We start from the raw sequence: 57203 nt of genomic DNA on the forward strand, positions 1-57203 counted from the left end.
ATTTCGTCCCGAGGTGAGCCGCCCATTCTAGCGTTTTTTTCGTTTCCGTCAACACCCTCAGCAATCTTTTTTTCGAGGTCGTTGGCGGAGCGAAAATTCCCGCATCGGTCCGTCGTGACGACGTTGGGCGACTGCGGGGGGCGAATAATACGAGATGTGAAGAGAATCACAACCCCTTTTTTTAACTAATTTCGAAACCGCAGTCAGATCAGCCGGATACGTGCGAAGTTTCGTTTTCCCACCTGGAGGACACCCTCGAAACCGGCCTCGAAAACGCGCTGAGCGTCTTCGACGATCTCGCCATCGATGCGCACGGCACGCTCCTTGAGCTTCCGGTTCGCCTCGGAATTGCTCGTCGTGATGCCGGCGGCGGTCAGAAGCGCGGGCAAACGAATGCCTTCGGCCGTCACGGAAACGTCCGTCAACGGAAGCAACGACGTATCGCCCTCACCTCTCACCACGGCGTGCCAGCCGGCAATCGCCAGCTCCGCGGCGGCGGCATCGTGGAAGCGCGTGGCCAGTTCGCGCGCCAGGCGCAGCTTCGCATCGCGGGGATTCAGCGCGCCGGAGGCGATATCCGCCTTCATACGCTCCAGCTCCTCCAGCGAGACCTCGAAGCTCAGCAGTTCGAACCAGCGCCACATCAGTTCGTCGCCGATCTTCATCGTCTTGGTGACGATATCGATGGCCGGCTCGCTGATACCTATGTAGTTACCCAGGGACTTGGACATCTTGTTGACGCCGTCCAGCCCCTCGAGCAAGGGCATGGTCAGCACGATCTGTGGCTTCTGACCGTGGTGCTCCTGCAGGGCGCGCCCCATCAGCAGGTTGAACTTCTGGTCCGTGCCGCCGAGCTCGACGTCGCACTCCAGCGCGACGGAGTCATACCCTTGTACCAACGGATAGAGGAATTCGTGAATGGCGATCGGCTGCTGCCCGGCATAGCGCTTCGCGAAGTCGTCGCGCTCCAGCATCCGGGCCACGGTGTGTTGCGCGGCAAGGCGAATCATGTCGGCGGCGCCCATCTTGCCGAACCATTCGGAATTGAACCGCAGCTCGGTACGGTCGCGATCGAGCACCTTATAGACCTGCTCCGCATACGTTTCCGCATTCGCGAGCACGTCTTCGCGGGTGAGCGGCTTGCGCGTCACGTTCTTACCGGTGGGATCGCCGATCATGCCGGTGAAGTCGCCGATCAGGAAGATGACCTGATGGCCCAGATCCTGGAACTGACGCATCTTGTTGAGCAAGACCGTATGACCGAGGTGCAGGTCGGGTGCCGTCGGGTCGAAGCCCGCCTTGATGCGCAGAGGCCTGCCCAGCTTGAGTCTCGCCTCGAGATCTTCACGCTTGATGATCTCGTCCGCGCCACGCGCGATGACCGACAGGGCCTGTTCCAGCTCGTTCATGCCTTCCTCATATATATATGTACCGAACGCGCTACGACGGACGTGACGGGCGCGTGGAGGTTAATTGTGCGTTAACCCAATGAATCGTTGCAAAGCCTTGATGTGAAAGGCGTTGACGCGCTTTACACAAGGCCGCTATGGTACGCGACAACTCGGGGCAAGCGGGATTCTTCAAGCGATGGGTGATGTCAATCGGGTAGCGCACAGCGCACGTCGGCTAGCCATGCGTCGCAAGGCTCAGCGGCGGCACTCCCACTTCTACGACCGCTGCGCGCATTGGTCCTTCAGTCGTACCTCCGGTGCCGAGCCGCCCATCCGCTGGAATCGCGAACGCTGGATCCTCGCGGGTACCGCCTTCCTCATCGTCGTGCTTTCCGCCCTCGTGATTCCCGCGTGGGCCGGCGCCATGAAGAAGCCGGACATCATCCCGCTTGTACATGCCGTCGTTCCGCTCACGCTGCCGAAGCTCGATCCCGAAGCCGCCAAGCCCCTGGTCGCCGTCGAAGACTGGCAGACCGTACAGGTGCAGCCCGGTCAGACGCTTTCGGACATTTTCCAGGGTCAGGGCCTCACGCTTACCGATCTGCAGCACGTCATCGACGGCGCGGGCGGCACGAAGGCCTTCCACCAGATCAAGCCGGGGCAGGAATTCCAGTTCCTGCTTGGCGAAAACAAAACGTTGCAAGGTGTGCGCTTCGACCAGGACGAAGCCAGCATCGCCACGCTTCGCCTCGATGGCGCAAAGCCGGAATTGACGACGCAGTCGCGCGATGTACAGCGTCGCGAACATATCGCGCACGGCACCATCGACAGCTCGCTGTTCGGCGCGGCATCGAAGGCCGGCATGAGCAACGCGATGGTCCTGAAGCTCGCCGAAGTATTCAAGTTCGACATCGACTTCGTGCAGGACCTCCGCGTCGGCGATAACTTCACCGTGATTTACGACGACATCTATCGCGACGGCGCCTATGCCCGCGAAGGCGACATCGTCGCCGCCGAATTCGTCAACCAGGGCAAGCGCTACACGGCCTATCGCTTCAAGAACAGCGACGGCAAGTACAGCTACTTCAGCGAGGAAGGGCGTCCGCTTACGGGCTCCTTCCTGCGTATTCCGGTCGACTTCACGCGCATCTCGTCGCAGTTCAGCGCCGGCCGCATGCACCCGATCCTCGGCAAGATGCGCGCACACAAGGGCGTCGACTACGCGGCCCCCACCGGCACGCCCATCCACGCGGCAGGCGATGGCGTCATCAAATTCCGTGGCTGGATGAACGGCTACGGCAACTTCGTCGTCATTCAACATAACGCCACGATCAGCACCGCCTACGGCCACATGTCGCGCTTCGCGAATCTGCGCGTCGGCCAGCGGGTCACCCAGGGCAGCACGATCGGCTTCGTGGGCATGACCGGCCTGGCTACCGGCCCGCATCTGCACTACGAATTCCGCGTCAACAATACGCAGCGCGACCCGCAGACCGTGACCCTGCCGAAGCCCGAGCCCCTGCCCGCGGCACAGCTGGCGAAGTTCAAGAGCGAAGCGGTCAAGCCCCAGCTGGCCCGCCTGAATCAGGTGGACAGCAGCGTCAAGCTGGCCCGCGCCCAGTCCGATACCCGTAGCGACGACTGATCCGCCATGGCGGACAACAGTGAGCTTTATCTGGGCCTGATCTCCGGCACCAGCGCAGACGGCATAGACGCCGCGCTGGTGCGCTTCGAGGACGAACAGCCGTCCCTCGTCGCCGGACTGACCCATCCGTGGCCCGACGATCTGCGTGCGCGCATCCTCGCGATCGCGCAGGACGAGCAACGACTGGATCTGGATACGTACGGCCGGCTCGACGTCGCCATAGGGCGCCTGTTCGCGGAAGCCGCCCTGGCGGTGCTGGCCCAGGCCGGCGTCGCCGCATCGAACGTGCGCGCCCTGGGCTCGCACGGACAGACGATCAGGCACCGCCCCGCTGGCGAACACCCCTTTACCCTGCAGATCGGCGACGCTTCCGTCATCGCCGAAAGCACGCGCATCGAAACCGTGGCCGACTTCCGCCGTGCGGACATCGCCGCGGGCGGCCAGGGTGCACCTCTTGTGCCCGCGTTCCACGCCCACGTCCTCGCACCGACGGCGGAGCCACGCGTTGTCCTGAATCTCGGTGGCATCGCGAACGTCAGCATCCTCGGTGTCGACGGATCGGTCACGGGATTCGACACCGGGCCGGCCAACGGATTGATGGATGCGTGGTGTCAGCGCCAGCTTGGCGAGCCTTACGACCGCGACGGCCACTTTGCTGCATCGGGCAGGGTCGATGAACGGCTATTGGCAGCCTTGCTCGCCGATGCCTACTTCGCCCTTCCTCCGCCCAAGAGCACCGGCCGGGAGCACTTTCATCTCGTATGGCTCGATGGTCACCGCGAACTGAGCGGTCTGGCCCCGGCCGACGTGCAGGCTACCCTGCTGGCCCTGAGCGCGATCACGGTGGCTCACGATATCGCGCGCTATGGCCACGGCGCGCGACAGGTCGTCGCGTGCGGCGGCGGCGTACATAACGCCGCGCTGATGGAAGCGATCAGGAGTCGACTTGGACCGGTGGAATTGCAGCGAAGCTCCGCTTATGGGATCGATCCCGATTTCATGGAAGCCATGGCGTTCGCGTGGCTTGCCCGGCAGAGAATACTGGGCAGACCGGGCAATTTACCGGCCGTCACAGGCGCGAGCGGACACCGTGTACTGGGAGCCGTTTACCTGGCTCCCACGGCCTAAATCGATTCGCCCGCTTCGGAGTAGTTTTTTGCCGCGGCGGCAAGCGCGGATGGCGACGCCTGCGACAGGGCGTTCAACGCCTCCTGAAAGGCCGCCTGCTCCTGCGCGTCGTAAGCCCCCGTCAGATGCGCGATATCGCCCGGCTCCAGCAGCAATTCGCTGAACACGTCGCCCGCCCCCATGCCCAGGCCGTAACGCAAGGCATGCAGGATCACTTCATTGATCGACCAGCGGCGCTCGCGCGCGAGCGTCTTGATGCGCTCCGCCATCGCTTCGTCGATATGTCTGACAACAATATCCGGCACGTGCGTCTCCTCCTGTATCGCGCATGCCCCCTGTGCGGCCGATTCTTGCACAGAATCGGCGATGTGGTCTCCCCGGCCGGTCGCTATAGACCGAACGTCAGCGAGGGGCCGCGATCGTAGGAATTCGCCGCCACAACAGGGCAAGAACGATCAGGGTCGGCACGATGGAAACCGTGCTGATGAGGAACAGCGTCGTGTAACCGGAATCCCGCACCAGGAAACCGGACATGCCGCCGATCACCTTGCCCGGCAGGTTCGCCAGCGAACTGAGCAACGCGTACTGCGTGGCCGTAAAGCTGCGGTTGACCAGCGAGGACATGAAGGCAACAAGCACGGGCCCCGCGAATCCCTGTGCGAAATTGTCGCCCGACAGCGTCAGGACGAAGCTCCAGGTTTCGCCCGGGTGGTTCGCCATCACGATATAGAGCAGGTTCGACACCGCCACACCGACGCCAGCCACGGCCAGGAGGCGGCGAAGCTCGAACCGGGTAACCGCCCAGCCGCCCGCCAGCGCACCGGCAATGCCCACGACCACGCCGTATACCTTGGAAACTTCGGCGATCTGCGTCTTGGTGAATCCCGTATCCAGATAGAAGGGATACGCCATCACGCCCAGCATCTGATCCGGCAGGCGGAACAGCCCGACGAAAGCAATCAGGCCAAACGCCAGCCCCAGTCCGTATCGCGAGAAAAAGTCACGGAAGGGCCCGATAAATCCTTCCTGCACCGCAACGGCCAGCGACACGCGCTCGCGGACACGATGCTCGGGTTCGCGAACGACCAGCACGCTGACGATCGGGATAATCAGCAGCAGGCAGATGGCCACGTACGCCTTCTGCCAGCCAACCGCGTCCGCGATGATGAGAATGCCCGCGCCGCTGGCGATAAGGCCGAAGCGGTAACCCAGCGTGTAGGTCGCCGCCAGCGCGCCCTGCGCCTCGGGCGGTGCAATCTCGACGCGGTAGGCGTCCACCACGATATCGATGGTGGCGCCCGCGAATGCCGCGATCAGCGTCACGCCGACAAAGCGCGCCAGGGAAGCATCCGGCGGCATCATGGCCATGCCCAACAAACCGACAGTCAGCAACAGCAACGCGAACATAAGCCATCCGCGCCGCTGTCCCAGCCGGCAGAAGAGCGGCAGCCGGAAGCGGTCCACCAGCGGCGCCCACACGAACTTGAAGTTGTAACTGAAGGTTACGTAGCTGGCGAGGCCGATGGCACCGTAATCGATGCCCGATTCCTTCAACCATGCCGAAAGCGTGTTCCCCACCAGAAGGAACGGCAGACCGGATGCCAGTCCGAAGAACAGCATCGTGATGGCGCCCGGCTGTGCGAAAGCCTGAAGAACGCCACGAAACCCCTTGTAGCGGGGTGCCGGAGAGGTTGCCGTCACTCGGCGTAGTCCACGATGAACGGTGCGTGGTCGGAGAAGCGCTCGTCGCGATAGACGGAACACGCACGCAGACGGTCGCGCAGCGAGGGCGTCGCAATCTGGTAATCGATGCGCCAACCCACGTTATTCGCGCGTGCCTGGCCACGGTTCGACCACCATGTGTATTCCACGGCGTCCGGTTTGAGGGCGCGGAACGTATCCACCCAACCGATTTCCTTGAACAGCAGGTCGAGCCATGCCCGCTCTTCCGGCAGGCAGCCGGAGTTCTTCTGGTTCGACGTCCAGTTCTTGATGTCGTTCTTGGTATGGACGATGTTCCAGTCGCCGCACAGCACATAGTCGCGGCCGCTGGCGGCCCACTCGCGCAGGATCGGCGTCAGCCATTCCATGATGCGGAACTTGTACTGCTGGCGTTCGTCGCCGGACGAACCCGACGGGATATAAAACGACACGACGCTCAGGTTGCCGTAGCGCGCTTCGATGTAGCGGCCTTCGCAGTCGAAGTCCTCGCGCCCCAGCGACGTGCGCACTTCGTCCGGTTCGCGCTTCGAATAAATCGCCACGCCGCTGTAGCCCTTCTTGCTGCGGGCGTCGTGATAGAAGCAATGATGTCCGTCCGGTCGGAACATCGGATCGACCAGTTGGGCTTCCTGCGCCTTGGTCTCCTGCAGGCACACCACGTCGGCGTCCTGCGAACGCAGCCATTCGAAAACGCCCTTGGTCGCGGCGGAGCGTATGCCGTTGGCATTCAGGGAAATGATGCGCATGGTGCCTTCGGGGGTCGATGGACGGATCGGCGCATCATACCAAGGCACGTGGACGACCCGATGTCCGGCCATTACGATGCTGCCATGCCGATTCCCCTACGCATCGTTCCTGCCATTGGCAGTTACCGGGATGCCGCCCTGCGCCTCTGTGTCCATAGCGAACAGCGCGCATTCGTGAGCGCCATGCCCGACACGTTCGCGGACATCGATGTATGCCCCGGAAGCGAGGCCCTGGCCATCCTGGAGGGCGACACGGTCGTCGGCTTCGTCCGGATCGAACGCAATGTGTCCGTCGTCACCGGCCGTCCCGCACCCGGGTCGCTGGGCCTGCGCAGTTTCCTGATCGACGCGACGCAGCAGGGACGAGGTCTGGGCGCGGGCGCGCTCGAGGCAATTCGCCAGGATCTGTCGCGGCGATATCCCGACCGGGACCGTATCGTCCTCACCGTCAACCTCAGGAACGCCTCCGCCGTGCGCCTGTACGGCCGCGCGGGCTACGTCGACGACGGGCAGCTGTACCATGGCGGCGATGCCGGCCCCCAGCACGTGCTGTGGCGCCCACTGATTTCCGATACTTCCAAAGAGCCCTGACCGTGCACGATTACCAGCGCGAATTCATCGAACTCACCCTCGCCCGCGACGTACTGCGATTCGGCGAGTTCACCCTGAAATCCGGCCGTACCAGCCCGTACTTCTTCAACATGGGACGTATCGATTCCGGCGGCGCCCTCGCCCGCCTGGGACGCTCGTACGCCGCCGCCATCGAACGGTCCGGCCTCGGCTTCGACATGCTGCTCGGCCCGGCCTACAAGGGCATCGCGCTTGCCGCCGCCACCGGAATCGCGCTTGCGGACCACCACGGCCGCGACGTGCCGTGGGCCTATAACCGCAAGGAAGCCAAGGATCACGGCGAAGGCGGAAACCTCGTCGGCGCCCCGCTCAAGGGGCGCGTGCTGATAGTCGACGATGTCATGACCGCCGGCACCGCCGTACGCGAATCGCTCGACCTCATCCGCGCCAGCGGTGCCGAGCCGGCAGGCGTTCTCATCGCGCTGGACCGGCAGGAGCGCGGCAAGGGCGATCGGTCGGCAGCGCAGGAAGTCACGGCCGAGTTCGGTATACCCGTCATCGCTATCGCCACCCTTGCCGATGTCCTCGCCTTCGCGGGCGAGCGTCCCGATCTGGCAACCGAGCACGGGCGACTGGTGGCCTATCGCGACCAGTACGGCGTCGACGCTTAAGCTCGTCGCCACGCCGAAACGGCAACTGCGTCACGTCAACGTATCAGCGGCCGCGCCTGCGGCCTCATGATGGATATACTCCGGCGCAGGAGGGGACACCATGCGAATTTTGCTTTACGTCGTCGTTTGCGCCGGTCTGTATGCGGGCATCGCTACCGCCGCGCAGGACAACGCCAATGCGTTCCGCTACAAGTGGCGCGACAGTCAGGGACACATCTATTTCAGCGACAGCCTGAGCTCGGAAGCCATCCAGAATGGCTACGACGTGGTCAACAGCCAGGGCGTCGTCGTGAAGCACATCGATCGTGCCCTGACGCCGGACGAGCGCATTGCCGCGCGCAAAGTCGCCGATCAGCGTGCCGCCGACGAGCTCGCCGCGCAGAACCGTCAGCGCGAAGACATGCAGATGCTCAACGCCTATCCCGACGAAGCGTCGTTCACGTCCGCGAAGACGGCTGAGGTCGAAACATTCGAGCAGGCGGCCAGGACCACGCGCCTGAATCTGCAAAGTCAGGAAAAGACGCTGGCCGAGCTGCTGTCGCGCGGCGCGGATCTGGAACGGGCGAAGCAGCCGCTGCCGCCCTATCTGAGCGATCGCATCACCGAACAGCGCAACACCGTCGCCACACTCCGGACCACGCTCCAGCGCCAGCAGCAAGCCAAAGATGCGGCGCGGACGAAAGCCGACGCCCAGCTGCAGCACTATCGCGAACTGCGCGCAGCCCAGAAACCCGGCGGCTGATCAGACTGCCGCCTCGCCCGAATCGCCCGGGTCAGAACGGCAGCGTCAGCGACGGGTCCATCGCGTGGATCTGCTGGCGGAAGACTTCCTTGATCCGCTCCAGCGCCTTGCCGTTGTCGGCCTCGAAGCGCAGAACCAACGCTGGCGTGGTGTTGGACGCGCGCACCAGTCCCCAGCCATCGCTCCAGTCGGCCCGGATGCCGTCGATCGTCGTCAGGCGTGCGTCGCCGAAGCTGGCCTTGGCGCGAAGGTCCTCGACAAAACGATGGCTTACACCTTCGGCCATCGCCACCTTCAGTTCCGGTGTGGACAGGCTCTGCGGCAACGTCTCGAAAATCTCGTCGGACGTCCCACCCGCATCGACATCGCGACCCACGATCTCCAGCAAACGCGCCGCCGCGTAGATGCCGTCGTCGAATCCATACCAGCGGTTATTGTCGGCGAAGAAGAAGTGCCCACTCATCTCGCCCGCGAGAGCCGCGCCGGTTTCCCGCATTTTCGCCTTTATCAGCGAATGGCCCGTGCGCCACATCAACGGCACGCCAGCAGAGTCCTGCACCAGCTTGCGCAGGTGACCCGTGCTCTTCACGTCGTAAATAATCGTGGCGCCCGGATTACGCGACAGAACATCCTGCGCGAACAGCATCAACAGACGATCCGCGTAGACAATCTCGCCGCTGCGCGTGACCACGCCCAGCCGGTCGCCGTCGCCATCGAACGCCACGCCGATATCCGCGCCGGTCTTTTGCACCGACACGATCAGGTCCTGAAGGTTGTGCGGGTCCGACGGGTCGGGATGATGGTTCGGGAACGTACCGTCCACGTCGCAGTACAAGGGGATGACTTCGCAGCCGATGGCCTCGAGCACGCGCGGAGCGACGTCGCCGGCAACGCCGTTGCCACAGTCGACCACCACTTTCAGCCGGCCCTCGGCCGACACGTCCGACGCGATGCGCTCGACGTAATCGCCCACGATGTCCTGCGTGCGCAGGCCGCCGCCGCCCGAATTATCCAGGCGCTTCTCGTCGATGCGCTTGTAGATATCCTGAATCGCCCCTTCGGAAAGGGTCTGGCCGCCGACGACAATCTTGAAGCCGTTGTAATCGGGCGGATTGTGGCTACCGGTCACTACGACACCGCAGCCTGTGTTGAACTTGAACGTCGCGAAATAAACCAGCGGCGTCGGCACCGCACCCAGGTCGATGACATCGACGCCCGCAGCGCGAAGTCCTTCGGACAGTGCGCCAGCCAACTCCGGGCCGGATAGCCGGCCATCGCGGCCGATGACGATTTCGGACAGCCCCTGCTCACGCATCAGGCTACCCACCGCCTGTCCGATCAGACGGGCGACGCCTGCGTTGAGGTTCGTCCCGACGATGCCTCGTATGTCGTAGGCGCGGAAAATCGATGGATCGACGGTCACCGTCTCGGGCTCGCGAGCCTTCGGCGACTCCAGAACGCGCACGGGCGTTGCCAGCCGGGGCGGTTCACGCACGACATCCGCCACCAGCATGTCTTCGGGCTCGGCCACGACGACCTGCCGGGGACGCGATCGCATCCAGAGCAGCGCGATACCGCCAGCCAGTCCGGCGAGTGCAAGCACCAGCGTCAGCGGCCACGAATGCGGCAGCACGATAAAAGCTTTAGGCAACGCGGCATAGATATAGAGCGCGCTACCCGGAATGCGCTGCCCCTGGTCCTCGAGGGTCGGCGACGTGCTGCCCTTTGTCAGCAACTGGAGGTTCGAACCGCCCTCGCCCTGACGAAGCTCGATGCGACCCGATGCGGGCTGGATGCTTTCGAAACGCGTATGCACCGAATCGAACGGGTACTGCAGCCATACGTAGGCGCGAACTGCGCCTGGACCGCCGATGGGCTCGACGACACTCAACTCGCGTTCGGTGCCGACAAGGAACGACTGGACCGGCGACTGTTCGTCCGAACCCAGTGCCGCCATCAACTGTGCCGCCTTGGCATAACCGAACTCGCGGTAATTCGCGCGCACGACTTCATCGAGGCCGCCGCTATAAACCTCGATCTCCTTCGAATCGGGCAGCAACTGCTTCAGGCGTTGGGCGGCCGCACCGTGGTCGTCGATGATGCTGGCCAGCACGGGATCGGCTGCCGCCTTGGCAACCTGGGCGTGCCGGGCCGCGATGACTTCGCCGATATCGTGAACGGCCTGCCGCTGTGCCGAGCGCACGCGTTCCGCCGCATCCGCCTCATCGGCGATCAGCCATGTCTGCCAAACACAGAAGAGTCCGCCCGCGATCAGCAGCGTCGCCCCCACGAGTGGGAGCAAACCTGCGACGTCGATACGAATCCCCTTGCCCGCGCCTCCTGCCTTCCCCGCCATACCCGTGTTTCTCCGTTGGAGACGTCAGCCCACCCCTGTAGAACCGAAGCCACCCTCACCGCGGTGCGACGGCGCAAACCCCTCGACCACGCGCAGACGCGCCCGGCCGACCGGCACCAGCAATAATTGCGCGATCCGGTCACCCGGCGCGATGGTGTAGTCCGCGTTTCCGCGATTCCAACACGAAATCATCAGCGGGCCCTGATAGTCGGCGTCGATAACGCCCACCAGATTGCCCATGACCAACCCATGCTTATGCCCCAGCCCCGACCGCGGCACGATCAGCGCGCACCATGCCGGGTCGCCGATATGAATGGCAATACCGCTCGGCACCAGGGAGCTTTCGCCCGGCTTGATGGTAAGGGGCTGTTCCAACGCAGCGCGCAGGTCCATGCCCGCGCTTCCGTCCGTGGCCGGCTCGGGCAGGGGAATGGTGTCGCCGAGGCGGGGGTCCAGAATTTTCAGTTCGATGTCGATCAAGAGGGCTTACGTCCGTTTGGTGCGATAGCGATCGGCGATGTGCGCGACGAGTTGCCGCGCCAGCTCCGTCTTCGGCATGTTGGGCAGAACCGCGTCGCCGTCGGCCCAGTAAATATGCAGCGCGTTCTCCGCTACCTCGAAACCGCGGCCGGCGCTGACGTCGTTGGCGGCGATCATGTCCAGGCCCTTCCGGCGAAGCTTGTCTTTCGCGTAATCGGCGATCGACTGCGTTTCGGCCGCGAAGCCCACAAGAAAGGGATGCGACGGAAGCACCGCGAGCGCGCCGATGATGTCGGGGTTCTCGGTGAGTTCGAGATGCAGCGGCTGGCCGTCGTGCTTCTTCAGCTTGTCGCTGGCGGGAGCTTCCGGGCGATAGTCGCCCACGGCCGCGGCACCCACATAGATATCGGTGGTCGCCGCGTTCGCCAGCACGGCCTCGTGCATCTCGCGCGCGCTGCGCACGTCGATACGACGGACACCCACCGGCGTGGGAAGACTCACGGGTCCGGCGACCAGCGTCACGTCGGCCCCGGCCTCGTGCGCGGCGGCCGCTACAGCGAATCCCATGCGCCCGGAACTGCGGTTCCCGATAAAGCGCACGGGATCGATGTCTTCGTAAGTCGGGCCCGCGCTGACCAGCACCCGGCGCCCGGCAAGCAGCCGGTCGCCGAACGATGCCACCAGGGCGTCGCGCAATTCGTGGGGTTCGAGCAGACGACCCGAACCAATATCGCCACACGCCTGGTCGCCATCGGCTGGCCCAAGGATGGTGACGCCGCGCTGACGCAGCGTGGCGACGTTGGCCTGCACAGCGGCATGTGCCCACATCTGCTGGTTCATCGCCGGGGCGACGAACACGGGCGCCGCCGTGGCCAGGGCCACCGTCGTCAGGAGATCGTTCGCGAAACCGTGCGCGAGGCGCGCGATCGTGTCGGCGCTGGCAGGCGCGACGATGAACCGTTCGGCCCAGCGCGCCAGCTCGATATGCCCCATCGCGGCTTCGCCCGCCTCGTCCCACAGGCTGACGCGTACCGGCTGACCCGAAAGGGCCTGCATCGTGGTGGGCGTTATGAAGTGGGTCGCGCCCTCGGTCATCACGACGCGCACTTCGACATCGAGGTCGCGCAGCCGGCGAACGAGTTCGCAGATCTTGTAGGCGGCGATGCCTCCGGTCATCCCAACCAGGATGCGACGTTTGGCAAGATTCATGGCAATCTGTCGGCGCTTTCGGAACGGGTAGCTAGCTTAACGGATTTCGCCGGGGTCTCTTCCTGCATCGGCCCACCACGCCCACGGGCGCGGCCCACACGTCGGCCTGGGCGCGACTCATAGCTCCCGTCGGTCCAACGCCGGATCATGGCGAGATGAGCATCCAGCAATGGCCAGAAGGCGAACGACCCAGGGAGCGCCTGCTTTCGCAGGGCGCGGCACATCTCACCGATGCGGAGCTGATCGCCGTGCTGCTGGGGAACGGAACGGTGGGACAGGACGCGGTCGGGCTGGCACGGTCCCTGTTGAGCAAGGCCGGCGGCGTGTCGCGACTGCTCGCCGATCCCCAGAACGTGCCTCGCGTCGTCGGCGTGGGCCCCGCCAAACGCGCACGCCTGATCGCCACGCTGGAACTGGCGCGCCGCGCGCTGGCCGAGCGGCTGCTGGACCTGCCCGCCCTCGCCAATCCACGCGAAAGCGCCGCCTATCTCAGCGCCCGGCTGCGGCACCTTCCTTATGAAGTGTTCGTTTGCCTGTTCCTGGACAACCGGAACCGGGTGCTTGCCTGCGACGAACTGTTTCGCGGAACCGTCGACGGAGCCAGCGTTTACCCGCGCGAGGTCGTACGTGCCTGCCTGAAGCACAACGCCAGCGCTGTGATCTTTGCCCATAACCACCCGTCGGGCGTGGCCGAGCCGAGCGAGGCCGATCGGGATATCACGGAGGTGCTGGGCCAGGCGCTGGCACTGATCGACGTCCGCGTCCTCGACCATCTGATCGTCGGTGAAGGGGAGCCGGTGTCGATGGCGTTGCGCGGACTGCTTTAGCGCCGCCCCAAAGAAAAACGGCGCGGTTGCCGCACCGCGCCGTTGTGGGTCATCTTCCGAGGGAGGGGCTGTCGATGACCCGTGTGCCCGTCGGCCGGGGAGACACCGGAGCACGTGGAGAAGTATCGGCGAGGGCGATGACAGCGAAATGACGACCAGGCGTCGTTTCGACGATTCGTCGGAAAACCAGGGTGGCGGCGGCTAGCGGGAAGTCATCCCGCGGCACCCTGCCGTTTTTGCGCCATTCGACTTATGCACAAACACGAATTTTCTCACTTGGCGGTCACAGCTGTTGTCCACACAGAGGTCAACGCCGTAACTTGCTGATTTAAATCACTTCACCATGTGACGGTACCGAGTCTTTACGGTAAGGCGCCCGGGAGGCAAACGCCGGACGCATATTGCCCACAGAGTTATCCACAGGCTGCGTGGATAAAAGTACCGCCTCCGCTCCCGTCCTTTCGTACCAGCGCCCCCCGCCTACTCTGCTAGGATTGCCGGTTCCATATTCGCTTCGCCCCTCCCGTGAAAGAAGAGCTTCAACATCTCGTACTGCAGGCCATCGACGCCCTGCGGCAGAACGGCACATTGCCGTCCGATTTCGTCGCCCCGTCCTTCGTGATCGAGCGGACACGTAGCCGCGAGCATGGCGATTTCGCCACGAATGCCGCGATGCTGATGTCCAAGGCCGCCAGCCGTAAGCCCCGCGAACTGGCCGAGGCGCTGGTCGCCGCGCTACCCGGAAGCGCCACGGTGGCGCGGGTGGATATCGCCGGCCCCGGCTTCATCAACTTCTTTCTGGCGCCTGCCGCCTATCACGCGGAAATTGTCCGTGTGCTGGCCGAGGGCGACGCCTATGGCCGTAGCCGCTCCGGCGCCGGTCGCAAAGCGGGCGTGGAATTCGTTTCCGCCAACCCGACCGGCCCGCTGCATGTGGGCCACGGCCGCGCAGCCGCGATCGGCGACTGCCTGGCGCGTTTGCTCGATGCCGCCGGCTGGGACGTCGCGCGCGAGTTCTATTACAACGACGCCGGCGTACAGATCGCCAACCTGGCCACGTCGACCCAGGCCCGCGCCCAGGGCGTAACACCGGCCGACACCAACTGGCCGGAACTGGGCTATCGCGGCGACTACATCGCCGACGTGGCACGCGCATTCCTGGATCGCGACTCCGTCGAAGCCGATGGCGAGACCGTCACGGCCAATGGCGACGCGAACGACCTGGACAGCATCCGCCGCTTCGCCGTCGCCTACCTGCGTCGCGAGCAGGATCTGGACCTCAAGGCCTTCGGCGTCGGCTTCGATACCTACTTCCTGGAATCGTCGCTCTATAGCGACGGCAAGGTCGAGGAGACGGTGCGCGAGCTCGTCGCCCACGGCCATACCTATGAGGAAGGCGGCGCGCTGTGGCTGCGTTCCACCGATTTCGGTGACGACAAGGACCGCGTCATGCGCAAGTCCGACGGCACCTATACCTACTTCCTGCCGGACGTGGCCTACCATCTGTCCAAGTGGCAGCGCGGCTACGAACGGGCGATTACCGAGCTGGGATCGGATCACCACGGCTCGCTCGCCCGCGTGAAAGCCGGCCTGCAGGCGCTGGACGCCGGCATTCCCAAGGGCTGGCCCGAATACGTCCTGCACCAGATGGTGACCGTGATGCGCGGCGGCGAAGAGGTGAAAATCTCCAAGCGCGCCGGCTCCTACGTCACGCTGCGCGACCTGATCGACGAAGTCGGCCGCGATGCAACCCGCTACTTCCTGATCGCCCGCAAGGCCGATTCGCAGCTGGTCTTCGACATCGACCTCGCGCGTTCGCAGAGCAACGACAACCCGGTCTACTACATCCAGTACGCCCACGCCCGCGCCTGCCGCGTGTTCCGCGAACTGGCCGATCGCGGCCTGTCGTTCGACCGCGCGAACGGCCTGGCCCATCTGGACCGGCTCGATACCGAGCACGAACAGGCGCTGATGGTCGAACTCTCGCGTTACCCCGAAATGGTCGAGTCGGCCGCGGCCACGCTTGAACCCCATCTGATCGCCCAGTACCTGCGTGACCTCGCCGGCGCGCTGCACAGCTATTATCACGAGCACAAGTGGATCGTGGATGACGCGAATCTGCGCGACGCCCGCCTTGCCCAGGTGGTCGCGACGCAGCAGGTATTGAGGAATGGTCTGGATCTGCTGGGCATTTCCGCCCCGGAGAGCATGTAATGGCACCACGTAAGAAGGCCAAGGGTCGTCAGGCCGTCCGTAACGATTCCAAAGGTATGCCCGGCTGGAGCTGGGCGCTGATCGGCATTCTCGCCGGCGCCCTGCTGATGGCATTCGCCATGCGCGGCACCTGGATGCCGATGATGCGCAAACAAGACGGCCCCGAACCCAACCCGCAGGCCACCGCGCAGAAGGGCAGCGAACCGGGCGTCGTCGATCAGGCCGAACCGGACAAGCCCAAGAAGCCGTCCTACGACTTCTATTCGGTACTGTCCGAGAAGGAAGTACGCATCCCCGACGCCGAAATTCGCGCGCAAGCCAGCGCCGAAGCGCAGCAGCGCCAGCAGGCCGCCGCCCAGCAACAGGCAGCGCAGCAGGCAGCCGCCGCGCAACAGCAGCAACAGAAAGCCGCGCAAGCCAACCTGCCGCAGGCACCGACCCAGACCGTCACGGCGACACCGGCAACACCGACGGCGCCAGCGCAGGCCAGCCCGGGCAGCAGCGGCTACCTGCTTCAGGTCGGCGCATTCCCCAGCGCGGGCGACGCCGAGGCACTCAAGGCCAAGCTCGCACTGCAAGGCTTCGTCGCCAACGTCCAGTCGGTCAAAGTCGGCACACAGACCTACAACCGCGTCCGCCTCGGCCCATTCAAATCCGCGACGGAACTGGAAAGCACGAAGCAGCGCCTGCAAGCCGTTGGCATCAGCGCCATCGCGCTAAAAGAAGGCAGCTAAGCAAGCCACCCGCTGACGGACGGCGGCGCAACACCGCCGTCCGCGCCGTCGCTCCACCCCGCTCCATTCGCTACACTTGCGACCCGCATGCGGGCCTATAGCTCAATGGTTAGAGCAGAGGACTCATAATCCTTTGGTTCCAGGTTCGAGTCCTGGTGGGCCCACCATATTGCAATCCGTCGCCTTCCTGATTGGTAGCCATCCGCCTCAACAAGCTTCGCGTGAACGCCAAGCACCACGCGTTTCAGCCTCAATCGAGAGACGTAATGGAAGCAATGGATGCTGCGCTTGAGGCTTTCAACGGCATCGCTTCAATCCTTCTGCACTGCAATTTTGCAAGGGTTTCGGCGATGGACTTGATCGATGAGGGAGCCGAAAAGTCTCATCTGACCATGGCTATCCAGGCGCACGAGTCCAAGAACTCATTTGGGGTCGCGAGCAACGTGAGGATGGCGATTTACGAGATGATCGAATCTAAATTTGACGTTTCGTCATTCGCGCAAACAAATCAAACGTTGCTGCCTTCGTAGAGTGCGATGCTCCAGTTTTCACGCGTGACCCACAATTCATAAACCAGTACGTGCCGAAGCCTACAGATTATATCCAGCTTGACCGTGCTCCGATCGAGCAGACGCTTCTCAAAGCGGGTATCGATACGACCGCATTCTGGAATCTGACGCGACTAACTCCAAATACATGGCAGGATGTGAACGGAGGTTGGCACCATCATTGGGATTTAGATCTTCTATCTGCTGCAGCGAGCGCCGAACACTCGCAGTATATTCTCGACACTGGCGTCGACATCGTGGTTGCCCTTCATGCTCAGCGAAGGAAAGAACGCCAATGGCAATCCCACACTGCGCAGATCTCGGTTGCCCCAGGTGTCGTCACGCTCTACAGGCGCGCGTCTATGACCGAGGCGCTGGGCGTCATACTTCCCGGCGTTCATACGCTAAATGTGTTTGGATTCACGAACGGGTTTGATGGTCCCTACTGGCACGTTTGGTACTTCGTAAATGAGGCCTACGTCGTGGGATACATCCGACAAGGAGACGCTGATCCGAACCATCCATTTGATCCAAAGCCATTGCCGCTGGTTTGATCGAACCCGGACTATAGGTGTTGCATCAACGTGTCAGGATGACGTTGTTCGACTCAATTCGCCGAGGGCCCAATGCGTTCAACCATCACCACCGCAACACCCACGTCCGATATCAGGACGTCATCGACCGGTCGGTGGCGAGCAAGCCCCGGAGGACCGAATGGCTTAGTTGCTAAAAGAGGCGGTGAGTGCGCTCATGGGCACCAATGCCACCATCTGGGCCGAGGCTATCGAAGGAAGTTATCCACAGTGATGACCGTCATCTGTCGGCATCTCTTATGGGACTCGGCAAGTAATCGTCCGGCTTGAAGGGTCTTCGCATTCGCTGGGTCGCGAAATCGACAAACGCGCGAAGCTTCGGCAGTGACTGACTTCGACTCGGGTAGTAAAGGGAAAGACCGGGAACCTCTTCACAATACGGTTCGAGCACGATCTGCAGATCACCACGTTCAAGATGCGACATCACGAGCGAGTGTGGCAATTGGAAGAGCCCAACACCTCTCAGCGCTGAGCGAACGCAGCTCTCGATATCGTTAATCACAAGAGGACCCGCTACGCCCACCGTGATGCGCTTACCATCGACGACAAATTGCCAGTGATCGAGAGCTCGCACGGATTGACGAAGCAGGATGCAACGAAAGTTCTGCAGATCGTACGGAGACGCCGGCCGGCCATGCTCCCTGAACAACGTCGGGGCACCGACGACAACGAAGCGCTCCGGTGGCGTTAACCACATCGCGACCATGTCGATCTGGACGAAGTTTCCCAGTCGTATTCCCGCGTCGAATCCTTCTTCGACGATGTCAATGGGATGGTCGTCGCCCACCAGTTCGAGTTCAATATTTGGGTGAGCGTCGAGAAAGTCCGGAAGCAAGCGATTCACCAACAGCGGCAAGATGGGCCTGGGCATATTGATGCGCAGTCGGCCGGTGATCTCGCCACCCAAGCCGCTCGCGGCGTCCAATCCTGCGGTGAGCATGTCGACCGCCGGGCGTGCGTGAGCAAGCAGGCGTTCGCCTGCTTCGGTCAGCCTGACGCTCCGTGTTGTACGGGAGAAGAGCGGCGCGCCAATCCGTTCCTCCAGACTGCGTATGGCTTGGCTGACCGCAGACGGCGTGATGCCGAGATGCCGGGCCGCAGCGCGAAAGCCTCGGTATTCCGCCACGGTCAAAAACATGACCAGCCCATCCAGATGGGTTCGAGCGATTGTTAAGTTCATCTACACGGCCCGTTCCGAATATGCCTCATATTCGAATAATAACGCACGGGGTACCGTGAGCCATCAAACCAATGAAGGCGAACGCACATGTTTTTGGTCATGGGAATTACCGGGAAAGTAGGCGGCGCAACGGCCACGCATTTGCTGACGCAAGGCAGGAAGGTGCGCGCGCTGGTTCGCGACCCTGCGAAGGCGGCAAGCTGGGCCGACCAAGGCGTCGAACTGGTTGAAGGCGACTGGAACGATGCGGCCTCCGTCGAGCGGGCACTCAGGGCCGTCGACGGCGCGTTTGTCATGTTGCCTCCCATCTGGGCCCCCTCGCCGGATTTCAGGGAAGCCAAGGGCGTCATCGCGAACTATGTCGAGGCGCTCACCCACGTGCCGGTGCCCAGGGTAGTCGCGCTTTCGTCGATGGGCGCGAACAGAACCAGTGGAATGGGGCTGATCACGGCGCTGTCGCTTCTGGAGCAGGCCTTCCGCGACCTGACCATGCCGATTGCCTATGCGCGAGCCGGCGCATTCTTTGAAAACTATCTTTACGGCTTGCACGTCGCCCAGGGCGGCACGTTGCCCGTCTTCAACGACCCGACACATCGGAAATCGACCATGGTTGCGACCAACGACGTCGGCGCCGAGATCGCATCGCTTCTGAGCGGGCCGGCGTGGTTGGGGCATCGGATCATCGAACTCGGCTCAATGCTGAGCGCAGATGAAGTGGCGGCGCAACTAAGCGAAGTGATGAAGCGCGACGTTAAGGCCATTGCCGTCCCGCGGGCCGATTGGCCACATACATTCGAGCAGTTCGGCATTCCGAAGGGCAAGTCCGCACCGGCTGAAACCATGTACGAGGCCGTCAACGCCGGAGGGATGGACCTCGGGGTCGTGGGTACGGAGCACGTACCGTCGGCGACGCCCGCTCGCGATGTCTTTGCAGCGGCTCAAAGGGCCACCGCAGCCTAGGTCTGCCCTCCGCCAACGATGCGACGTTCGAAATCTACTCCGAAAGTCGCATCCCACCGGCGACAAACTCATCGTCTGAGGTTGGACCCATGGCTAAAGTCTCGTGGCGCCAAGTTTTACCCTTCGTGCTTGCCGCATTTTTCGTCGTCGGTTCACTGGGCAACATCATCGCTCCGAGATCGATCTACGAGGAATACCTGGATTGGGGATATCCCCCCTGGTTCCATTTTTTCACCGGAACGATGGAACTCACCGCTGCCATTCTGCTTTTCCGGACACCGAGCCGCCTGTCAGGTGCGGTGCTCGGCTGCACCGTGATGTTCGCCGCACTCGCGACCGTCATCATTCACGGCGAATACGCGCACGCCGTGCTGCCGCTCGTCGCGGCGACGTTGTCACTCGTCGTCGCCTGGATAAGTTGGCCCAAGCGAACAGCATTACCAGCCAGTGATCCGCATAGGTAGCGGCCGGGCATACAGGCGTTAGTCCTGTAAGACATCGCTTAGCAACACCGTTGATCCACTTCGGATCATTTCGGAAGAGCGACTGAGGGTCGCAAATACAGTAACTCAATGTCTCGCTGGGCGAGAGGAAGATCGCATGTCAACGGTATCCAAATATGCAAGTGCGTTGTTTCTTGCTCCCATCATAGGGCTCTCCCACCCCGTGATCGCATTCGAATCAAGCCATATCCCGATGACGCCGGCGCGTTGGCAAGTGAACGGGGAGGTGTCGTTTCAGCACGATCGGTCCAAGCAGGATGTGCTCTTCGTCAATAAGGGTTATGCGGAGCTGAAGAACACTAACTTCAGCAATGGAACCATTGAATTCGACACAAAATTTGTCGGGGAGCGAATTACGGGAATCACTTTCCGTCAGCATGACGATGAAGCAGACGCATTGTACTTTCGACCCAGCGCGGACTGTGCTGTCTCAGACGAGTGCATCCAGTACATGCCCACCGCGCATCACGTGTTCGAATGGGACTTGTATGGGAAGGATCAAACGCACGCTCCCATTAACCTGCAGGGTTGGAACCACATCAAGCTGGTGCTATCCGGCGCACGCATGAATGTTTTCATCAACGGTGCGCGCGCGCCAACGATGACAATCGGAACATTGGTTGGCGGATTCCCCGACGGCTCGATCAGACTGCACGGACCTGCCTCGTATGCACACTTGAGCATCGCGCCAAATATCGTTGACGGCTTGCCTGCCGTGGCGTCGACCGACCCCGCGGAGGTTGATCTTCGATATGTTCGCCATTGGCTTGCGTCGAAGCCCTTCGTCATGCCCAGTCGAATGGATGCCACGCTTCAGGAAAACACCGGCATCGATCCGGTTTATTCGTCGATGCCACAAGCGACGGCATTGTGGAAGCCGATTGCGCCCGACCCGGGTGGCCTGATCAATCTCACCCGATGGTATGGCGACGCGCAGACCGGGCCGGGCATCACCGGCATTTGGTTGAAAACCACAATCGACGCTGATTATGACCAAATCAAGCATGTGGATATCGGGTGGACCCGAGAGGTCTGGCTCTTCGTGAACGGTAAGCTCGCGTTCCAAAGCAAGAATCTGTACGGCATCAAGGGCGCAAGCAAAGAGCCGGGCGGCCGCTTGTCTCTAACCAACGGATCGTTCGACCTCCCGCTGAAGAAAGGCGCCAATCAAGTCGTCGTGGCTATCGACGACAACTTCGCCGGCGGACAGCAGCATTGGGGATGGGGCCTGGAGATGCGTTTGGCAAATACCGATGGTATTCGTCCGGCGGCCGGCGCCGCCGCGGCAGTCCCCTGACCAGCGAGAGCATGCATGAATCTCTTGAAGACAACGATAGCGCTGGTGGCGTCGCTCGTCGCGGCTGGGCTCATCTGATGACGAGCTGCCCGTTGGTTGTCCTGCCGCCACCCGCGGGAGCTTGCCGCTCTACATGTGGCTTGCGGTTGAGAGCGGCAGGCCCACCGCCGGGCAGCTCCGTCCTGCCATTGGTCGCTTAGGTCTTTGGCGGCGCTCGCCCGGCGTGCGCTGAAGTAGTCTTGCCCCAAACTGCGGCTGTCACTATTTGCGTCTAGAATCGACGCATATGTTGTCCGCGCAAGCCCAATTCGGACTCGTTATGCCCGGTTAGCAGAGACAGCGTATGGGCCGGTGGCTAGATGAGCGGTTCGACGTACTTTCCTTGGTGAGGATTGATTGACGCGGCGCCATGTCCGCTTCCGACCCGAAGCGGACATCGTCGGCATTACGACGGTTGGGATCTCGCTGTCATACCGGTGGTAGCGGCGGAAGAATGACTTCAACCCGGTCACGCTTCGTGACAAGGGTCCAAATTTCCCCTGCAATGTCGTCGGGGTCGATACTGGGAAATCGCGGGTCCAGCTCTATGCCGTTGGCGGTCATGGCACGGAGACCTGCGGAGCGATCGATGGCAGCGCCAATGTTCACTGTGCCGGCGTAGACCCCCTTGGGCATGGCTTCGGCATTAAGTGTAAAGGCGTAGTTGCGGGCCGCAGCCATCAGAGGGGCCACACCACTCAAGCCGTCACCCCGTGGCAAATCAGAACTTCGTCTTTAAGGACACGAATATGAAGTCGATCCTCGTAATAATAGTGACCGGCATTTTCACGTTTGCTGGCATGGCGCGTGGGTCTGCAGCACCTGCGGAGGATGTGACCATGGATGAGCCCGCCTGGCATATGGAGCCTGCGGCCAAAGTGCCCGGTGCTAGTGGCGTGGCCGCGCGCCTGAAGGATCGAATCATTGTCTGGGACAATCCCGGCGGCACCACCCCCAGGGCGGCTACCGAGGTACACCTGCTGATCGATGCCCCTTTCGCCGAGGTCCAGCCAGCAGTGAAGAAAGCACTGGCTGGTCTTGGCCAGTTCGACTCGAGTACCGAAAACAGTCTGCTGGCTTACCAGATCGATGGCTGGGGCGAAGTGCTGCTGTCCCGCCGGCCAGACTTGCGCAATGCATTGGCAAAACATTTCGTCCAGCCACGCCTGGAGCTTGCCCTCAAAGAAGGGTTGCTGACCGCTGCTGAGGTCGACCAGCGCATGGCTCTGGCACGTGCCGACGTAACTTCAGCGCCACAGGCCGGTTATGCCCTTGATGCGTTTCAGGCGACCTATCCCAACTATTACGCCAATCAGAATCGTAGCTATGGCGTACTGGAAAAAAGCCGTAGCAAGCTGAGCATCTATGTATTCGATGTGTCGGCCGCCTTCGGGCATCCGGCGACTGCGGTGCGGATATCCCGCGAAGATACATATCCGAATCCCGATTACAGCACTCTGAGAGAGATTCGCGAATCCAGCCGCCGCAGCATACTTAGTTCAGGGACGCCATCGATACTCACGGGTAGCGTCGTGCCTGCGTCAGCTTTTGACCCGGTGCGGACCGCACTTGCATCTATAGGCGCGGGCCATAGCGTCCGCATTGCCCCCACGCCGAGGACGTGGCTGGCCACCGTGGAGCCCGTGAGGACAGTACCTACGATCATACTGACACCACCGCAGACCGATCGTCCGCCCATAGAAGCCGAGACTGTGCCTTGGGCTCGCATCGCGGGGGCGCAGGCGGATGCGATTACTTATCCACACGATCTGCTGACCTTGCCCGGGGGCGATCTGCTACTCAGTGCTAGTCGTATTGACACTGCACGGGTATGGCGATTGCAGCTGGAAGGTAACCAATGGAAGGCAACCACGCTCTGGCAGGGTGACGAAGGTGGTGGGCGGCAACTGGCGCTCAGCGCGGATGGACGCACCGCATGGTTTTCAGGCGCCTCCAATGCCAAGGAGGCAGCGCTTTTTTCCATCAATCTGGAAACAGATCGAGTAACTGCCTATGCGGTGAACCTGCCTGCCGATGTCAGCAAATCACGCTGGGAATTGATGGGAGACCAACTCCCGGCTTACTTCAACCACTCCTACTCTTATGAAAATAAGGATGGCAATTCGCAGCGCCGGGAATGGGTCGAAGTGCTTCAGGCTGCCGCTAAGCCGCCGGCTGATGGTGGTGCCTGGTCGTTCCAGTCCACGCTCAAATCGGCTCGCCAGTCCATGATGAGCGCGCAGATCAGTCCGGTACGCTGGCGCGGCCAAAAGTCCGTATGGCTCGAGGATCAACCCGGCGTTTCCGTACTCGATGCCGCCAGCGGACGCGTGCTTCGCGCGTTCGCTCTGCCTCAGCGTTTTGGCACTCCGAATAGCACTGATGCTACCGGCCAGGCGCAGTGGGTACCCCGGTCCCTGGGCTCACCCGAAGCTAACTGGATCGCCACAGGCTTTATCTTGATGCTGAAAGATGACGGCAGCCTGCCACCAAAGCTCGATGCCAATCCTGATCGCCACAATCGCTTTGACGGCGATCGTTTTGTCGGCATGCACGTCGTCGATCTAGATGATGGTCATGTACGCCTTTCTGCACTGCTAGGTCGATCCGACTCGCTGGCGGCCGCCGCACGGTCGGCCAACGGACGATGGCTTGCACTAGGCTCCAACAGTGTCCGCCCGGGAGGTTCTAAAGGTCCGAAGGTCGCGCTTTGGGATGTCACCAAGGGTCAAGCCTCCGTGCAGCTATTGGCCCCTCGGAACCGTGACCCAGACCTTCACGCGCTGGCCTTCTCATGGAGTGGATCCGACCTGTGGGCATTTTGTGATGGTGGTCTTTTACATTGGCACCTGCCCGATGCATTCAAGGACGCAGCGAGCCATGGAAGCTTCCCAGACCAATCACATAACTAGGTATTGGCCCGTAAACTCTTTTCACCTACGAAAGCTCGGCAACCTTAGGCTTAAGCCATGTGTCTGCATCCGTTTTCGACCCAGAACGGACGGGACGTTCGACTTACGGACTAAGGGAGGGTTGCCGAAATACGTATAGAAAAGGACGCATCAATAGCTGTTCGCTCTATATGTCCGCTTCGGGTCGGAAGCGGACGTTGCTTTGAAAGCGCGCAGCTCAAGACCTCCCTAGTCCGGCAGGCTAACTACCGGCTTGAAGCCGCCAAAGATCATGCGCTTGCCATCGAAAGGACAGTCACCGGCGGCTTCCATGCGCGGGTCTTGCATGAATTTCGCCATGCCGGCATCGCGAGTGGCCTTGTCGGGCCATTCCACCCAGGAGAACACCACGGATTCATCCTGCGTCGCCTGCACGGCGCGGCGGAAATCGGTGAGCTTGCCGTCGGGCACGTCGTCGCCCCAGCACTCCACCACCCGGGTGGCGCCGAACTCCAGGAAAATGGCGTCGAAGGTACGGGCGTGCACGATGAACTGTTCGCGGTTGGCGTTGGGTACGGCGATCACGAAACCATCGATGTAGGACATGATTGTCTCCTTGGCGTGAAGGATGGCCGGTATGGTCACTTTCATGTATGCGACGAATGAGCGCCTGCGGGATCGACACGGCGCCTCTCTGGAGAAGCCGCCCGCTACGGGTCGGAGGCAGACCTTTTCACAATATAACTGGCCCTACTGCAGGCCAGATCAGCAGTCGGCCGCCCCAGCCGGCCCAAAAGACAAGCACCTCAAATGTCCGGCTCGCCGCCAAAAACGGACGTTTGCAGGCCCCAGGCCAAGGCCGATGTATGCACGCAACCTCTTCTTACGATGGTCACGCCTGCCCGAAAATGGGAAAATTGGTAGTTAATGGCCGCTCTCGCAGCGCCAACTCCCCTCAAGAGACACCGTGAAGACACCCCAAGGCCTACAGGCGCTGATCGATGATGGCGTCATTGACGAAGTACTGCGACCACTCAAGAGCGGCAAGGAAGCGGCGGTATACGTTGTCCGTAGCGGCGACGAAATACGGTGCGCAAAGGTTTACAAGGACATGGCACAGCGCAGCTTCCAGCAACGCGTGCAGTATCAGGAAGGTCGCAAGGTACGAGGCAGTCGCGAGGCGCGTGCGATCGGCAAGGCTAGTAAGTACGGGCGCAAACAGCAGGAAGTAGCCTGGAAGAACACCGAGGTCGATGCGCTCTACCAGTTGCGCGTCGCTGGCATGCGCGTGCCTGAGCCGTATGGCTATTTCCACGGTGTACTAGTGATGGAGCTGGTCACCGATGCCGAAGGCCTCTCTGCACCACGCCTGGGTGAGATTGAACTCAGTGCGGAAAAGGCGAGTGAATACCATCGTGTGCTGGTGCGACAGGTGGTGCTGATGCTGTGCTGCGGGCTGATTCATGGCGATCTGTCCGCGTACAACGTGCTGGTCGGTCCGGACGGTCCGGTGGTGATCGACTTCCCACAAGTCGTCAGTGCCGCGGGCAACAATGCGGCGCGCACGATGCTGCTGCGTGACGTCAACAACCTCACGGCACATCTTGGACGCTGGGCACCCGAGCTGCTGGAGACGTGGTACGGCGAGGAGATGTGGGCGTTGTTCCAGGCCGGCGAGCTGCGACCCGATACGGAACTGACCGGCGAGTTCGAGCCCGACGAAACCGAGGTCGATCTCGACAGCATCCGTCAGTCCATCAACGATGCACGTGAAGAAGCGCTAATCCGACAGCAGGGCCGCGAAGCGGCGGCGGAAGAATAGAACCTGATAGTTGAAGTACCACCAGGCAAATACCTGCTGCGCATGCCATTATTTGCCCATGCATGGCGTACCCCACCTTTTTGATCACCCCGCGGATACCGCCGAATTCCGCCGCCCTGCGCACCGCCCGGGGGTTGAGCTATATCGCGCGCACATTGTGCGCCACGCTTTCGAGCCGCACGTACATGACGGCTTTGGCCTGGGCGCCATCGAATCCGGCGTGGAGCGTTTCCGCTACCGCGGTGCGGACCATCTGGCGCCGCCCGATTCGCTAGTACTGATGAATCCGGATGAGGTGCACACCGGTCGCGCCGAAACGGAGGGTGGCTGGCGCTACCGCATGGTTTATATCCAGCAGGCCGCGGTAGACGAGATCACCGGCGAGCCCGGCTGGTGGTTTGGCGACGCCGTACAGGCAGACGCAGTGGGCGCGCGGCTGATTACCGCGTTGCTCAATGCGCTGTGGCAGGCGCGCGAGCCGCTTGCCTTTGACAGCTTGCTGCTGCAGCTACTTAGCGAGTTCCGCCGTCATGCCCGTGTATCTCGCACGGCACGAGCTGAGGCACCATCGCGTTTTGCATTAGTGATCGACTATCTCCATGCGCACCTGGCCGAGCGTGTCACGCTGGATGATCTTGCCAAGGTGGCGGGACTCAGTCCCTTCCATTTCTTGCGCCAATTCCGGGCGCGCCATGACGCCACGCCACAACAGATGTTGATGGCTTTCCGCCTCTCCGCCGCCAAGCGCTTGCTCGCCGCCGGCGAAGCACCGGCCCAGGTTGCCGCGGCCACCGGGCTGGCCGACCAGGCTCATCTGACCCGCGCCTTTGCGTGCCGCTACGGAGTTACACCTGCGCGTTACCAGCGCAGGCTGCAGCGGTAGCAATCTGGTACAAGACCGTCCGATCGTGTAGCCCGATGCTGCACGCATGTGGACAGGAACGCTCTACGCACTCTGCGCCGGCCTGATGTGGGGCCTGGTTTTCGTCGGCCCGATGCTGGTGCCCGACTATCCGGCCGCACTGCAGTCGGTCGGCCGCTATCTCGCTTTTGGCTTGATTGCGCTGCCGCTCGCCTGGCTGGATCGCCATGCGCTGCGCCAGCTCAGCCGCGCCGACTGGACGGAAGCACTGAAGCTCACGGCCGTCGGCAACTTGCTTTATTACGTGTGTCTGGCCAGCGCGATACAGCACGCAGGCGCGCCGCTATCGACCATGATCATTGGCACTTTGCCGGTAGTCATCGCGATTGCCGCCAACTTGCGTAACGCCCGTCGCGATGGCCACCTGCCCTGGGCACGACTCGCACCGGCGCTGCTGCTGATCGCCGCCGGCATTACTTGTGTGAATCAGTCCGAGCTGGCCGCATTGCGCACCCAGACGCACGCGGATTTAGCACGGTACGGTATGGGCGCTTTGCTCGCCTTCGCTTCGGTGGTGTGCTGGACCTGGTATCCGCTGCGCAACGCCGACTGGCTGCGCCACCATCCCGGCCGCAGCCCGCGTACATGGGCAACCGCGCAGGGAGTCGCCACTTTGCCGCTGGCGCTGGGTGGTTACGTACTGGTGTGGCTGTACTTGCACGCTACCGGTAACGAGTTCCCCATGCCGTTTGGCCCGCGTCCCATGGCCTTTATTGCATTGATGGCGGCGCTTGGCTTGTTCGCTTCCTGGCTGGGCACCACATGCTGGAACGAAGCCAGCCAGCGTCTGCCTACAGCTATCGCGGGCCAGTTAATCGTGTTCGAAACATTGGCAGCGTTGAGCTATGCCTTTGCATTGCGCGGGAAGTTTCCGAATACGCAAACCATGCTCGGGGTGGCGCTGTTGGTAGCAGGCGTGATCTGGGCTGCGCGGGTGAAGCCCGTGTCGCTGGAGTGTTTGGAAGCGGAGCGGTTGTGATAAATCATATTGCCCCTCTTTGCGCAGCCGTTAGGCGAAGCGATAGCCCGGAGACGAGCGATAACATCGATGCAAGCATTTAATGTCCGCCCACCCAAAGCTGCAGACCGCCGGCCAGTTGCCCATTCCCAGCATCGAAGCTGACCACCATCACAAGTGGAACTGACCAGCATCGTCGACTAGCCGACCTCGGCCAGGAACGGACATTCAACGCCTGAGACAATGGGCTTACGGTTCGCACGTCATCTTGGATGGATAAGGCTCCTTGGTACGCGGATTAGGCGAAACGTGCCACTGAATTTTCCCGCGAAACTGGTGAAGTAATTCCTCCAACGCCCATACCTGCACCGGAGCCACTTGACCATAATCTGAAACGCACCACGAGCCACTGGCTGACTCGACCCGAATGATCGCGGAATAGTCGTCCGTCCATTGCCCGGCATATTGCTGCTTCTTTGCAGCCTGCATCGCGCCCTGAACAAGCTGAGTTGCTCTTGCAAAAAGCTCGGGCGAAATTTCCGCCTCGTAGTACTTGATCTGATTGTCCCCAATGTCATTTGTGATCAATGATGCCCGCCCTTCCCTGCGAAGCGTCATGACGTAGATGGGACAGTTACCGAAACACACTGTGCGCTCGAGGGACACTGCCTCTAATGGGAACAGCGCGGCATCCTTGGTATTCGCATTGGGAGGGCCTAATCGGAGGTCACCGGCTTCAATGTGATCTTGAAGATTCATTACTGATTTCGGCGGTGCAGGTTCTGACGGCGGTGCAGGATTTGACTCACGGTGGTACATCAATATCGATATCCACAGAGCAAGGCCTGCAACACCCCCCACTGCAGCCGATAAACCACAAACATTCCACCAGGAAAGTCGTCTGAGCATAGAGGCGTAGTGATACGTATGAGTGTGCCTGACAGGCTAACAGGCTGACGGACGGACTGGGATCGTGTCATGCGTCCGGTGCAAACCTCGACTGGGACCGCCCCACATCAAGCCCCATCGTGCCGTCGTCCATCAACGCTGCGCCCACGGAAGAGGGCGATATGATTTATCACTTGCCGATAACTCATACCGCCCCCTTTGCGCTGGTTCCTTGCTCGCACCGGAGGATTGCACCACCCTACGCACGGTTTCCAGGGTAGTGTTCGGCCGCCCCGGTATGGTCTGGAATTCGACGTGGGGAGCGATGGACGATGAGATGGATGGCGATAGCTCTGGGGTTGGGCTTGATTGCATGCACCGGTGGTGCCAGAGCAACGACCTTTAGCGCGGGGGAGCTTCTCTTCGGTCAGCCCAACTGGGATTACTCGCCCAGCGCCATGGTCGACCTCGATGGCAAGGAAAAGGTCTGGTGGTGTGGCGAGAACGCTGGCGTCGATACCGTGAAGTATCGGGAGCGAACGCCTGGCGGTGCATGGAGCGAACCCCTGATCGTGTTGCGATCCAATCGCTCCACGCCAGGGGCTACGCCTCTGGCGTGGGAGGGAGATTTCACCTGTGATCCCACGGTGGTGCGAGGGAGCTGGCAGGTGAACGGCACGGCCTATGGCTATGCGATGTATTACACGACAGATACGCCAGGAGTGTCCGGCAACAACAGCGTGGGCGTCGCATTTTCCACCGATGGCTTGCATTGGAACAAATGGCCCGACCGGGTCATCCATGATGGCGATCCGGGTGCTTATGGCACGGGACAGTCCGTAGCCTGGAGTGCCGATGCGGGTTCGACCGTACGAACCGTCTACAGCTATATCGATGCCACCGGAGTTCCCGTGTACTTTTACCGGGAAGCAGCGGACGGCATCCATTTCGGCCAACGTCGCGCCTTAAGCACTGCCGGACTGATGCTGAATGGGGTGGCGGGACTCTCACATGCCAATCCCGCCATCGCGTTCGCGCCGCGCGTGGAGAATGGCCACTATTTCTATTATCTGGCGAACGTGTGCGAAACCTATCCGGACAGTCCCTACGGCCCGAACTTTCCCGAGTGGGGAACGGCCAGGGGCATTTGCCTTTATCGTGCGGAAGGCGACGACATCTTCACCGGCACGTGGACTCGCGTACTCGATAGCGCGCACATCAAGCCCGTGGAGGTCGAGCCGGGCTTTCGTACGGATATCTATGGATACCTCAGCGAGTCGAAAGTGACTGTGTACTTCGGCTGTAGCGGAAGCGGCGATCCATATACCTGGGAAATCTGCTGGGCAGAAGGATCGCCCCCTTGATCCTCGCGTTCCTGTACTGGCACTCGATCTGATCGGGGCGGTCAGCGACGGTCAAGGCAATAAAAAAACGCCCGCTTGCGGGCGTTTTTATTGACGACTGCTTTTACAGGCTAATCCCCAAAATTCAACGTTCAACTTCAGCACCTCGCCATCAACGCCCGGCCGCACGTGGCGCAGTTGACCCCCGCACTACCAGATCAGCCGACAGCACCCGCTTGCGCGGCGGCACCGCTGGATCGTTGAGCAGTTCAATCATCATGGTCATCGCTTCCCGCCCCAGTGCATTCTTTGGCTGGGCGATGGTGGTCAATGGCGGCGAGGTGTAGCGCGCGAAGCGGATGTCGTCGAAGCCGACCACGGAGACGTCCTCTGGTACGCGCAGGCCGTGCGAGATCAATGCGCGCATCGCGCCGATCGCCATTTCGTCGTTGGAACAGAACACCGCGCTGAACGATTGCCCCTGCGCCAGAAACAGCTCGATGGCGCGTTCTCCCGCTTCGATCGAAAAGTCACCGATGGCGGTCAGCGTGGGGTTGGCGGAAATCTTCGCCCGTTGCAGGGCGAGACGGTAGCCCTGTTCGCGGTCCACGCATATCGGGCTCGACGATGGACCGGCGATGAAGGCGATATCGCGGTGTCCCAGCGTAACGAGATAGTCGACCGCGAAACCCGCCGCAGCGACGTTGTCGATATAGACACTGGAAATCTTGCTGTCCTTGACGTACTCGCAAGCATTGACCACGGGCAGACGGCCATCGATGGGAATCGCCGGGACACGATGGGACATGGTGATGATGCCGTCGGCCTGGCGTGCCGCGACCATGTCGGCATAAGCCTGCTCGCGTACCAGGCTGCTTTGCGTCTCGCCCAGCAGCACCGAATAGCCATTCTCGTGGGCGACCTGCTCGATACCGCGGATCACCTCCGAAAAAAACGGATTGGTGATGTCGGGGAGCAAGGCGACGATCAGTCGCGTACGCGCCGTACGCAGATTGCGCGCGAGTGCATTGGGCGTATAGCCCAGACGCTTGACCACCTCATGGATGCGCTGGCGCGTCGCTTCGCTGACAAGCTCGGGCCGCTGCAAGGCGCGTGACACAGTTGCCACCGAAACCTTGGCGATGGCGGCAATTTCCTTGACTGTCCGGACACGCGCAGGCTGCGGCGCAGCATTCGTACGCTCGCCCTTGGCGCCCTGCCGCTTACGCTTGGATCCATCCGCACTCACGAGTTTTAGTCCCTTTATCGTCGCTGTGGCGTGGACGATACCAGTTGGCAGCGCCCGAGAACGAAATGTCCAAAGCGGTCGATCCGACCGATATTTGTGCAATGCAATGTAATGGATTACATGAAATCGTTGCATCGGCATTTGCACATCTGTTACATACATTGCCACATTTAAAGCGCTCTGCGACAAGACGCCTGGCGTACTGAACAAAACGCCACACAAGTGAAACGACCAAAGCCAGTGTTTATGCGGATGTAATCGAATACATTTTCACGGCAGCGGCACATCGGAGGGGAAATGGCAGGCCAGTCCATATCGACCAGCGCCAGGGCGGTAACCTGATGAAGAAGCTCGGCATGGGGCTCGTCGGCCCCGGCTTCATCGCTGCGCATCACCTCGATGCCGTGCGTCGTCTGGGCAACGTCGAGATCGTCGGCATCGCTGGCTCCAGCCTCGAATCCGCAAAAAAACGGGCGCGCGAACTGAACGCCGGACGCGCCTACGCAAGTTACCCGGAACTGCTGGCCGACCCCGCCGTGCAGGTGGTTCACAACACCACGCCCAACCACTTGCACAGAGAGGTCTCATTGGCGGCGCTGCGTGCCGGCAAGCATGTGATCTCCGACAAGCCGCTCGCCAGCAACACGCAGGAAGCACGTGAACTGTACGAAGCCGCGCGCGAAGCCCATGTCGCGCACGTCGTCACCTTCAACTATCGCGGCTACCCGCTCGTCCAGCAGGCGCGCGCGATGATCGCAAAGGGCAAGGTCGGCCCGGCGGTGTTCGTCCATGGTTGTTATTTGCAGGATTGGCTAACCGACGAGCGCGCTTATTCGTGGCGTCTGGATCCCAAGCTGGGCGGCGCCAGTTCCGCGCTCGGCGACATCGGCTCGCACTGGTGCGACCTGGCCGAACACGTGACCGGCGCGCGCATTACTGCCGTACTGGCCGATCTGCACACGGCCGTGCCGGTCCGCGAGGTGCCGGCGGCTTCGCCGAAGGCTTTCGCCGGCGCGGCCAAGTCGACACCTCGGCGCAAGATCAAGATCACCAGTGAAGATCTGGCCAGCGTGCTGCTGCGTTTCGACAATGGTGCGCGCGGCTGCGTCACCGTCGGTCAGGTGCTTCCCGGTCACAAGAACGACCTACGCCTGGAAGTAAGCGGGCGACTGGCCTCGCTGGCGTGGCGGCAGGAGCAGCCCAACGAACTCTGGATCGGCCACCACGCGCAGGCAAATACGCTGCTGACGCGAGACCCCGCGCTGCTCGATCCCGCCGCGCGCGGCTACGCGCATCTGCCCGCGGGTCACCCGGAAGCCTGGGCGGACGCGTTCCGCAACCTGATGGCCGATGCCTATGCGTGGATTCGACGCGGCGGCACACCCGAAACGAAGCCTGCCGCGCTACCTACTTTCGCCGACGGCTACCGCAACAGCCTGCTGGTCGACGCGATGCTCAAGAGCCATGCCGCGGGTGGCGTATGGCAGCACGTCGAAGACCCTCTCGGACCACAACGCACAAAGGGGAAACGGGAATGAAATGGCGCCTTAGGTTGATGATGCTGTTTGAGTTCGCGATCTGGGGCGCGTGGTACGTCACGGTCGGCACCTGGCTGGGCCAGACGTTGCATTTCAGTGGCAAGGAAATCGGCGCCATCGCGGGCACCACGGCCATCGGTGCGATGATCTCGCCGTTGTTCGTCGGACTGCTTGCCGACCGCCTGTTCGATACGCGCCGTGTGCTCGTCATATTGCACGTCATCGGCGCCGTCCTCCTGGTGCTCACCGCGCAACAAACTTCGTTCGGGGCGATATACGCCTCCCTGTTGGCCTACAGCCTCTGCTACATGCCGACGCTGGCGCTGACCACCTCGCTCGCCATGCGGCATATCGACGATCCGCAGGAGGAGTTCGGTGCGGTCCGCGTGTTCGGCACCATCGGCTGGATCGTAGTGGGCCTGATCGTCGGCGCCTGGGGCGTGGAAGCCACCGCGTCGCCCTTGCACCTGGCCGCTGGACTTTCGCTCGCGATGGCGGGCTATTGCTTCACCCTGCCCCCGACGCCGCCGCTCGCTCGCGAGCAGCGCTTCAAGATGCGTACGGTGCTTCCGCTTGAATCCCTGCATCTGCTGCGCAACCGCTCGATGGCGGTGTTTGCCCTCGCCTCGTTCCTGATCTGCATTCCGCTGCAGTTCTATTACGCATTCACCAACCTGTTCCTCAACGAGATCGGCGTGGTCAACGCCGCCGGCAAGATGACCGGCGGGCAGATGTCGGAAATTCTCTGCATGCTGCTCATCCCGTGGTTCTTCCGGCGCCTGGGGGTGAAGTACATGCTCGCCGTCGGCATGCTGGCCTGGGTGTTGCGCTATGCCTTGTTTGCCTTCGGCGGCACGGGCGAGCTGATGTGGATGCTCTGGCTCGGCATCATCCTGCACGGCATCTGCTTCGACTTCTTCTTTGTCGTCGGCCAGATCTATATCGATCGCGAGGCACCGACCGCCCTGCGCGCGGCAACGCAGGGGCTGATCACCTTCCTGACCTACGGCCTCGGCATGTTCGTCGGCTCGTGGCTGTCCGGGGTGGCGGTCGACACTTATGTGAAGACCAACGCCCAGGGCGCCACGACGCACGACTGGTACGCGATCTGGATGATCGCCGGTGGCTGCGCGGCCGTCGTGCTTGTCTTGTTCGTGCTGCTGTTCAAGGACCGCAAGGCGACGGCAGACAACCCTGTCACCAACGCCACCTGATTCGACTCCACCATCCCACCTGGCTCCCCGGAAGAACCGTTCATGATGACTCGCAGGCAGTTTCTGACTCGTTCCGCGCTTTGTGGCACGGCGGCGTGGCTCACCCTTGGTGCGCCCGGAAAAATCCTTGCCGCCGCCGCGCAGGGCAAGTCGCTCGGCATCCAGCTCTACATGGTGCTGAAGGCTTACCAGGACGACCCCATCGGCACGCTCAAAACGCTCAAGACGATCGGCTACGTAGACATCGAAGCCATCGTCACCAGCACGGCCAAGACCCTTCGCGATCAGTTGAACGACGCAGGCTTGCGTTGTCCAAGCCTGCACTTCGACAGCCTCGGCTTCGAGCCCGGTATCGAAGCCGCACACGTGCTTGGCGCGCGGTACATCGTCAGCAGCATGCTGCCGTCCATCATGCAGAAGGAGCAGGCCGCGAAGGGAAAGAGCGCACCGGAACCGACCTACTCGCTCGACGAAGCCAAGCGCACCGCGGAGTACGCCAATCGCATCGGCGAAAAGGCCAGGCAGGCGGGGCTGCAGTACGCCTACCACAACCACCATCTCGAATTTACCGACGTGGGTGGTGGGCAGACGTTCTACGACGTGCTGCTCAAGGAAACCGACCACAAGCTCGTCCAGTTCGAGCTCGACTGTGGCTGGGTCCACGCGGGCGGCAAGAACCCTGCGGATTACTTCAAGGCAAATCCCGGCCGCATCCCATTGATGCATGCCAAGGATTTCCTGCCCGGCGCCGGCGGCAAGAACTACCCGGGCGCGGAACTCGGCCGTGGCACGCTCGACTACAAGCCGATCATGGTGGCGGCGGACGCCTCCGGACTGAAGCATTGCTTCGTCGAGCAGGAAGGCCCCTTCGACCGCATGAGCCAGCTCGACGCCGCGCGCATCGACTACGACTACCTTCGCCCGCTGCGCTGAACCGCGCAATTCCCCATCGATCGAAACCTTGTCTCAAGGCAAACGCATGGAAAAGAACACATTCGACGCCATCGTCGTCGGCACCGGTGTCAGTGGCGGCTGGGCCGCCAAGGAACTGACCGAGAAGGGGCTCAAGACCCTGGTGCTCGACCGTGGCCCTATGGTCAAGCATGGCGATTACCCGACCGCCATGAAAGCACCGTGGGAACTTCCGTTCGCCGACGAACCAACTCAGGAAGACATCGCGCGTCATCCGAAACATACGCGTCCGTCGTTCTACGGCATTACGCAGTCCACCAAGCACTGGTTCGTCGACGACATCGACAACCCGTATGAAGAGACCAAGCCATTCGACTGGTTCCGCGGCTACCACGTCGGCGGACGCTCGCTGATGTGGGGACGGCAAAGCTATCGCTTCAGCCCCATGGACTTCGAGGCGAACGGCAAGGAAGGCGTGGGCGTGGATTGGCCCATCCGCTATAACGACATCGCTCCCTGGTACGACTATGTCGAGCATTTCATCGGCGTCAGCGGGTCGACCGAACATCTGGCGCAATTGCCGGATAGCCAGTTCCTGAAGCCGATGGAGCTCAATTGCGTCGAAAAGGATTTCCAGGGCAAGTTGGGTGACAAATTCAACCGCAAGCTCATCATCGGCCGCACCGCCAACCTCTCCGAGCCGCTCAAGCACGACAAGAGCCCGCAGCGTTCGCAGTGCCAGTATCGCAACCTGTGCATGCGTGGCTGTCCTTTCGGCGCCTACTTCAGCAGTAACTCATCGACCCTTCCCGCCGCCGAGAAGACCGGCAATATGACCATGGTCACCAACGCCATCGTCTACGAGGTGATCTATGACGACGCCAAGGGCAAGGCGACCGGTGTGCGAGTACTGGATGCGGAGACCGGCCATCAGACGGAATACTTCGCGCGCGTGATCTTCCTCAACGCGTCCACCTTCGGCACCACGCACATCCTGTTGAACTCCGTCTCCAGCCGCTTCCCCAACGGCTTTGGCAACGACAGCGGCGAAGTGGGCCACAACATCATGGACCACATTTTTGGCAACGGCGCGCGAGCGCTTGTCGACGGCCATGAAGACCGCTACTACTCCGGGCGCCGGCCCAACGGCTTCTATATTCCACGCTACCGCAATATCGGCACGGACAAACGCAACTATCTGCGCGGCTTCGGCTATCAGGGCGGCGCGAGCCGCAGCGACTGGACGCGGCTCGTCAACGCGCCGGTGTTGGGCGACGAGCTCAAGCAGGCCGCGGAGAAACCCGGCCCCTGGTGGGTGTCGATGATGGGCTTCGGCGAAATGCTGCCCAATCACCAGAACATGGTGACCCTTGACCGCAACCATAAGGACAAGTACGGCTTGCCCGTGCTCAACTTCGATGCCGCGCACAGGGAGAACGAGATCCTGATGACTAAGGAGATCGTCGACGATGCGATGGAAATGATGACCGCCGCAGGCTATCGCAACGTGAGCTCCTTCTCGATGCAGGCCAACGTCGGCGCTGGCATCCATGAAATGGGTACCGCGCGCATGGGCCGCGACCCGAAGACGTCGGTACTCAACGAGTGGAACCAGATGCATGCATGCAAGAACGTCTTCATTACCGACGGCTCGGCCATGACCTCGTCCGCCTGCCAGAACCCGTCCCTGACTTACATGGCGCTGACCGCACGCGCGGCCAGTCATGCCGTGGAAGAACTCAAGCGCGGCAACATCTGAGGATATCGCCATGAACCGTCGTGAATGGTTGAAATGCATGTCCGCGCTTGCCGTCGGCGCGGTCGCCGCACCGTCGCTGCTGGCCGTCTTCGAGGCTCATGCCGCTTCGCAAAAACCGGATGCGGCGCCCCGGTTCTTCAACCCCGCGCAAAGCAGCCTGATCGCCGCGGTGATCGACATCGTGATCCCGCGTACCGATACGCCGGGAGCACTCGACGCGGGCGTGCCTGCCTTTATCGACCAGATGTTCAAGGACGTCTATACCAAGGCCGATCAACAGCGATACCTCACCGCGCTGGCCGCGTTCGACCAGGCCGGTGGCAAACCCTTCCTCCAGCTCGACGAGGCCCAACGCAAGAAGCTGGTGACGAAACTACACAGCGAGGCGATAGCCACATCGCGACATGCCACGATGCCACCCGCGGCCGACTTCGTGCTGATGACCAAGAAGTTGACCATGCTGGGCTTCTTCATGTCCCAGCCCGGCTGCACGGAAGTGCTCCAGTACGTCGCCGTTCCAGGTGGTTTCAAGGCCGACATACCGCTTTCTCAGGCGGGCAATGGCAAGGCCTGGGCCGTGGAAACGGAATTGAAGATCTGACCCATGAAACGAATGCCGAGAGAATACGCATGAAAACCCTCAAGGGGCCAGGCATCTTTCTTGCCCAGTACGCGGGAGATGTGGCGCCATTCAACACGCTCCCCGATATCGCCCGGTGGGCGGCGTCGCTCGGCTTTGTCGGCGTGCAGATTCCCACCAACGATCGTCGCTTGTTCGATCTGGAACTGGCGGCGGCAAGCAAGGGTTATTGCGACGACATCGCAGGTACGCTGGCCGAACACGGGCTGGCGGTAACCGAGCTGTCTACGCATCTGCAAGGGCAACTGGTGGCCTCGCACCCCGCGTACGACCGCTTGTTCGATGGTTTCGCGCCCGCCGCACAGCGTGACAACACGCAGCAACGCCAAGCCTGGGCGGTGCAACAACTCAAGCTTGCGGCGACAGCGAGCAAGCATTTCGGCCTGACTGCACACGCAACTTTCTCCGGCGCACTGGCATGGCATCTGTTCTACCCGTGGCCGCAACGCCCCGCCGGGCTGATCGAGGAAGCCTTCGCGGAACTCGGGAAACGTTGGCGGCCCATCCTCGATGCTTTCGACGACGCCGGCGTCGATGTCTGTTATGAACTTCACCCCGGCGAGGATCTGCACGACGGCGCTACCTTCGAGCGCTTTCTCGAGGCGGTAGGGCACCATCCGCGCGCCAACATCCTCTACGACCCCAGCCACATGATCCTGCAGCAGATGGACTATCTGCAGTTCATCGACATCTATCACGAGCGGATCCGTGCGTTCCATGTGAAGGATGCCGAGTTCCGTCCCAATGGACGCGCGGGCGTCTATGGCGGCTACCAGAACTGGATCGATCGCCCCGGACGTTTCCGCTCGCTGGGCGACGGGCAGATCGATTTCGGCGCGATCTTCAGCAAGCTCGCGCAGTACGACTATCCAGGCTGGGCCGTGCTCGAATGGGAGTGCTGCATCAAGGATGCCCAGCAAGGCGCGAAGGAAGGCGCGGTCTTTATCCGCGACCACATCATCAAGGTCACCGAGCGCGCGTTCGACGATTTCGCCGCGACCGGCAGCGACCGCGCATTCAATCGCGACATCCTGGGACTCGAATAACCATGACCACGTCTCCCGGCATCAGCCGCCGGACCGCACTCGGTCGCCTCGCTGCCGCCGCGGCCGCCTTCGGCACGATGCCGTTGCTTGCCTCCGCCGGTACTGGCCCCGGCAAGGCCGCTCCTGAGAAGGCATCTCCTGGACGTCTCAAGCAGTCGCTGAGCCGCTGGACCTCCAAGGCGCCGCTCCCCGAACTGTGCAAGCGCCTTAAGACCATCGGCTTCGCCGGCGTTGATCTGCTGTATGCGGACGAATGGGCGGTGGTGACCGACAGCGGCCTGGCCGTATCGATGGGTTATCCCTCCCGGCGGGATAACTTCATCGCGATGGGCTTCAATGACCCGGCCAATCACGCCACCCTGCTGAAGGAGCTGGAAGCGACCATCCCACTCGCCAAGCGCGCCGGCGTGACCCATCTGATCACCATGTTCGGCAATCGCACGACGGGCATCGACGAGCGCCAGGCCATCGACAACTGCGTCGCGGGCCTTTCCAGGATCGCGCCCTACGCAGCCGAGAACGGCATCACCGTGTGCGTGGAGCTGCTGAACAGCAAGGTCGACCACCACGGCTATCAGGGCGACAGCACCGCGTTCGGTGTCGCGGTGATGAAGGGTATCAACTCGCCCAACGTCAAGCTGCTCTACGACATCTATCACATGCAGATCATGGAGGGCGACGTGATCCGCACCATCCGCGACAACATCCAGTGGATCGGGCATTTCCACACCGGCGGTGTACCTGGTCGCCATGACATCGACGGCACCCAGGAGCTCAACTATCGCGCTATCGCGAAGGCGATCGCGGATCTGAACTTCCAGGGTTTCATCGCGCACGAATTCATGCCGTCGCGATCCGACCCATTCGACTCGTTTGCCGAGGCACTCAGGATATGCACGGTATGAACTTTCATCGAGGGATGCCTTTGAAACGGCGAAGCGCGATTGTCCTTGCCCTTTTCGTTCTCGCAGCCACCGGACAATCGTCCGCATGGGCACAGACCGATCCCAAGGCGACCGAACAGTGGGAGCCGGTGCCCAGGATCGTAGCGCCGGGCAGTCGGGAAAGTACGCCGCCATCCGACGCCGTCGTGCTGTTCGATGGCCGCGATCTCGCTCAATGGGAATCGTCCAAGGACCATTCTCCGGCGCGCTGGAAAGTGCATGACGGTGTGGTGACGGTCGACAAGGCCGCGGGCAACATCCAGACCAGACAGCGATTCAGGAACTACCAGCTGCATCTGGAGTGGCAGGTACCCAAGGACATCACTGGCGAAGGCCAGGCCCGCGGCAACAGCGGTGTGTTCCTCGCCTCGACCGGGCCGGCCGACGAGGGCTACGAAATCCAGATCCTGGATTCGTGGAAGAACAAAACCTATGTCAACGGACAGGCGGCCAGCGTCTATAAACAGACACCTCCTCTGGTCAATGCCATACGCCCCCCGGGAGATTGGCAAACCTATGACGTCATCTGGACGGCGCCGGTGTTTGCCGCCGACGGCATACTGAAGTCACCGGCCTATGTGACGCTGTTCCATAACGGCGTGCTGGTGCAGAACCACACCCAGCTTGCCGGCGAGACCACCTACATCGGCAAGCCAAAATACGCGCCGTACGCCGAAGCGTCGATCAAGCTCCAGGCGCACGGCGATCCCTCGCAGCCCATCAGCTTTCGCAATATCTGGGTGAGGCCGCTGGATTGAACGACCCTTAGGGAGAAAGCGGACGGGCGCAGTTAAATCCAAGCTCAACATAACCACCTCCGTCCCATTTATCGTTACTTGATCGGCTTGCCATCGATAAAGTCGCGCACGGCGGTAATGGTCGTATCCGTTGCCTCTTCCATCAGCCAGTGGCCCGCGCGTGGAACAACAAGCTCCGTGACGTGATCCGCGGCGTTCCTCATCACTATCGCCTCATTCGCACCAAATGACTTTTCACCCCCGATGGCGAGCACGGGCATAGTAAGTTTGGTTGCCATTGAGGCCTTGTTGTCTTCCGCGTCTTGTCGAATGGAGCGGAACTGGGCGAACGCGGAATGCATGGCACCCGGCCTGGCATAGAGTTCGGCGTAATGGCGGCGCGAGGCTTCGTCGAACCGGGTGGGATCACCCGCGAATTCGTTCCAGAACCGGTCGAGATAGATGCGCTCGCGGCCCGCGACAAGACGCTCCATGTCCGGCCCACCAAAGTCGAAGTGCCACAGTGCGGGCAGACGCACGATCTGATCCCACGGCGGAATGCCGGGGACAGGTGCGTCCATCACGATCAGGCGGTCGGTCTTGGTGGGGTACCGTGCGGCGTAGGCATAAGCCACCATCGTGCCTATGTCATGACCCACGACGACAGCGTGATCGATGCCAAGCTTGCTCAGGACGGCACGTATGTCTCCCGCCTGGGTTTTCTTGTCGTAACCGCTCTCCGGATGCGACGAGAGTCCCATGCCACGCAGATCGGGTACGACGACGGTGTGGTCTCGCACCAGGTTGGCGGCGAGTGGCTCCCACATATCCCCAGTGTCGCCGAAGCCGTGCAACAGCACGACGGCGGGACCATGGCCACCGACGCGAACATGGATTGTCGCGCCGTCCGTCTGAATTTCTTGAGTTCGGAATGATGCCGGGAAAGGTTGAACGTCCGCCATGGCAGGCAGGCTGAGTGTCATGAGCAAGACAATGCCGCACAGGATACGAATCATGAGATTGATTCCCTCGTAAAGACGAAGTGGCCAAACCGCCTCGCCAAGCGGGATAGATGACTGGAAAACGGGTTAGCTGCGCGTGATTGAGGTGAAGCCATTGACGAAGGATGCCGCTCTGTCCCCTTTATCCTTTCTATATTCGAACGCCAACCGCCCCACCAACGTCGTTAACCGCCGGGTTCGCGGCCATGGCCAGAAGCCGCACACGGAACCATGCACCACCGCCATCCGCCTCGACGAGGTCGATCCGGCCGCCATGCAAAGCGACGATCTCCTGCACCAGATGCAGTCCCAGCCCAGCGCCCGTGCTGCTTGGGCGCAGTCGATAGAACGGCTCGAAGATACGCTGCCGCTCGTCTGCGGGAATGCCCGGCCCCTGGTCGCTGACGCCGAACGTGCCGTCCGGGCGAACATCGACCGTGATCAGGCCGCGACCGCCGCCATGCGCAATGGCATTCTGGATCAGGTTGGTCAACACGCGCGCAAGCGACAGGGGGTCTCCCATCACCATAACTGGCGTCTCGGGCGCATCCAGCGCCAGCTCGTAGCCGGCCCCTATCGCCAGGGGGGCGACGTCCGCCGTGACTTCACTCAATAAAGACACCAGGTCGAGCGGCTCGAACTTGCTCTCATGTTTGCCCAGGCGCTGGAGGTCAAGAAGCTGCTCGGCCAGATTAGACAGACGCGCAACGTCTATGAGGAGACGATTGCGCATGGCGCCAGCCTCGAGTGTTTCGATCCGCGCCTCGATAATCGCAATGGGCGCACGCAGCTCGTGGGCGGCGCCAGCCAGAAAACGATCGCGGGTGTTATAGCCTTCGTTGAGGCGCTCGAGTGCGGCGTTGAACGCTTGCACCAGCGGCTGCAACTCGCGCGGCACGGTGTGATCGGCAAGACGCGCGCCCCGTTCGTCGATGTCGATTGCCTGGGCCTGCTCAGCCACCTCGGCTACACCGCGCATGGAACGACGAATCAGCCACGGCACCACGATCAGCGTCAGCAACGCCAGCGGCAATGATATGCGCCAGCCGAAGTAGGCCAGGATCAGGGCGAATATGATGCCCACATTCGCCGTGGGTACCCCGCCACAGATGACATAGATGCGCCCCATCGACGTGTCGTCGGTATAGATGCGCATGGCAAGCGCATAAGGCGGGCCGCTGGCGTGAACTTCGCCGCTCTGCAACTGAGTCAGCGAATCCGCCAGCGAACGATAGGCCTCGGGCACCTTGCCATGGATCATACGATGGCCTTTTTCGTCCTCAATGACGAACCACAAGCCAGGCGATGTCCGAAGAAGCGATTGCAGTTTGGCATCGTTCCGAAACGCCAGCTTGCCGGCGTCGTCCATATGCAAGTTATTCACCATCATGCGGGGAACGTTTTCGTCGATATACGACAAATTTCCGACGTATATCATGTACGTCCACGCAATGATCAGCCCCAGAATGACCGCGGCTTGCAAACCGATCAATCGCCATGCCAGCTGCAACGTGAGCGACTTATTCTTCACCTTCATTGGTTCGCTCCTTGAGCAGATAGCCAATGCCCCGAATCACGTGAATGTCCGCGCGCGCTCCCGCCTCGCTCAACGCACGGCGAAGCTTCGATACATGGGCATCCAGCGCGTTGGACTGGATCTCATCGTTGAAGTCGTAGACCGACTCCTGCAGCACTTCGCGGCGCACCGTACGCCCATGTCGCAGGAATAAAGCTTCCAGCACCAGCAATTGCCGTCGTGGAAGCTGCAGTGGTACTGCGTCGACGAAGGCTTCGTGCGCGGAGAAATTAAAACTCAGATTGCCCACCTTTGCCGTGGGTAGCGCCAGTTGCGACGGACGCCGCGATACGGCGCGAATGCGCGCCAGCAGCTCTTCGACGGCAAATGGCTTGACCAGATAATCGTCCGCGCCAAGGTCGAGACCGTCGATACGGTCGGCCAATGACCCTCGCGCCGTCAGCATGATGACTGGCAGATCGGCTCGACATTTCCGCGCGATCCGGATCAGCGTAGCCCCATCGCCGTCGGGTAGCTGACGATCCAGCAGAAGCAGGTCGTGTACGTTCTGGCGCAAAGCCTCGCCAGCCTGCATCAGGTTTGGCGCAATGTCCGCCAGGATGCCGTGACGCTGCAATGCCGTGCGTAATGCCTGGGCCATTTCCGGTTCGTCTTCAACCAGCAGGATTCGCATGGTTGGTATCTCCTTGCCTCACGCATGGCTGCGTGCCGGGCGACTTTAGCATCCACCTCCATCGTATCGGCGCAATGTTGAGGCAATGTAGCGCGCCCATGATCCGTGGCTGTCTGGATTCCCTGGTCTTTGTCCGCCCATGTCGATTGCATCGTTACGTCTTGCCAGCCTGTCGGCTGCTTTGGCCTGCACCGCTTTCTGTAGCTCCGCACTGGCCCAGTCCGCGCCTCAGCAAAGCCCCACCTGGACCCTGGGTCTTGGCGCCGTCTGGAGCCCCAGCCCTTATCGCAGCTACAACAACAAAGCCTGGCCGCTGCCGATGGTCAACTACGATGGCAAGTCGTTCTACGCGCACGGAGCGATCTTCGGGTACCGCTTGTTCAAGACGGACTCGGACGAGTTCTCCATCACGGCTTCGCCGCTGGGGAATCGCTTTCGTCATGACGATACCGACGATGCGCGTCTGCGCCAGCTTTCCAACCGGGACATCTCCGGCATGGTCGGTGTGGCGTGGCGGCATCAAGCGGTTTGGGGCGCGGTACAGGCCAGCGCCCAGAAGGAATTCACCGGCCACGGTGGCGGTAGCGCCTTCGATCTGAATTACAGCTACCCGATTATCCGGGGCAATCTGACCCTGGTGCCGACCGGCGGCGTGACTTACAGCAACGGCGCACTGAACAATTACTACTATGGCATCGGTACCAGTGAAGCATTGCGTAGCGGACTTCCCGCCTACCATGCCGGCGGCGGCTCGTCGCCTTATCTGGGCATGGCCGCCATCTACAAGCTGTCGCATTCGTGGCTGGCCACGGGCGGTCTTCGCTACACCCGTCTGCCAACGTCGGTCAAAGACAGCCCGATGGTCGATGCCGACCATACCGTCAGCTATTTTGTCGCGCTGAGTTACATTTTCTAAGCTATGGGCCAGGGAATCGTCCGTCGCATCGTTACCCTGGCCGAACGCCTGGAGCCGGATCGCAATGCGATCTGGGACTGGCTGTTTCACGCACAGATCGAAACACTCGGTAGTCGGACGGCGATGGAGCTGATCTTTACCGACCAGGGCGAACGGGTCGTGGCCTTGCTGGAGCATGCGCTTCGGGATGAAGAAGGGGCCAGTGTCGTTACTGGCATCCAGCGCTTACCTCGCCACGATCGATAGAGACTGAGGCGGTTAATTCCCAGGATGGAACGCAATCAGCCGGCTGGTGGGTTGCCCGCGTTGATTGCCAACTGGGCGGCGAACGCCCGCTTGTATGCCGGCCGCGCTTCGCTGCGAGCGATATAGGCAGCCAGGTTCGGAAATTCGTCCAGAATGCCCGATGCTCTCAGCCTGAGTATCACCGACGCCATCATCAGGTCGCCCGCGCTGAACGCACCATCGAGCCAGTCGGCGTCGCCCAGGCGGGCAGAAAGTTGGCCGAGTCGATCGCGGATGCGATCCGCGACCAGAGGCAGGCGTTCCTTACTCCAGGGCTTATCGCCCTCCAGAAACCTGACGGTTACGAGTTCAAGGATCGCCGGCTCCACGGTATTGACCGCGGCAAACATCCACGTGATCGCACGCGCCCGGGCATTGGCATCGGCCGGCAACAGACCCGCATAGCGCTCGGCGAGATGGAAGACGATTCCACCTGTCTCGAACAGGGCGAGGTCGCCTTCTTCATAGGTTGGAATCTGGCCGAAAGGATGAAGGCCCATATGCGCGGGCTCCTTCATCGCACGGAACGAAACAAGGCGAACCTCGTAGGGTTGGCCCACCTCTTCAAGCGCCCAGCGAACGCGCGTATCGCGTGCCAGTCCCTTGCCGCCATCGGGCGACCGTTCAAAGGCGGTAATGATGATGGGCATCGTGAGACTCCTCTTGGCAAGAATTGTCGGCTGCGTCTCGCTCATTCGAGACGCGCTGGAGGGAGAGGCCCTCTCAGCCATCCAAGTGCACGTTGTATCCATGCACTCACCAGATCCGGATTCCATACGAAGGTCGCCACGCTTTCCGGCGGCATCGTGTATTCAAAACGAGTCCGTCCCTCGACCACTGAAACGTGACGAGCATTCGCATTGATGTTCACCATCACGAGAACGATCGATCCGTCGAAAGCATTCCGGAACGCCACATTGGCAATGCCCTTGTCGGCGTCGGTGTCCGTGGAGCTCACCCGGACAGCACCTGGAAGGACGAATCGACTGAAGTGCGCCAGCGCATAGTACTCGTCATTGCGACTCACGGACCCCGTCTGCGAATCGATCGCGATCACGCCGTTGCAGGCCACGCACCCGCCAAAATGCGGGCCGTGATCCTCGTCGAGCGCGAGGTTCCAGTAGATGGCGCCACGAGCCCACTGCCTGATCCCCGTAACCAGCAGGTTCCGCGTGAACCAGAGCAGCTCGCCATTCATGCTTAACGGCCAGTCTCCTCCGGAGCACTCGGTGATGTAAGTATCCTTTTGGGGATACGCGCGATGCACGCGCCCCTGCTCATGTTGACTGCCTTCGTAGCAATGCCAGGCGACGCCGTCGATGTAGCGCGAGGCATCGGGGTCGGCGAGCACACTCAATGGCTCCTCGGGATGGCTCCAGTTGTGGTCCCAATCCAGAATGCGTGTCCTCGGTTTGCGGCCTGCCAGCTTCGGCCCGAGGTACTGCGCGACGATGCGCGCCCGCGTCTCCGCGCTCATTGCCATGCCCGGATAGGTAATGGGCGTAAACCTTGGCTCGTTCTGCAAGGTCAAGGCGAAAATGGGAATGCCATAACCGCGGTAAGCGTCGAGATACTTGACGAGATAGTCCGCGTACGTGCTTTCGTACTGCTCCAGCAATTCCCCGCCAATAAGATTCTCGTTGGTTTTCATCCACGCCGGTGCGCTCCATGGCGACGCTACGATCAGTAGCCCGGGATTGATGGAAAGAATCTCACGCACCGTCGGTATCACGTCCTCCAGATTGGCCGCGACATTGAAGTGCTGCAATGAGGGGTCGGTCTGGCCGAAGGGAATATCGTCCAGGGTGTAGAACTTCAACGAAAAATCCGAGGCGCCGATGGTCAACCTCATCATGTTCAAGTTGAGGTTGGGCGGCGGACCGTACAGTTCGTGCAACAAAGCATTGCGTTGCAGTGCATTCAATTTGTTCTGGAGAAGCCACGCCGAAGAGTCCGTCATCGCCGCCCCGAAACCGGTCATGGTTTGGTATTTTGCGTTGACGTCGATGACCACATCGGCAGGTGACGAATCCTGGGCACTCATCTCGATGTCGGGCTGGGGCATCAGCTTCAGTCGGCGATCCGCCGTACTCAGCCAAAGCTCGACGGCCGGCATGATCGGTCGCACCGAAGGGGCGACTTTGGCCTCCACCGTGGGCTGCCGAAAGCGCGGCGCAAAAAGGGCCGCCAAGGTGAGCAGGACGATCAAAGCAATGAACACCACGGCCACCCGACTGGAATCCGACCTCCCCTCATCCTTGGCGCTGGTGGCGTTGATCACGGGATTGATGGACTGCTTGCCGAACGTGTGAGCCAGTTTGCCACATGAGCAACCCGGGTACCCGGCCGGTTATCACTTAAGGCTGCGGCCAAGTTACGCCTTACCGCACAAAGCTCATCAGAATGCCTGACGCGTTCGGACCGGTCACCTGTTCGGAACTTCTGATCGCGGCCTTGGGCGTGTCGCGCGACAAGGCCTCTGCACTGATAGAAGGAGGGCAGGTTTTACGACGGGAACCTGGACTTCACCATCGCACACTCCGGTGGATGGACTTGCTCGATAGCCGTCACGGATCCCTCGAAGGGTGAGAAGCGCTGATAGCGAGCTGGCCCTTTCACACGAAGCCGACCCACACAACCGTTGCTCCCAGGAAGGCGAGCAACAACCCGGAGTAGATGGGGTGGCGTACAAAGCGATACGGACCCGATTGAATCAACTCGTATTCCTGCTTGAGTTGAGCAGCGACACTCCAGATGCGGTCTAACGCTTGGGTTAGGTGGCGACGCGAGTGGCAAAGCGCAAACGATTGCCGTCCGGATCTGTGACAACCATTTCCCTGGAACCCCACGGCGCGTCTTGCGGATCTTCAGTGGGCTTGATGCCGCCAGCGCTGAAAAGATGGAAGCATTCGTCAACGTCGGGTACAACGAAATAGACAGCGCCACCTACTTCACAGTCTCCCGTGTGCTCGGTCAGGAAGATGGTCTGACCTTGCCGCGTCAGCTGTAGAAAGAGCGGAAAACCCGGCTCGAACTGATGCTGCCAATCGACCGTGAAGCCAAGCCCTTGCACATAGAATGGCAAGCTATCGACTGCACGGGTGATCCGAAGCTGCGGTATGACTGTCTGAGTCACGATGTACTTCCCCTGTCGCCTGACTACCTGATACACGGGTCCCTTTGCTGACGATCGTCCCTAAATCATTGCCGGGTAAGTTTCACGTTCGCGAATGAGCGATGCCGTCCCTTATCGATATTGTCGATCGTCCAACGCCAGGAATCCGTTGCACGGTCGTATGCGAAGGTGTTGGAGAGGGAAGGATCGCCGTTCTTGCCGGACCATATAAATGCAAGCTCGGCAGGATTCGATTCGGCATGACCGAACGCCGTTCCAACCAGTCCGTTGCCACCCGTCGAATCTAGCCACAGGCAAGAATACTGTTTTAAATCCGGATTCCAGCCGATGTAGACAATGGCATCGTATTCCGGTGCCCCGGCCGCCGTTCTCGATCGCGATGTTTCGTGAATCTGGATGTACTGATGGGCCAGCACCCATTGCGCCACTATGTCGTGGGTTACCGACTTACCGGCGATATCGCCGCGCAGCACCCACGTTCCGGTCAGGCGATCGAGCAACGGCGCATTAAGAGACTGCGCGACGGCTACATTCTGGGCAACGAAGCTGATCGTTGCGACCAGAATGACTCGCCACAGGGTGCATGTCTTCATTCGATGACCCCAGTCACTGACTTCGGACGATCCTAGTACGCCGCTCCCCGGAACCACAAGCAGACATACACGAGCAGCTGCTTCGGGTGGAAAACTGCAACGAAGGGATCAGCATGGTTTATCACTTGTCGATAAATCATGCTGACTCCTTCGCTGGATCACGCATGCGCTGCGGACGTCACTGCTGCATCAAACGTCTGGAGGAAGTCCGCTCGCGATCTTTCCCCAAGGTCGACAACCTTGCTACCACCTGCGGAAACGAACGTAACATCCTCGATGCCGATGACCTTGAGAATCAGGCGAAGATACATAGTTGCGACGTCCCGATCCCGGATCGGCGAACCCTCTGTGTAGACACCACCCGAAGCCATCAGGATCGTGCACTTTTTCCCATGGACCAGGCCCTCGCCCGTCATGCCAAGGGTCAGGCCTTTGCGTACCAGGTGGTCCACGTAGGACTTGAGGTTTGCGGGGATGTTGTAGTTGTAAACCGGGGTGCTGATGGCAATGTGGTCCGCGGCCAGAAGCTCTGCGACAAGCTCGTTGGATAGCCGAAGGACATCCTTCATCTCGGGAGTGTGCTTCTCCGCGGGCGTAAGGCTGGCGGCCAACCAGGGCAGATTCACGTAGGGCAAGTCCATCTTTGCGAGATCGCGCTCAATGACTTCATCGCCCGGGTGCGCGGCCTTCCATCGCTCCACAAATGTTTTCGCAAGATTTCGGGAGATTGAATGCTCTCCTCGGGGGCTGGCCTCAACAACCAGAAGCTTCGTCATCACGTTCTTTCCTCAATTGTGGCGTCCGCCTACCTGGACTAAAGTACGCGAACAATTTGTTCGTAACGCCAGTATGGGAAGGACGATAACGTGGCACAAGAAGGCACTTTTCCGAGCGAAGCGAACATTTTTGTTCCCGACGGCTCCTTGTCTGCGACCGACTGCAAGGGTCTTGCCGATGTCCTAGCCAGCGTCGGAGACAAATGGACCATCATGGTTGTTGGAGCACTGTCCAAAGGGTCGCTACGCTACAACGAGGTCCAGCGACGCGTCAGCGGTATCTCGCAACGCATGCTTACGCTGACTCTGAAGCGACTGGAGACGGATGGCATCGTTACACGCACTCTGTTCCCCTCAGTGCCACCACGTGTGGACTATGAGCTGACCGAGCTTGGACAGACATTACGGGGAGCGCTTGTGCCGCTCCACTTGTGGGCGTCAAGCAACAAGGAGGCTATCGCTCGCAATCGACTGGAAGCAGCACGGAAGTTGCACGCGGGCTGAGACGCTTTTTGGTCGCCTACGATCACGCGCCTGCGTAGCGCGATGGGGAGCGGCAGGCCCGTTTCTTCGCCATGACTTGAACGGAGCACTTCAGATGTCAGTCGTTGTAAATTGATGCAAACGGCCGCCGCGGATACTGACCTTCTCGAAACACTTGATGGTCAAGGAGACGACTTTAGTGTGCCTCGCGACGTCGACTTCCTTATGCGCGCACCGTCGCACGAAAAGGCAACCGTTGCCGCAGGCTTCATCAATGATCACCAGTACGGCGTTGCGACCACTCAGAAACTCAACGGGGAGCACACCGTCAGTGTCACGATTCACATGGCCATTCAGCAGCACGTTGTCTTATCGGTATCCGGCTTCATGGAGTGTGTTGCATCACTGTTCGGCCTCGACTATGACGGCTGGGGATGCACAGCGCAAAAGCACCAGCCATAGTCGTCGAACCGGAGAGCGCACCGAAAGGGACTGGAGGTAGTTAATGCAAAGGTCCGTTTAACCGACTCCACGCCACCTGCCGGACAACGCGCCACATGCGTTACTCACTACATGAAGCAAAAGCGTCCGAATCGGTGATGCGATATTCCGTTGCATCAAGGCTGGACAGGCGAAAATTACGCTGGCGAAGAACGCTACGAAAGTCGTACGAAGGCGTTGCTCCGACGTAAATTCCGACGACGCCCTTCGGAATTACATAGTGAAACATGTAATTTGGCGAAGCATCGAAAACAATCCACAGATCGTTGTGCAGAGCCGACACAATTTTCGGGGAAAATCTGAGACGCTCATAGTTTGCGGTCTCCGCATCATTGCATTTGCGAAAGTATGCGAATGCAAATCCATGGCCATCAGTAAAACATGCTTGAAATTCATCACTGCAATCGCGCAGCACGGTGTCGTGTAAGCGTGGCGTACGCAGCGTGCCACTGCGGCTATCTACTTCAATGACATCTCCATTCGTTTTCGCAAAGACGGCGTGCAAACCGTCGGGATCACAAAGTGCCGCCTGCGGGAAGGCTGCGGCAAGCAGCACCGGCAATAGCATGGAAATAGAGATACGGTTCGTCATTGGCAACCGCCCACGATAGAACAGTCAAATGGTGCACCAACAGCTTGTGACATTCGATCACCCGCAGAACTCGCACCGAATTCACGCCGAATTACGGGGACGGAAGTAGTTAAACCCAAACTCAACATAACTACCTCCGTCCCTGAAGTGCGGCCTATAGTCAAAGGTCGCCGTGATATTCCCATTGGCATCCGTTTCAGCGAGAGGCGTGCCCTGAGAATCGGTATACACATATGTCACTATCTCGGATTGGGCATGCGCTTGCGCAAAACCGAACGCGAGCAGCAACGGAACGAACCGCCCAAAGCCTTTCTTCATCGGACACCCCCTGTGACAGATTTCTCATGTTCGCCTGTCGCAGTGAGCCGCGCAACTAACCACGTCGACCATCTAAAGGGAGCGGACGTCGGCGCCGGGCATGACCTTCGGACAGGCCAGTCGTAGTTCCACTCAGACTAATCTGAAAATTCGGTCTCTTTTATCCAAATGGGTTGACGCTACACGTCGTCGCCGCGATCCTCATCGCGTCGCCGCACATCGGCGACCGGGAAAGCAAACCCGTGTTTGGCAACTGGCGCTGAAGACGCCGTCTCAAGCGACGTCTTCATGCGTTGCGCTACGTTGTGCCTGCCTTTTACGGTGGGCGTGTCGGGGGGACTTCGGTCCCGCCGGGATCCAGTTGCACCGGTATTTGCTTCCTGGCACGCCCGCCACCCGCATCCTGCGGGTGGCGGACATCCACGGAGAGGATGCCTCTATGAACAGCAATCAAAACGGACCGTCAGCGTCCGCGTCGTATGTCCTGAAGTCCGGCCACGACCTGTCTATTCCCTGCCCGCTTTGCAAAGGTCGCCGCGCTTTGAAGCTGGGCGATATCGATGAAGCGATCACCGAGCGTTTGTCGGGCATGCGTGGCGTGACCGATCTGCTTATCGATGTACCGATGATCGATGCCGAGCAAGGATCGGTGGCGCAGGCTGCGTATGTATTGCGCGGTCTGATCGATGAGGTGGTCGAGATGTATCGGGTGATGAGTCCGGGGGTAGGACAGAGGATGCAAGAACAGTAATCGAGCGATTTTTTGTGGGAGCGCGCCTGCGCGCTCCCACAAGGGGATTGATTCGTGAGGGCTCGCTTATCAGGCGTAGCCCACCCAGCCGCGGAAGGCGAAGCCGGCGTAGAACTGACTGACGTTCGAGAATCCAGCGTCGCGCAGGATGGCTTCGTCTTGTTCGGGCGTGAGGATGTGCAGACGTGCATCGATCGCCGTGCGGGCGGCCTCCGCCTTTTCGGGTTCGATGCCGGAGGTGACCGCGAAGGCGGCGTATCGCGACAGCCACTGCGCACGCTCGCCTTCGCCCTGCGGAAAGCTGAAGTGGGCGACCACGAAAGCTGCGCCCGGCTTCAGGCGTCGCCGGACCTCGGTCACCGTACGTAGCCTCTCTTCTGGCGCCACGAAGTGCATGGTCAAAAGACAGGCCGCCGCATCGAACGGCCCTTCCGGTGCATCGTCGATATAACCCTGATGCAACCGCGCACGCGACGCGAGCGGTCCCATGATCTGTTCGGCCAGCTTCAACATCTCGCCAGCGGGATCGACGCCGTCGAAGGTCCAGCCCGGATGGGCCTGCGCGAACGCCTTCAATTCCAGCCCACCGCCCGCGCCAAGAACCAGTACGCGTGCATTTTCCGGCGCGCGTTCCGCTAACAGGATGGTCGTCATGCGTTGCAGGTCGACGAAGCCAGGCACCAATCGCGGCGGTCCTTCGGCGTATCGCGTCACGGCTTCAGGATCGGAGAAGGGGTCCATGCGTTCGCTCACAACGTGCTCCAGAACATGTGACCGTCGTGGGAAGCAAGGCGGTCGTGAAAGTCGGCGCTCGGCTTAGCCGGGACACATCGCCAGGGGTCCGGATGCCGTCATCGGCTGCGGGACAAGATTTCAAATCTTATCAAACCTCCCCCGCTCTTGTAGGAGTGCGAGACTTCACAGCTCTTCACGACGGATACAACTGCCATAACGCGATGCGCATCGCACATCGGCACATGCGATGCGGCCCCTGACAGACGCCATTTAGACATTGCACTACATTCGGCCTGCCTCTGCGTGTGGCATCGTATTCAATGGCATGGAGTTCGACATCATGACTTTCTTGAGAGGCGTTGGCGCGCGTCTATTTCTTATAGCTTCAATGCTTACGCTTTCAAGCCAAGCGAATTCTTCGGATGCAGACACCGCACTCAGCGTTACCCTGAGCTTGCCTGCATCGAAAGACAAGGCAGAAGCCGGCATCGTGATCGTCACTATCAGCAATAGAAGCAGCACGACCCGACTGCTTCCAAAGCCACTTACCCCACTCCAGAATCCCGACGGCCACCTTCTCAACAACATATTCTCTGTTACGAATGCAAAGGGTGAGAAGGTCGAATTCACAGGACGCTTTGTCCATGTCCTGCCGGAACCGAGGGAACAGTTCTACATACGGCTCGCGCCTGGCGACACCCTCTCAAAAGAAATCAACCTTGCGGCTGATTACAACCTGCGTGCAGGAGGCCTCTTCCACGTAAGGTATACGCAGTCGTTCCACAGCCTGAGAAGCCTTGAGAACGACGATACGCCGGCCGTCCGCGTCGATAGCAACGAGCTCGATATCTGGATAAATACAAGCCTCGTGAGCATGGCCGTCGAACACCGTGCGGCGCTCGGTAAATCATCGTTGCCATTGATGTTAAGTGGGTGCGACGAAGAGGCCGGCTCACTCCGACCCTTGAGAGAGTGCCCGCCATCAGCCCCAAGCAAGACTTAGCGGGAATCTACTTCGCAAACATCCTCGCCCCCGCAACACACAGCACAACGCCGAGGGTGACGACGAGCATGCTTACGCTCACCTGCTCATGCAGCAGGCTTGCAGCGAGGACCAGACCGAAGAAGGGCTGGAGCAATTGCAACTGCCCGACGGCGGCGATGCCACCGAGCGCCAGCCCCCGATACCAGAACACGAAGCCGATCAACATACTGAACAGCGATACATAGGCGAGCCCGGCCCACGCCGCACCGCCGACGCCCGCAAGCGACGGCGGCATGGTGCTGAACACCAGCACCAACATGACGGGCAACGACAGGACCAGCGCCCAGGAGATGACCTGCCAGCCGCCAAGCCGGCGCGACAGTTTGGCTCCTTCGGCGTAGCCGAGTCCGCATGCCACGATTGCTGCCAACATCAACGCATCCCCGACCGGCGATGCAGTCACGCCTTGCGACAGCGCGTATCCACCCACCAGGGCGCTGCCCAGACAAGAGAACAGCCAGAAAGCCGGGCGCGGACGCTCACCACCGCGCAATACAGCGAAGATCGCAGTCGCCAGCGGTAACAGTCCGACAAATACAATGGAATGCGCGGACGTGACGTGTTCGAGCGCCAACGCCGTCAGCAACGGGAAGCCGACGACAACGCCGAATGCCACGATGGCCAGCGAGAACAGATCGCCACGCGCCGGACGCTTCTCGCGAAACATCAGCAGCAGAGCCAGAGCCAGCAGCCCCGCGATGGCTGCTCGCGCAACGGTCAGGAAGACAGGATCGAAATCCATCACCGCCACGCGCGTGGCGGGCAACGAGCCACTGAATATCACCACTCCCACGAATCCATTGACCCAGCCGGTCGTCGCCTTGTCCACCTGATGCCCTGTCTTTTCAGTTCCCGATGGCAGCATGCTCCCCGATCGAACTGGCTGTGAAGTGTCGCATTCATGTCTATTGCAGGGACGGAGGCCGTTAAGTCCCTACTCCACGCGGCCACCTACTCCCCTGCCCACTCAACGAAGCAACGCAGACCACTGCGAGATACTCACCACGGCGGTCGCCCCGATCACCAGCCCCAGGATCGTCGCGGCGTTGCTCAACCCATTCGCAGGCGAGCAATACGCACCCGGTCCGAAGATCGCCGCGGCCATGCCGGTGTAGTGCATGCCGGTTACGGCCAGCCCCATCACCATCGCGGCGCCCAGTCGCGCGAGGATACCCGGCCAGCGTTCGCTGTCGCGCAGCCACGTCATGATCAGCAGCGCTGCGGCGCTTGCCCCGAATGCGATGGCGGCGGATATCCAGAACAGCACCGGACGGTAGGTCAGGCCGTCACCCATCTGCATCGCGTACATGCCGCCGTAGTGCATGAGGCAGACGCCGGTCGCCATCAATGCGGAAGCCAGCAGCCATGAGCCAACGCGGACGCCGTTGCGGATGACGTAGAAGCCGATGCCGCTGACCAGCACCGCCACGGCCCACGAGGCAAAGGTGATTCCCGTGTCGAATGTCACCGGCACAGGCAGCATCAGGGCAACCATGCCCATGAAGTGCATGCCCCATACGCCCGTGCCAAACGCAACCGCGGCCGCACCGATCCATACCCACTTATTCTCGGTGGCCCTGCGCACGCGCGAGGTCATCTCGATGCCGCAGTACCCCGTGAGCGAAGCGATAACGAATGAGTAAACGACCAGCAGAATGTCGTAATGCTTATCCATGCGTGCGTCCCGCAATCTGGTTGAGGTGGATGGGTCAGACGGTTTCGACGCGTTGCTCGTTCGCGAAATGGAAGTACTCCACCTCGCCCGCCAGCATGCTGGCCTGTTCGAGCAGTTCGTTGCTCGCGCGACTGACGCCCATGACCTGCTGGTGGTGTTTGCGCGTACTGGCATCCATACGCGTGACGGTGGCGCTGACCTGAGTGACGTCGGCGGCCTGGTGTTCGCTGGCCGCGGCAATTTCGCCAACGATATCGCTGAGTTTGCGCACGCTGCGCACGATGTTCTTGAAATCTTCGCTGGAGCGGGTAACCAGTTGCGCACCGTCGGCCACGGTCACCTGGCTTTCGCCGATCAGGCGCTTGATCTCGCGTGCGGCCGCGGCACTGCGCTGGGCCAGACTGCGCACTTCACCGGCGACTACCGCGAAACCACGCCCCTGTTCGCCAGCACGCGCGGCCTCGACGGCGGCATTCAGCGCGAGCAGATTGGTCTGGAAAGCTATGCCGTCGATCTCACCCGTGATGTCGGCAATATGTCGGCTGGAAAGATCGATCGCATCCATGGCCTGAGTCATCTGCACGATCACTTCGCCGCCGCGCTCGGCTTGCTGGCGAGCAGTGGCCGCCAGACGATCCGCTTCGCTGGCGTTGTCGGCGGTCCGCCTGACGGTCTGGGCCATCGCGCCCATGCTGATGGCGGTCTGTCCCAGCGATTCCACCTGCTCGCTCATCATCGCGGCCAGCTCGCCGTTACCCGAAGCAAGCTCGCGCGAGGTAACGTTGACGGCGTCCGCACTACCCCGCACGCGGCGGATCACTACGGACAGATGCTCGTCCATTTCGCGGAATGCGGCGCGCAGTTCGCCGATCTCATCGCTGTAGAGCATGGGAATCTGGTTGTCGAGACGGCCACTGGCTACGGTACGCGCAAGCTCAAGTGCCGTGCGGATGCGTGCCGTCACGGAACGCACGAACACGCCATCGCTAACTACGGCCAGCAGCAATCCGGCCAACACGACACCAAGTGCGATGTTGCGGATGCGACGCCCCAGCTCGCTGAGTTCGATGTGATGCGCCTGGGCAGTCGCGAGACGTTGTTCGATGGTGTGCTCGACCGCCGCCCGGTAATCGTGAAGCAGCGGTGCCGCTTCCCCGGCCGCCAGCCTGCTCACCGTAGCGAGGTCACCCTTGGCATGTGCCTGCGATAGACGGGACGACAGCTCATCCCATGGCTTGGCGAACGTTTCGAGGGCCCCACGGTCGACGGAAGAGAGCGACGACAGACCATCATCGGCCGTAACCGGCAACGTGCCCGATGCCATGGCGCGAAGGGAATCTTCCCGGTGGTTAAGCGCGCCAAGCAAACGCGCCAGGGCACCCAACTCGAGCACGTCTTCCCGATATTGCTGGTCGGTGCCTGCATTGGCCCGCTCGATCCCGTAGATGCCGACCAGACTGACCGCCATCAGGAACAGCAGCATCAGAGTGAGCCGCGCCCCCATACGTAATTTGATCGTGTATCGCATCACGAGCCCCCGCCCCTGAGTCCATCGATAAATATCGGCAGTACTCGAGGAGGGCTTGAGAGGAACCGCTGCACGTAATCGGCAAGGCTGTCTGTCAAACCCGTGCCAGTTCGCAGGTTGCGCTAGTGGTTGCTGCCGGATGACGGCGCCTTGCGCCCCGCCCCACCACACGTCGGCGGCCACGACTCCTGACCGTCCGGATGCCAGACGAAAAACTCGCCGGACTTTGGTTCGCCCGTG

59 protein-coding genes and 1 tRNA gene (1 of these 60 running past the window's edge) are annotated in these 57203 nt (G+C 61.2%); 33 read left to right on the plus strand and 27 right to left on the minus strand.

Going from position 1 to position 57203, the window contains the following annotated elements:
- Positions 1–203 precede the first annotated feature (203 nt).
- Positions 204–1409 carry a tyrosine--tRNA ligase gene (tyrS, locus tag EC912_RS14405; RefSeq protein WP_132145282.1) on the minus strand — a complete coding sequence of 402 codons (1206 nt, stop codon included), beginning with the start codon at positions 1407–1409 and terminating at the stop codon, positions 204–206.
- A 223-nt stretch (positions 1410–1632) separates the two neighbouring features.
- Here tyrS and EC912_RS14410 point away from each other — a divergent pair, with 223 nt between their 5' ends.
- Both EC912_RS14410 and EC912_RS14415 read left to right on the plus strand, forming a co-directional pair.
- Positions 1633–3036: an OapA family protein gene (locus EC912_RS14410; protein WP_243649294.1), complete on the plus strand. Its 1404-nt coding sequence runs from the start codon at positions 1633–1635 to the stop codon at positions 3034–3036.
- A 6-nt stretch (positions 3037–3042) separates the two neighbouring features.
- Positions 3043–4164 (plus strand): anhydro-N-acetylmuramic acid kinase, encoded by a 1122-nt coding sequence (locus tag EC912_RS14415; RefSeq protein ID WP_132145286.1) that lies wholly within the window; start codon positions 3043–3045, stop codon positions 4162–4164.
- Here EC912_RS14415 and EC912_RS14420 read toward each other — a convergent pair.
- From EC912_RS14420 to EC912_RS14430, 3 genes are all read right to left on the minus strand, one after another.
- Positions 4161–4469: a hypothetical protein gene (locus EC912_RS14420; protein WP_132145288.1), complete on the minus strand. Its 309-nt coding sequence runs from the start codon at positions 4467–4469 to the stop codon at positions 4161–4163. The genes EC912_RS14415 and EC912_RS14420 overlap by 4 nt on opposite strands.
- Positions 4470–4566: 97 nt before the next feature.
- Complete coding sequence (locus EC912_RS14425; RefSeq protein WP_243649295.1) at positions 4567–5865, minus strand: AmpG family muropeptide MFS transporter; 1299 nt, start codon at positions 5863–5865, stop codon at positions 4567–4569.
- The gene (locus EC912_RS14430) at positions 5862–6632 is read right to left on the minus strand and encodes an exodeoxyribonuclease III (RefSeq protein WP_132145290.1); all 771 of its coding nucleotides are present in this window, start codon (positions 6630–6632) and stop codon (positions 5862–5864) included. Before EC912_RS14430 ends, EC912_RS14425 begins: the two co-directional genes overlap by 4 nt.
- 84 nt (positions 6633–6716) lie before the next feature.
- Between EC912_RS14430 and EC912_RS14435 the strand changes: the two genes are divergently transcribed.
- From EC912_RS14435 to EC912_RS14445, 3 genes are all read left to right on the plus strand, one after another.
- Complete coding sequence (locus EC912_RS14435) at positions 6717–7223, plus strand: GNAT family N-acetyltransferase (protein WP_165973617.1); 507 nt, start codon at positions 6717–6719, stop codon at positions 7221–7223.
- Between the two features lie 2 nt (positions 7224–7225).
- Positions 7226–7873 carry an orotate phosphoribosyltransferase gene (gene pyrE, locus EC912_RS14440; protein ID WP_132145294.1) on the plus strand — a complete coding sequence of 216 codons (648 nt, stop codon included), beginning with the start codon at positions 7226–7228 and terminating at the stop codon, positions 7871–7873.
- Between the two features lie 100 nt (positions 7874–7973).
- Complete coding sequence (locus tag EC912_RS14445) at positions 7974–8615, plus strand: DUF4124 domain-containing protein (protein WP_243649296.1); 642 nt, start codon at positions 7974–7976, stop codon at positions 8613–8615.
- 31 nt (positions 8616–8646) lie between these two features.
- Here the strand turns inward: EC912_RS14445 and EC912_RS14450 are convergent, their stop codons facing one another.
- From EC912_RS14450 to coaBC, 3 genes are read right to left on the minus strand one after another with little or no spacing between them, the layout of a single operon-like run.
- Positions 8647–10971, minus strand: coding sequence for a phosphomannomutase/phosphoglucomutase (locus tag EC912_RS14450; protein ID WP_132145296.1), 2325 nt, complete (start codon positions 10969–10971; stop codon positions 8647–8649).
- Positions 10972–10995: 24 nt separating this feature from the next.
- Positions 10996–11451 (minus strand): dUTP diphosphatase, encoded by a 456-nt coding sequence (gene dut / locus EC912_RS14455; protein WP_132145298.1) that lies wholly within the window; start codon positions 11449–11451, stop codon positions 10996–10998.
- A gap of 6 nt (positions 11452–11457) precedes the next feature.
- Positions 11458–12660, minus strand: coding sequence for a bifunctional phosphopantothenoylcysteine decarboxylase/phosphopantothenate--cysteine ligase CoaBC (gene coaBC / locus EC912_RS14460; RefSeq protein WP_132145300.1), 1203 nt, complete (start codon positions 12658–12660; stop codon positions 11458–11460).
- Positions 12661–12815: 155 nt separating this feature from the next.
- On the opposite strand from coaBC, the gene radC reads away from it, so the two are divergent.
- From radC to EC912_RS14490, 6 genes are all read left to right on the plus strand, one after another.
- Positions 12816–13487, plus strand: coding sequence for a RadC family protein (gene radC / locus EC912_RS14465; protein ID WP_132145302.1), 672 nt, complete (start codon positions 12816–12818; stop codon positions 13485–13487).
- A 525-nt stretch (positions 13488–14012) separates the two neighbouring features.
- Complete coding sequence (gene argS / locus EC912_RS14470) at positions 14013–15701, plus strand: arginine--tRNA ligase (protein ID WP_132145304.1); 1689 nt, start codon at positions 14013–14015, stop codon at positions 15699–15701.
- Positions 15701–16435 carry an SPOR domain-containing protein gene (locus EC912_RS14475; protein WP_132145306.1) on the plus strand — a complete coding sequence of 245 codons (735 nt, stop codon included), beginning with the start codon at positions 15701–15703 and terminating at the stop codon, positions 16433–16435. Before argS ends, EC912_RS14475 begins: the two co-directional genes overlap by 1 nt.
- A 91-nt stretch (positions 16436–16526) precedes the next feature.
- Positions 16527–16602: transfer RNA gene (locus tag EC912_RS14480), tRNA-Ile, on the plus strand.
- A 54-nt stretch (positions 16603–16656) separates the two neighbouring features.
- The gene (locus tag EC912_RS14485; RefSeq protein ID WP_132145308.1) at positions 16657–16965 is read left to right on the plus strand and encodes a hypothetical protein; all 309 of its coding nucleotides are present in this window, start codon (positions 16657–16659) and stop codon (positions 16963–16965) included.
- A 50-nt stretch (positions 16966–17015) separates the two neighbouring features.
- Complete coding sequence (locus EC912_RS14490) at positions 17016–17537, plus strand: hypothetical protein (protein ID WP_132145310.1); 522 nt, start codon at positions 17016–17018, stop codon at positions 17535–17537.
- A 259-nt stretch (positions 17538–17796) separates the two neighbouring features.
- Here EC912_RS14490 and EC912_RS14495 read toward each other — a convergent pair whose 3' ends face one another.
- Complete coding sequence (locus EC912_RS14495) at positions 17797–18756, minus strand: LysR family transcriptional regulator (RefSeq protein WP_165973618.1); 960 nt, start codon at positions 18754–18756, stop codon at positions 17797–17799.
- Positions 18757–18843: 87 nt separating this feature from the next.
- Between EC912_RS14495 and EC912_RS14500 the strand changes: the two genes are divergently transcribed.
- The 3 genes from EC912_RS14500 (at position 18844) to EC912_RS14510 (ending at position 21516) form a co-directional block, all read left to right on the plus strand.
- Positions 18844–19716: an NmrA family NAD(P)-binding protein gene (locus EC912_RS14500; protein WP_132145312.1), complete on the plus strand. Its 873-nt coding sequence runs from the start codon at positions 18844–18846 to the stop codon at positions 19714–19716.
- Positions 19717–19805: 89 nt separating this feature from the next.
- A complete protein-coding gene (locus EC912_RS14505) occupies positions 19806–20180 on the plus strand; it encodes a DoxX family protein (protein WP_132145314.1) in 375 nt (124 codons plus the stop codon).
- A 136-nt stretch (positions 20181–20316) separates the two neighbouring features.
- Positions 20317–21516 (plus strand): hypothetical protein, encoded by a 1200-nt coding sequence (locus tag EC912_RS14510; protein WP_132145316.1) that lies wholly within the window; start codon positions 20317–20319, stop codon positions 21514–21516.
- Between the two features lie 468 nt (positions 21517–21984).
- Here EC912_RS14510 and EC912_RS14515 read toward each other — a convergent pair whose 3' ends face one another.
- Positions 21985–22236 (minus strand): hypothetical protein, encoded by a 252-nt coding sequence (locus EC912_RS14515; protein WP_207906861.1) that lies wholly within the window; start codon positions 22234–22236, stop codon positions 21985–21987.
- Positions 22237–22304: 68 nt separating this feature from the next.
- Between EC912_RS14515 and EC912_RS14520 the strand changes: the two genes are divergently transcribed.
- A complete protein-coding gene (locus EC912_RS14520; protein ID WP_132145318.1) occupies positions 22305–24467 on the plus strand; it encodes a hypothetical protein in 2163 nt (720 codons plus the stop codon).
- Between the two features lie 228 nt (positions 24468–24695).
- Here EC912_RS14520 and EC912_RS14525 read toward each other — a convergent pair whose 3' ends face one another.
- Positions 24696–25052, minus strand: a complete 357-nt coding sequence (locus EC912_RS14525) for a DUF1428 domain-containing protein (protein WP_132145320.1) — start codon at positions 25050–25052, stop codon at positions 24696–24698.
- A gap of 361 nt (positions 25053–25413) precedes the next feature.
- On the opposite strand from EC912_RS14525, the gene EC912_RS14530 reads away from it, so the two are divergent.
- Genes EC912_RS14530 through EC912_RS14540 form a run of 3 tightly spaced genes read left to right on the plus strand, consistent with a single transcriptional unit; the run spans position 25414 to position 28169 of the window.
- Positions 25414–26268: a PA4780 family RIO1-like protein kinase gene (locus tag EC912_RS14530; RefSeq protein WP_132145322.1), complete on the plus strand. Its 855-nt coding sequence runs from the start codon at positions 25414–25416 to the stop codon at positions 26266–26268.
- A gap of 10 nt (positions 26269–26278) precedes the next feature.
- The gene (locus EC912_RS14535; protein ID WP_243649297.1) at positions 26279–27151 is read left to right on the plus strand and encodes an AraC family transcriptional regulator; all 873 of its coding nucleotides are present in this window, start codon (positions 26279–26281) and stop codon (positions 27149–27151) included.
- 46 nt (positions 27152–27197) lie between these two features.
- A complete protein-coding gene (locus EC912_RS14540) occupies positions 27198–28169 on the plus strand; it encodes a DMT family transporter (protein ID WP_132145323.1) in 972 nt (323 codons plus the stop codon).
- Positions 28170–28397: 228 nt separating this feature from the next.
- On the opposite strand, the gene EC912_RS14545 is transcribed toward EC912_RS14540, so the two are convergent.
- On the minus strand, positions 28398–28907 hold the full coding sequence (locus EC912_RS14545) for a DUF6438 domain-containing protein (protein ID WP_132145325.1): 510 nt from the start codon (positions 28905–28907) through the stop codon (positions 28398–28400).
- Between the two features lie 494 nt (positions 28908–29401).
- On the opposite strand from EC912_RS14545, the gene EC912_RS14550 reads away from it, so the two are divergent.
- A complete protein-coding gene (locus EC912_RS14550) occupies positions 29402–30400 on the plus strand; it encodes a hypothetical protein (RefSeq protein ID WP_243649298.1) in 999 nt (332 codons plus the stop codon).
- 151 nt (positions 30401–30551) lie between these two features.
- Here the strand turns inward: EC912_RS14550 and EC912_RS14555 are convergent, their stop codons facing one another.
- Positions 30552–31817 carry a LacI family DNA-binding transcriptional regulator gene (locus tag EC912_RS14555; protein WP_243649299.1) on the minus strand — a complete coding sequence of 422 codons (1266 nt, stop codon included), beginning with the start codon at positions 31815–31817 and terminating at the stop codon, positions 30552–30554.
- Between the two features lie 152 nt (positions 31818–31969).
- Here EC912_RS14555 and EC912_RS14560 point away from each other — a divergent pair, with 152 nt between their 5' ends.
- From EC912_RS14560 to EC912_RS14595, 8 genes are read left to right on the plus strand one after another with little or no spacing between them, the layout of a single operon-like run.
- Positions 31970–33166, plus strand: a complete 1197-nt coding sequence (locus tag EC912_RS14560; RefSeq protein WP_132145327.1) for a Gfo/Idh/MocA family protein — start codon at positions 31970–31972, stop codon at positions 33164–33166.
- A complete protein-coding gene (locus tag EC912_RS14565) occupies positions 33163–34380 on the plus strand; it encodes a nucleoside permease (protein ID WP_132145329.1) in 1218 nt (405 codons plus the stop codon). Before EC912_RS14560 ends, EC912_RS14565 begins: the two co-directional genes overlap by 4 nt.
- Before the next feature lie 42 nt (positions 34381–34422).
- Positions 34423–35313 (plus strand): sugar phosphate isomerase/epimerase family protein, encoded by an 891-nt coding sequence (locus EC912_RS14570; RefSeq protein WP_132145331.1) that lies wholly within the window; start codon positions 34423–34425, stop codon positions 35311–35313.
- A 46-nt stretch (positions 35314–35359) separates the two neighbouring features.
- Positions 35360–37051 (plus strand): GMC oxidoreductase, encoded by a 1692-nt coding sequence (locus EC912_RS14575; RefSeq protein WP_132145333.1) that lies wholly within the window; start codon positions 35360–35362, stop codon positions 37049–37051.
- Between the two features lie 10 nt (positions 37052–37061).
- Entirely contained in the window at positions 37062–37652 is a 591-nt protein-coding gene (locus EC912_RS14580; RefSeq protein ID WP_132145335.1) for a gluconate 2-dehydrogenase subunit 3 family protein, read from the plus strand.
- Positions 37653–37681: 29 nt separating this feature from the next.
- The gene (locus tag EC912_RS14585) at positions 37682–38737 is read left to right on the plus strand and encodes a sugar phosphate isomerase/epimerase family protein (RefSeq protein WP_132145337.1); all 1056 of its coding nucleotides are present in this window, start codon (positions 37682–37684) and stop codon (positions 38735–38737) included.
- Positions 38738–38739: 2 nt separating this feature from the next.
- Entirely contained in the window at positions 38740–39642 is a 903-nt protein-coding gene (locus tag EC912_RS14590; RefSeq protein ID WP_132145339.1) for a hydroxypyruvate isomerase family protein, read from the plus strand.
- Between the two features lie 20 nt (positions 39643–39662).
- Positions 39663–40439, plus strand: coding sequence for a 3-keto-disaccharide hydrolase (locus tag EC912_RS14595; RefSeq protein WP_428993103.1), 777 nt, complete (start codon positions 39663–39665; stop codon positions 40437–40439).
- A 74-nt stretch (positions 40440–40513) separates the two neighbouring features.
- Here EC912_RS14595 and EC912_RS14600 read toward each other — a convergent pair whose 3' ends face one another.
- From EC912_RS14600 to EC912_RS14610, 3 genes are all read right to left on the minus strand, one after another.
- A complete protein-coding gene (locus EC912_RS14600) occupies positions 40514–41434 on the minus strand; it encodes an alpha/beta hydrolase family protein (protein ID WP_132145341.1) in 921 nt (306 codons plus the stop codon).
- A gap of 136 nt (positions 41435–41570) precedes the next feature.
- Positions 41571–42902 carry a sensor histidine kinase gene (locus EC912_RS14605; protein WP_165973619.1) on the minus strand — a complete coding sequence of 444 codons (1332 nt, stop codon included), beginning with the start codon at positions 42900–42902 and terminating at the stop codon, positions 41571–41573.
- 37 nt (positions 42903–42939) lie between these two features.
- Positions 42940–43629, minus strand: a complete 690-nt coding sequence (locus EC912_RS14610; RefSeq protein WP_132145345.1) for a response regulator — start codon at positions 43627–43629, stop codon at positions 42940–42942.
- A gap of 139 nt (positions 43630–43768) precedes the next feature.
- On the opposite strand from EC912_RS14610, the gene EC912_RS14615 reads away from it, so the two are divergent.
- Together EC912_RS14615 and EC912_RS14620 are read left to right on the plus strand one after the other, a co-directional pair.
- Positions 43769–44545 carry a MipA/OmpV family protein gene (locus EC912_RS14615; protein ID WP_132145347.1) on the plus strand — a complete coding sequence of 259 codons (777 nt, stop codon included), beginning with the start codon at positions 43769–43771 and terminating at the stop codon, positions 44543–44545.
- 3 nt (positions 44546–44548) lie between these two features.
- Positions 44549–44791 (plus strand): hypothetical protein, encoded by a 243-nt coding sequence (locus EC912_RS14620; RefSeq protein ID WP_132145349.1) that lies wholly within the window; start codon positions 44549–44551, stop codon positions 44789–44791.
- Between the two features lie 35 nt (positions 44792–44826).
- Here the strand turns inward: EC912_RS14620 and EC912_RS14625 are convergent, their stop codons facing one another.
- The 6 genes from EC912_RS14625 to EC912_RS14650 form a co-directional block, all read right to left on the minus strand.
- On the minus strand, positions 44827–45480 hold the full coding sequence (locus tag EC912_RS14625; protein WP_132145351.1) for a glutathione S-transferase family protein: 654 nt from the start codon (positions 45478–45480) through the stop codon (positions 44827–44829).
- Positions 45481–45521: 41 nt separating this feature from the next.
- Positions 45522–47108, minus strand: a complete 1587-nt coding sequence (locus EC912_RS14630) for a glycoside hydrolase family 30 protein (protein WP_428993105.1) — start codon at positions 47106–47108, stop codon at positions 45522–45524.
- A 337-nt stretch (positions 47109–47445) separates the two neighbouring features.
- Positions 47446–47679: a methyltransferase family protein gene (locus EC912_RS14635; protein WP_132145353.1), complete on the minus strand. Its 234-nt coding sequence runs from the start codon at positions 47677–47679 to the stop codon at positions 47446–47448.
- The gene (locus EC912_RS14640; RefSeq protein ID WP_132145355.1) at positions 47604–47966 is read right to left on the minus strand and encodes a bleomycin resistance protein; all 363 of its coding nucleotides are present in this window, start codon (positions 47964–47966) and stop codon (positions 47604–47606) included. The genes EC912_RS14635 and EC912_RS14640 overlap by 76 nt, the downstream gene beginning before the upstream one ends.
- Positions 47967–48031: 65 nt before the next feature.
- On the minus strand, positions 48032–48559 hold the full coding sequence (locus EC912_RS14645) for a hypothetical protein (RefSeq protein WP_132145357.1): 528 nt from the start codon (positions 48557–48559) through the stop codon (positions 48032–48034).
- Between the two features lie 158 nt (positions 48560–48717).
- Complete coding sequence (locus tag EC912_RS14650; RefSeq protein WP_132145358.1) at positions 48718–49335, minus strand: FMN-dependent NADH-azoreductase; 618 nt, start codon at positions 49333–49335, stop codon at positions 48718–48720.
- 90 nt (positions 49336–49425) lie between these two features.
- Between EC912_RS14650 and EC912_RS14655 the strand changes: the two genes are divergently transcribed.
- A complete protein-coding gene (locus EC912_RS14655; protein WP_132145360.1) occupies positions 49426–49839 on the plus strand; it encodes a winged helix-turn-helix transcriptional regulator in 414 nt (137 codons plus the stop codon).
- A gap of 114 nt (positions 49840–49953) precedes the next feature.
- Positions 49954–50280 carry a ribonuclease E inhibitor RraB gene (locus tag EC912_RS14660; protein WP_132145362.1) on the plus strand — a complete coding sequence of 109 codons (327 nt, stop codon included), beginning with the start codon at positions 49954–49956 and terminating at the stop codon, positions 50278–50280.
- A gap of 100 nt (positions 50281–50380) precedes the next feature.
- On the opposite strand, the gene EC912_RS14665 is transcribed toward EC912_RS14660, so the two are convergent.
- Positions 50381–50911 (minus strand): hypothetical protein, encoded by a 531-nt coding sequence (locus EC912_RS14665; RefSeq protein ID WP_132145364.1) that lies wholly within the window; start codon positions 50909–50911, stop codon positions 50381–50383.
- 757 nt (positions 50912–51668) lie between these two features.
- Here EC912_RS14665 and EC912_RS14670 point away from each other — a divergent pair.
- Complete coding sequence (locus EC912_RS14670; protein WP_132145366.1) at positions 51669–51980, plus strand: hypothetical protein; 312 nt, start codon at positions 51669–51671, stop codon at positions 51978–51980.
- 69 nt (positions 51981–52049) lie between these two features.
- On the opposite strand, the gene EC912_RS14675 is transcribed toward EC912_RS14670, so the two are convergent.
- Entirely contained in the window at positions 52050–52721 is a 672-nt protein-coding gene (locus tag EC912_RS14675; protein ID WP_132145736.1) for a class I SAM-dependent methyltransferase, read from the minus strand.
- A gap of 319 nt (positions 52722–53040) precedes the next feature.
- On the opposite strand from EC912_RS14675, the gene EC912_RS14680 reads away from it, so the two are divergent.
- The gene (locus EC912_RS14680) at positions 53041–53718 is read left to right on the plus strand and encodes a hypothetical protein (protein ID WP_132145368.1); all 678 of its coding nucleotides are present in this window, start codon (positions 53041–53043) and stop codon (positions 53716–53718) included.
- A gap of 7 nt (positions 53719–53725) precedes the next feature.
- Here EC912_RS14680 and EC912_RS14685 read toward each other — a convergent pair whose 3' ends face one another.
- The 4 genes from EC912_RS14685 to EC912_RS14700 all read right to left on the minus strand — a co-directional run.
- Positions 53726–54589, minus strand: coding sequence for a DMT family transporter (locus tag EC912_RS14685; RefSeq protein ID WP_132145738.1), 864 nt, complete (start codon positions 54587–54589; stop codon positions 53726–53728).
- Positions 54590–54727: 138 nt separating this feature from the next.
- Entirely contained in the window at positions 54728–55435 is a 708-nt protein-coding gene (locus EC912_RS14690) for an MHYT domain-containing protein (protein WP_165973620.1), read from the minus strand.
- Positions 55436–55469: 34 nt separating this feature from the next.
- A complete protein-coding gene (locus EC912_RS14695) occupies positions 55470–56963 on the minus strand; it encodes a methyl-accepting chemotaxis protein (RefSeq protein ID WP_132145372.1) in 1494 nt (497 codons plus the stop codon).
- Positions 56964–57085: 122 nt separating this feature from the next.
- A protein-coding gene (locus EC912_RS14700) for a TolB family protein (RefSeq protein ID WP_243649300.1) crosses the window boundary here: on the minus strand, positions 57086–57203 show its 3' portion. Its footprint extends 785 nt past the window's final position; the window shows 118 of its 903 coding nt (coding positions 786–903); the start codon falls outside the window, past its right edge — the gene reads right to left on this strand; it ends in the stop codon at positions 57086–57088.

The sequence above is a fragment of the Luteibacter rhizovicinus genome, from assembly GCF_004342265.1.
Lineage (GTDB): Bacteria > Pseudomonadota > Gammaproteobacteria > Xanthomonadales > Rhodanobacteraceae > Luteibacter > Luteibacter rhizovicinus_B.

Excerpts from the sequence above, each read along its gene's own strand:
- tyrS (WP_132145282.1), bottom strand. The coding sequence starts at position 1,409 with ATGAACGAGCTGGAACAGGCCCTGTCGGTCATCGCGCGTGGCGCGGAC.
- EC912_RS14410 (WP_243649294.1), top strand. The coding sequence starts at position 1,633 with ATGCGTCGCAAGGCTCAGCGGCGGCACTCCCACTTCTACGACCGCTGC.
- EC912_RS14415 (WP_132145286.1), top strand. The coding sequence starts at position 3,043 with ATGGCGGACAACAGTGAGCTTTATCTGGGCCTGATCTCCGGCACCAGC.
- EC912_RS14430 (WP_132145290.1), bottom strand. The coding sequence starts at position 6,632 with ATGCGCATCATTTCCCTGAATGCCAACGGCATACGCTCCGCCGCGACC.
- EC912_RS14435 (WP_165973617.1), top strand. The coding sequence starts at position 6,717 with ATGCCGATTCCCCTACGCATCGTTCCTGCCATTGGCAGTTACCGGGAT.
- EC912_RS14445 (WP_243649296.1), top strand. The coding sequence starts at position 7,974 with ATGCGAATTTTGCTTTACGTCGTCGTTTGCGCCGGTCTGTATGCGGGC.
- EC912_RS14450 (WP_132145296.1), bottom strand. The coding sequence starts at position 10,971 with ATGGCGGGGAAGGCAGGAGGCGCGGGCAAGGGGATTCGTATCGACGTC.
- coaBC (WP_132145300.1), bottom strand. The coding sequence starts at position 12,660 with ATGAATCTTGCCAAACGTCGCATCCTGGTTGGGATGACCGGAGGCATC.
- radC (WP_132145302.1), top strand. The coding sequence starts at position 12,816 with ATGAGCATCCAGCAATGGCCAGAAGGCGAACGACCCAGGGAGCGCCTG.
- EC912_RS14475 (WP_132145306.1), top strand. The coding sequence starts at position 15,701 with ATGGCACCACGTAAGAAGGCCAAGGGTCGTCAGGCCGTCCGTAACGAT.
- EC912_RS14495 (WP_165973618.1), bottom strand. The coding sequence starts at position 18,756 with ATGAACTTAACAATCGCTCGAACCCATCTGGATGGGCTGGTCATGTTT.
- EC912_RS14500 (WP_132145312.1), top strand. The coding sequence starts at position 18,844 with ATGTTTTTGGTCATGGGAATTACCGGGAAAGTAGGCGGCGCAACGGCC.
- EC912_RS14505 (WP_132145314.1), top strand. The coding sequence starts at position 19,806 with ATGGCTAAAGTCTCGTGGCGCCAAGTTTTACCCTTCGTGCTTGCCGCA.
- EC912_RS14510 (WP_132145316.1), top strand. The coding sequence starts at position 20,317 with ATGTCAACGGTATCCAAATATGCAAGTGCGTTGTTTCTTGCTCCCATC.
- EC912_RS14515 (WP_207906861.1), bottom strand. The coding sequence starts at position 22,236 with ATGGCTGCGGCCCGCAACTACGCCTTTACACTTAATGCCGAAGCCATG.
- EC912_RS14520 (WP_132145318.1), top strand. The coding sequence starts at position 22,305 with ATGAAGTCGATCCTCGTAATAATAGTGACCGGCATTTTCACGTTTGCT.
- EC912_RS14525 (WP_132145320.1), bottom strand. The coding sequence starts at position 25,052 with ATGTCCTACATCGATGGTTTCGTGATCGCCGTACCCAACGCCAACCGC.
- EC912_RS14540 (WP_132145323.1), top strand. The coding sequence starts at position 27,198 with ATGTGGACAGGAACGCTCTACGCACTCTGCGCCGGCCTGATGTGGGGC.
- EC912_RS14545 (WP_132145325.1), bottom strand. The coding sequence starts at position 28,907 with ATGAATCTTCAAGATCACATTGAAGCCGGTGACCTCCGATTAGGCCCT.
- EC912_RS14560 (WP_132145327.1), top strand. The coding sequence starts at position 31,970 with ATGAAGAAGCTCGGCATGGGGCTCGTCGGCCCCGGCTTCATCGCTGCG.
- EC912_RS14565 (WP_132145329.1), top strand. The coding sequence starts at position 33,163 with ATGAAATGGCGCCTTAGGTTGATGATGCTGTTTGAGTTCGCGATCTGG.
- EC912_RS14570 (WP_132145331.1), top strand. The coding sequence starts at position 34,423 with ATGATGACTCGCAGGCAGTTTCTGACTCGTTCCGCGCTTTGTGGCACG.
- EC912_RS14575 (WP_132145333.1), top strand. The coding sequence starts at position 35,360 with ATGGAAAAGAACACATTCGACGCCATCGTCGTCGGCACCGGTGTCAGT.
- EC912_RS14580 (WP_132145335.1), top strand. The coding sequence starts at position 37,062 with ATGAACCGTCGTGAATGGTTGAAATGCATGTCCGCGCTTGCCGTCGGC.
- EC912_RS14585 (WP_132145337.1), top strand. The coding sequence starts at position 37,682 with ATGAAAACCCTCAAGGGGCCAGGCATCTTTCTTGCCCAGTACGCGGGA.
- EC912_RS14590 (WP_132145339.1), top strand. The coding sequence starts at position 38,740 with ATGACCACGTCTCCCGGCATCAGCCGCCGGACCGCACTCGGTCGCCTC.
- EC912_RS14600 (WP_132145341.1), bottom strand. The coding sequence starts at position 41,434 with ATGATTCGTATCCTGTGCGGCATTGTCTTGCTCATGACACTCAGCCTG.
- EC912_RS14610 (WP_132145345.1), bottom strand. The coding sequence starts at position 43,629 with ATGCGAATCCTGCTGGTTGAAGACGAACCGGAAATGGCCCAGGCATTA.
- EC912_RS14615 (WP_132145347.1), top strand. The coding sequence starts at position 43,769 with ATGTCGATTGCATCGTTACGTCTTGCCAGCCTGTCGGCTGCTTTGGCC.
- EC912_RS14620 (WP_132145349.1), top strand. The coding sequence starts at position 44,549 with ATGGGCCAGGGAATCGTCCGTCGCATCGTTACCCTGGCCGAACGCCTG.
- EC912_RS14625 (WP_132145351.1), bottom strand. The coding sequence starts at position 45,480 with ATGCCCATCATCATTACCGCCTTTGAACGGTCGCCCGATGGCGGCAAG.
- EC912_RS14645 (WP_132145357.1), bottom strand. The coding sequence starts at position 48,559 with ATGAAGACATGCACCCTGTGGCGAGTCATTCTGGTCGCAACGATCAGC.
- EC912_RS14650 (WP_132145358.1), bottom strand. The coding sequence starts at position 49,335 with ATGACGAAGCTTCTGGTTGTTGAGGCCAGCCCCCGAGGAGAGCATTCA.
- EC912_RS14660 (WP_132145362.1), top strand. The coding sequence starts at position 49,954 with ATGCAAACGGCCGCCGCGGATACTGACCTTCTCGAAACACTTGATGGT.
- EC912_RS14665 (WP_132145364.1), bottom strand. The coding sequence starts at position 50,911 with ATGACGAACCGTATCTCTATTTCCATGCTATTGCCGGTGCTGCTTGCC.
- EC912_RS14670 (WP_132145366.1), top strand. The coding sequence starts at position 51,669 with ATGAACAGCAATCAAAACGGACCGTCAGCGTCCGCGTCGTATGTCCTG.
- EC912_RS14675 (WP_132145736.1), bottom strand. The coding sequence starts at position 52,721 with ATGGACCCCTTCTCCGATCCTGAAGCCGTGACGCGATACGCCGAAGGA.
- EC912_RS14680 (WP_132145368.1), top strand. The coding sequence starts at position 53,041 with ATGGAGTTCGACATCATGACTTTCTTGAGAGGCGTTGGCGCGCGTCTA.
- EC912_RS14690 (WP_165973620.1), bottom strand. The coding sequence starts at position 55,435 with ATGGATAAGCATTACGACATTCTGCTGGTCGTTTACTCATTCGTTATC.
- EC912_RS14695 (WP_132145372.1), bottom strand. The coding sequence starts at position 56,963 with ATGCGATACACGATCAAATTACGTATGGGGGCGCGGCTCACTCTGATG.